The sequence below is a fragment of the Saccharothrix sp. ALI-22-I genome (assembly GCF_001984175.1).
Classification (GTDB): Bacteria; Actinomycetota; Actinomycetes; order Mycobacteriales; family Pseudonocardiaceae; genus Actinosynnema.
In genome coordinates this window covers 1-57,084 of sequence record NZ_MTQP01000065.1, presented here as the reverse complement: position 1 = coordinate 57,084, position 57,084 = coordinate 1, and the positions used below count along the sequence as shown (strand labels likewise).

General features: G+C 71.5%; 51 protein-coding genes and 1 pseudogene (1 of these 52 only partly in view). 21 read left to right on the top strand and 31 right to left on the bottom strand.

Annotation, left to right across the window (positions count from 1 at the left end):
• Positions 1-1,083, bottom strand: the 5' portion of a protein-coding gene (locus tag ALI22I_RS27090; protein WP_077008375.1) for a serine hydrolase. The gene continues 381 nt to the left of window position 1, outside the view; 1,083 of the gene's 1,464 nt are visible here — the first part of the coding sequence; the start codon lies at positions 1,081-1,083; its stop codon lies beyond the left edge, outside the window.
• Positions 1,084-1,172: 89 nt separating this feature from the next.
• Positions 1,173-2,804 (bottom strand): sulfatase, encoded by a 1,632-nt coding sequence (locus ALI22I_RS27085; RefSeq protein ID WP_238598592.1) that lies wholly within the window; start codon positions 2,802-2,804, stop codon positions 1,173-1,175.
• Between the two features lie 84 nt (positions 2,805-2,888).
• On the opposite strand from ALI22I_RS27085, the gene ALI22I_RS27080 reads away from it, so the two are divergent.
• Entirely contained in the window at positions 2,889-3,560 is a 672-nt protein-coding gene (locus ALI22I_RS27080; RefSeq protein ID WP_077008374.1) for a RibD family protein, read from the top strand.
• Here the strand turns inward: ALI22I_RS27080 and ALI22I_RS27075 are convergent.
• Positions 3,542-3,952 (bottom strand): DoxX family protein, encoded by a 411-nt coding sequence (locus ALI22I_RS27075; RefSeq protein ID WP_083752037.1) that lies wholly within the window; start codon positions 3,950-3,952, stop codon positions 3,542-3,544. The two genes, ALI22I_RS27080 and ALI22I_RS27075, sit on opposite strands and share 19 nt — an antisense overlap.
• On the bottom strand, positions 3,945-4,619 hold the full coding sequence (locus tag ALI22I_RS27070; RefSeq protein WP_238598591.1) for a CDP-alcohol phosphatidyltransferase family protein: 675 nt from the start codon (positions 4,617-4,619) through the stop codon (positions 3,945-3,947). The genes ALI22I_RS27075 and ALI22I_RS27070 overlap by 8 nt, the downstream gene beginning before the upstream one ends.
• A gap of 281 nt (positions 4,620-4,900) precedes the next feature.
• Between ALI22I_RS27070 and ALI22I_RS27065 the strand changes: the two genes are divergently transcribed.
• Both ALI22I_RS27065 and ALI22I_RS27060 read left to right on the top strand, forming a co-directional pair.
• Positions 4,901-5,878 (top strand): zinc-dependent alcohol dehydrogenase, encoded by a 978-nt coding sequence (locus tag ALI22I_RS27065; RefSeq protein WP_077008372.1) that lies wholly within the window; start codon positions 4,901-4,903, stop codon positions 5,876-5,878.
• Entirely contained in the window at positions 5,865-6,548 is a 684-nt protein-coding gene (locus ALI22I_RS27060; protein WP_077008371.1) for a creatininase family protein, read from the top strand. Before ALI22I_RS27065 ends, ALI22I_RS27060 begins: the two co-directional genes overlap by 14 nt.
• Here ALI22I_RS27060 and ALI22I_RS27055 read toward each other — a convergent pair.
• From ALI22I_RS27055 to ALI22I_RS27040, 4 genes are all read right to left on the bottom strand, one after another.
• Positions 6,477-7,340 carry a lysylphosphatidylglycerol synthase transmembrane domain-containing protein gene (locus ALI22I_RS27055; protein ID WP_238598615.1) on the bottom strand — a complete coding sequence of 288 codons (864 nt, stop codon included), beginning with the start codon at positions 7,338-7,340 and terminating at the stop codon, positions 6,477-6,479. The two genes, ALI22I_RS27060 and ALI22I_RS27055, sit on opposite strands and share 72 nt — an antisense overlap.
• 83 nt (positions 7,341-7,423) lie before the next feature.
• Positions 7,424-8,218, bottom strand: a complete 795-nt coding sequence (locus tag ALI22I_RS27050) for a class I SAM-dependent methyltransferase (RefSeq protein ID WP_077008369.1) — start codon at positions 8,216-8,218, stop codon at positions 7,424-7,426.
• Positions 8,215-9,240, bottom strand: coding sequence for a glycosyltransferase family 4 protein (locus ALI22I_RS27045; RefSeq protein WP_077008368.1), 1,026 nt, complete (start codon positions 9,238-9,240; stop codon positions 8,215-8,217). The genes ALI22I_RS27050 and ALI22I_RS27045 overlap by 4 nt, the downstream gene beginning before the upstream one ends.
• Positions 9,237-9,635 carry a 6-pyruvoyl trahydropterin synthase family protein gene (locus ALI22I_RS27040; protein WP_077008367.1) on the bottom strand — a complete coding sequence of 133 codons (399 nt, stop codon included), beginning with the start codon at positions 9,633-9,635 and terminating at the stop codon, positions 9,237-9,239. The genes ALI22I_RS27045 and ALI22I_RS27040 overlap by 4 nt, the downstream gene beginning before the upstream one ends.
• Positions 9,636-9,725: 90 nt before the next feature.
• Here ALI22I_RS27040 and ribA point away from each other — a divergent pair, with 90 nt between their 5' ends.
• Positions 9,726-10,373 carry a GTP cyclohydrolase II gene (gene ribA, locus ALI22I_RS27035; protein WP_077008366.1) on the top strand — a complete coding sequence of 216 codons (648 nt, stop codon included), beginning with the start codon at positions 9,726-9,728 and terminating at the stop codon, positions 10,371-10,373.
• A gap of 184 nt (positions 10,374-10,557) precedes the next feature.
• On the opposite strand, the gene ALI22I_RS27030 is transcribed toward ribA, so the two are convergent.
• The 4 genes from ALI22I_RS27030 to ALI22I_RS27015 form a co-directional block, all read right to left on the bottom strand.
• Positions 10,558-14,619 carry a TIGR02680 family protein gene (locus tag ALI22I_RS27030; protein ID WP_077008365.1) on the bottom strand — a complete coding sequence of 1,354 codons (4,062 nt, stop codon included), beginning with the start codon at positions 14,617-14,619 and terminating at the stop codon, positions 10,558-10,560.
• Positions 14,616-15,839, bottom strand: coding sequence for a TIGR02678 family protein (locus ALI22I_RS27025; protein ID WP_077008364.1), 1,224 nt, complete (start codon positions 15,837-15,839; stop codon positions 14,616-14,618). Before ALI22I_RS27025 ends, ALI22I_RS27030 begins: the two co-directional genes overlap by 4 nt.
• Positions 15,836-17,377: a TIGR02677 family protein gene (locus ALI22I_RS27020; RefSeq protein WP_077008363.1), complete on the bottom strand. Its 1,542-nt coding sequence runs from the start codon at positions 17,375-17,377 to the stop codon at positions 15,836-15,838. Before ALI22I_RS27020 ends, ALI22I_RS27025 begins: the two co-directional genes overlap by 4 nt.
• A gap of 105 nt (positions 17,378-17,482) precedes the next feature.
• Positions 17,483-18,706 carry a TIGR02679 family protein gene (locus tag ALI22I_RS27015; RefSeq protein ID WP_238598590.1) on the bottom strand — a complete coding sequence of 408 codons (1,224 nt, stop codon included), beginning with the start codon at positions 18,704-18,706 and terminating at the stop codon, positions 17,483-17,485.
• 169 nt (positions 18,707-18,875) lie between these two features.
• Here ALI22I_RS27015 and ALI22I_RS27010 point away from each other — a divergent pair, with 169 nt between their 5' ends.
• From ALI22I_RS27010 to ALI22I_RS26980, 7 genes are all read left to right on the top strand, one after another.
• Positions 18,876-19,625, top strand: coding sequence for an ABC transporter ATP-binding protein (locus tag ALI22I_RS27010; RefSeq protein ID WP_077008362.1), 750 nt, complete (start codon positions 18,876-18,878; stop codon positions 19,623-19,625).
• Positions 19,622-22,093: an ABC transporter permease gene (locus ALI22I_RS27005; protein WP_077008361.1), complete on the top strand. Its 2,472-nt coding sequence runs from the start codon at positions 19,622-19,624 to the stop codon at positions 22,091-22,093. The genes ALI22I_RS27010 and ALI22I_RS27005 overlap by 4 nt, the downstream gene beginning before the upstream one ends.
• 4 nt (positions 22,094-22,097) lie before the next feature.
• Positions 22,098-23,333 carry a sensor histidine kinase gene (locus ALI22I_RS27000; protein WP_238598589.1) on the top strand — a complete coding sequence of 412 codons (1,236 nt, stop codon included), beginning with the start codon at positions 22,098-22,100 and terminating at the stop codon, positions 23,331-23,333.
• A complete protein-coding gene (locus tag ALI22I_RS26995) occupies positions 23,321-23,965 on the top strand; it encodes a response regulator transcription factor (RefSeq protein ID WP_077008360.1) in 645 nt (214 codons plus the stop codon). The genes ALI22I_RS27000 and ALI22I_RS26995 overlap by 13 nt, the downstream gene beginning before the upstream one ends.
• Before the next feature lie 34 nt (positions 23,966-23,999).
• Entirely contained in the window at positions 24,000-25,454 is a 1,455-nt protein-coding gene (locus tag ALI22I_RS51220) for a hypothetical protein (RefSeq protein WP_077008359.1), read from the top strand.
• Between the two features lie 297 nt (positions 25,455-25,751).
• Positions 25,752-26,993 carry a hypothetical protein gene (locus tag ALI22I_RS26985; RefSeq protein ID WP_077008358.1) on the top strand — a complete coding sequence of 414 codons (1,242 nt, stop codon included), beginning with the start codon at positions 25,752-25,754 and terminating at the stop codon, positions 26,991-26,993.
• Positions 26,994-27,154: 161 nt separating this feature from the next.
• Positions 27,155-27,355 (top strand): hypothetical protein, encoded by a 201-nt coding sequence (locus tag ALI22I_RS26980; RefSeq protein ID WP_077008357.1) that lies wholly within the window; start codon positions 27,155-27,157, stop codon positions 27,353-27,355.
• A 90-nt stretch (positions 27,356-27,445) separates the two neighbouring features.
• Here ALI22I_RS26980 and ALI22I_RS26975 read toward each other — a convergent pair whose 3' ends face one another.
• Genes ALI22I_RS26975 through ALI22I_RS26960 form a run of 4 tightly spaced genes read right to left on the bottom strand, consistent with a single transcriptional unit; the run spans position 27,446 to position 31,599 of the window.
• The gene (locus ALI22I_RS26975) at positions 27,446-28,465 is read right to left on the bottom strand and encodes a LacI family DNA-binding transcriptional regulator (RefSeq protein ID WP_077008356.1); all 1,020 of its coding nucleotides are present in this window, start codon (positions 28,463-28,465) and stop codon (positions 27,446-27,448) included.
• 7 nt (positions 28,466-28,472) lie between these two features.
• Positions 28,473-29,375, bottom strand: coding sequence for a carbohydrate ABC transporter permease (locus tag ALI22I_RS26970; protein ID WP_077008355.1), 903 nt, complete (start codon positions 29,373-29,375; stop codon positions 28,473-28,475).
• The gene (locus ALI22I_RS26965) at positions 29,372-30,292 is read right to left on the bottom strand and encodes a carbohydrate ABC transporter permease (RefSeq protein ID WP_077008643.1); all 921 of its coding nucleotides are present in this window, start codon (positions 30,290-30,292) and stop codon (positions 29,372-29,374) included. The genes ALI22I_RS26970 and ALI22I_RS26965 overlap by 4 nt, the downstream gene beginning before the upstream one ends.
• Before the next feature lie 20 nt (positions 30,293-30,312).
• The gene (locus ALI22I_RS26960; protein WP_077008354.1) at positions 30,313-31,599 is read right to left on the bottom strand and encodes an ABC transporter substrate-binding protein; all 1,287 of its coding nucleotides are present in this window, start codon (positions 31,597-31,599) and stop codon (positions 30,313-30,315) included.
• A 168-nt stretch (positions 31,600-31,767) separates the two neighbouring features.
• Between ALI22I_RS26960 and ALI22I_RS26955 the strand changes: the two genes are divergently transcribed.
• The 3 genes from ALI22I_RS26955 to ALI22I_RS26945 all read left to right on the top strand — a co-directional run bounded on the left by ALI22I_RS26955 (position 31,768) and on the right by ALI22I_RS26945 (position 35,499).
• Positions 31,768-33,807 (top strand): beta-galactosidase, encoded by a 2,040-nt coding sequence (locus ALI22I_RS26955; RefSeq protein ID WP_238598588.1) that lies wholly within the window; start codon positions 31,768-31,770, stop codon positions 33,805-33,807.
• Between the two features lie 214 nt (positions 33,808-34,021).
• Positions 34,022-34,345 carry a PadR family transcriptional regulator gene (locus ALI22I_RS26950; RefSeq protein ID WP_077008353.1) on the top strand — a complete coding sequence of 108 codons (324 nt, stop codon included), beginning with the start codon at positions 34,022-34,024 and terminating at the stop codon, positions 34,343-34,345.
• The gene (locus ALI22I_RS26945) at positions 34,342-35,499 is read left to right on the top strand and encodes an HAAS signaling domain-containing protein (RefSeq protein WP_077008352.1); all 1,158 of its coding nucleotides are present in this window, start codon (positions 34,342-34,344) and stop codon (positions 35,497-35,499) included. The genes ALI22I_RS26950 and ALI22I_RS26945 overlap by 4 nt, the downstream gene beginning before the upstream one ends.
• A 208-nt stretch (positions 35,500-35,707) precedes the next feature.
• Here the strand turns inward: ALI22I_RS26945 and ALI22I_RS26940 are convergent, their stop codons facing one another.
• From ALI22I_RS26940 to ALI22I_RS26925, 4 genes are all read right to left on the bottom strand, one after another.
• On the bottom strand, positions 35,708-36,793 hold the full coding sequence (locus ALI22I_RS26940; RefSeq protein WP_077008351.1) for a cellulose binding domain-containing protein: 1,086 nt from the start codon (positions 36,791-36,793) through the stop codon (positions 35,708-35,710).
• A 71-nt stretch (positions 36,794-36,864) separates the two neighbouring features.
• Positions 36,865-38,406, bottom strand: a complete 1,542-nt coding sequence (locus ALI22I_RS26935) for a cellulase family glycosylhydrolase (protein ID WP_077008350.1) — start codon at positions 38,404-38,406, stop codon at positions 36,865-36,867.
• 200 nt (positions 38,407-38,606) lie between these two features.
• Positions 38,607-38,912, bottom strand: a complete 306-nt coding sequence (locus ALI22I_RS26930; protein WP_274523000.1) for a substrate-binding domain-containing protein — start codon at positions 38,910-38,912, stop codon at positions 38,607-38,609.
• A 60-nt stretch (positions 38,913-38,972) separates the two neighbouring features.
• Positions 38,973-39,551, bottom strand: a complete 579-nt coding sequence (locus ALI22I_RS26925) for a DinB family protein (protein ID WP_077008641.1) — start codon at positions 39,549-39,551, stop codon at positions 38,973-38,975.
• A gap of 103 nt (positions 39,552-39,654) precedes the next feature.
• Between ALI22I_RS26925 and ALI22I_RS26920 the strand changes: the two genes are divergently transcribed.
• Positions 39,655-40,647 (top strand): helix-turn-helix transcriptional regulator, encoded by a 993-nt coding sequence (locus tag ALI22I_RS26920; RefSeq protein WP_077008348.1) that lies wholly within the window; start codon positions 39,655-39,657, stop codon positions 40,645-40,647.
• A gap of 29 nt (positions 40,648-40,676) precedes the next feature.
• On the opposite strand, the gene ALI22I_RS26915 is transcribed toward ALI22I_RS26920, so the two are convergent.
• Positions 40,677-41,648, bottom strand: a complete 972-nt coding sequence (locus tag ALI22I_RS26915; protein ID WP_077008347.1) for an SMP-30/gluconolactonase/LRE family protein — start codon at positions 41,646-41,648, stop codon at positions 40,677-40,679.
• Positions 41,649-41,751: 103 nt separating this feature from the next.
• On the bottom strand, positions 41,752-42,642 hold the full coding sequence (locus tag ALI22I_RS26910) for a helix-turn-helix domain-containing protein (protein ID WP_077008346.1): 891 nt from the start codon (positions 42,640-42,642) through the stop codon (positions 41,752-41,754).
• Positions 42,643-42,837: 195 nt separating this feature from the next.
• On the opposite strand from ALI22I_RS26910, the gene ALI22I_RS26905 reads away from it, so the two are divergent.
• Entirely contained in the window at positions 42,838-43,047 is a 210-nt protein-coding gene (locus tag ALI22I_RS26905) for a hypothetical protein (RefSeq protein ID WP_077008345.1), read from the top strand.
• Here the strand turns inward: ALI22I_RS26905 and ALI22I_RS26900 are convergent.
• Positions 43,025-44,170, bottom strand: coding sequence for an RNA polymerase sigma factor (locus ALI22I_RS26900; protein ID WP_077008344.1), 1,146 nt, complete (start codon positions 44,168-44,170; stop codon positions 43,025-43,027). The two genes, ALI22I_RS26905 and ALI22I_RS26900, sit on opposite strands and share 23 nt — an antisense overlap.
• 6 nt (positions 44,171-44,176) lie before the next feature.
• Entirely contained in the window at positions 44,177-44,584 is a 408-nt protein-coding gene (locus ALI22I_RS26895; RefSeq protein ID WP_077008640.1) for a YciI family protein, read from the bottom strand.
• Between the two features lie 352 nt (positions 44,585-44,936).
• Between ALI22I_RS26895 and ALI22I_RS26890 the strand changes: the two genes are divergently transcribed.
• Positions 44,937-45,650 carry a carbohydrate ABC transporter permease gene (locus tag ALI22I_RS26890; RefSeq protein ID WP_238598587.1) on the top strand — a complete coding sequence of 238 codons (714 nt, stop codon included), beginning with the start codon at positions 44,937-44,939 and terminating at the stop codon, positions 45,648-45,650.
• On the top strand, positions 45,548-45,895 hold the full coding sequence (locus tag ALI22I_RS55680; protein ID WP_443216974.1) for a hypothetical protein: 348 nt from the start codon (positions 45,548-45,550) through the stop codon (positions 45,893-45,895). Before ALI22I_RS26890 ends, ALI22I_RS55680 begins: the two co-directional genes overlap by 103 nt.
• On the opposite strand, the gene ALI22I_RS26880 is transcribed toward ALI22I_RS55680, so the two are convergent.
• On the bottom strand, positions 45,829-46,914 hold the full coding sequence (locus ALI22I_RS26880) for a helix-turn-helix domain-containing protein (RefSeq protein ID WP_077008343.1): 1,086 nt from the start codon (positions 46,912-46,914) through the stop codon (positions 45,829-45,831). The genes ALI22I_RS55680 and ALI22I_RS26880 overlap by 67 nt on opposite strands.
• A 100-nt stretch (positions 46,915-47,014) precedes the next feature.
• On the opposite strand from ALI22I_RS26880, the gene ALI22I_RS26875 reads away from it, so the two are divergent.
• Positions 47,015-48,256 carry an MFS transporter gene (locus ALI22I_RS26875; RefSeq protein ID WP_077008342.1) on the top strand — a complete coding sequence of 414 codons (1,242 nt, stop codon included), beginning with the start codon at positions 47,015-47,017 and terminating at the stop codon, positions 48,254-48,256.
• Positions 48,257-48,312: 56 nt separating this feature from the next.
• A complete protein-coding gene (locus ALI22I_RS53960; RefSeq protein ID WP_238598586.1) occupies positions 48,313-49,428 on the top strand; it encodes a hypothetical protein in 1,116 nt (371 codons plus the stop codon).
• A gap of 39 nt (positions 49,429-49,467) precedes the next feature.
• Here ALI22I_RS53960 and ALI22I_RS26865 read toward each other — a convergent pair.
• The 5 genes and pseudogenes from ALI22I_RS26865 to ALI22I_RS26845 form a co-directional block, all read right to left on the bottom strand.
• Positions 49,468-50,123: pseudogene (locus ALI22I_RS26865) on the bottom strand (response regulator transcription factor).
• A 22-nt stretch (positions 50,124-50,145) separates the two neighbouring features.
• Positions 50,146-51,777, bottom strand: a complete 1,632-nt coding sequence (locus ALI22I_RS26860; protein ID WP_143532454.1) for a right-handed parallel beta-helix repeat-containing protein — start codon at positions 51,775-51,777, stop codon at positions 50,146-50,148.
• Positions 51,774-52,469, bottom strand: a complete 696-nt coding sequence (locus ALI22I_RS26855; protein WP_083752076.1) for a helix-turn-helix transcriptional regulator — start codon at positions 52,467-52,469, stop codon at positions 51,774-51,776. Before ALI22I_RS26855 ends, ALI22I_RS26860 begins: the two co-directional genes overlap by 4 nt.
• Entirely contained in the window at positions 52,466-53,980 is a 1,515-nt protein-coding gene (locus ALI22I_RS26850) for a hypothetical protein (protein ID WP_083752034.1), read from the bottom strand. Before ALI22I_RS26850 ends, ALI22I_RS26855 begins: the two co-directional genes overlap by 4 nt.
• On the bottom strand, positions 53,967-54,890 hold the full coding sequence (locus ALI22I_RS26845) for an AfsR/SARP family transcriptional regulator (protein ID WP_077008341.1): 924 nt from the start codon (positions 54,888-54,890) through the stop codon (positions 53,967-53,969). The genes ALI22I_RS26850 and ALI22I_RS26845 overlap by 14 nt, the downstream gene beginning before the upstream one ends.
• Before the next feature lie 11 nt (positions 54,891-54,901).
• Between ALI22I_RS26845 and ALI22I_RS51215 the strand changes: the two genes are divergently transcribed.
• Complete coding sequence (locus ALI22I_RS51215) at positions 54,902-55,171, top strand: response regulator (protein ID WP_179118050.1); 270 nt, start codon at positions 54,902-54,904, stop codon at positions 55,169-55,171.
• Positions 55,172-55,364: 193 nt separating this feature from the next.
• On the opposite strand, the gene ALI22I_RS51210 is transcribed toward ALI22I_RS51215, so the two are convergent.
• Positions 55,365-57,084, bottom strand: a 1,720-nt coding sequence (locus ALI22I_RS51210) for a hypothetical protein (RefSeq protein ID WP_202971080.1), incomplete at its 5' end; no start/stop codon positions are given.

Below are 57,084 nucleotides of genomic sequence, written 5' to 3'. Positions count from 1 at the left end.
GGTGGACAGCATCTCGTTGTGGCCCTGGTCGCCCAGCGACTTCAGGAACTGGCGACGCGACGACGCGCTCAGCTCGTTGCGGGTGACCGACTTGCCCGCGTCGGTCGTCCACAGCGTGCCGTAGCCGCCGTTGACCAGCAGGAGCAGCTTCGCGGTGTCGATGCTGCTCATGTTCGACCCGATCCACCGGCCGCCGTTGCCCGGGTTGGTCCCGGTCACCATCAGCGTCGGCATGCCGAGGTCCACGAACATCTGGTTGACCTCGTTCCACGCGCCCAGGTCGTGGATCATCTTGATCAGCGCGCAGGTCGACTCGTTCTGCGACTTGGTGATCATCTCGTCGAAGTGCTGCCGGATCACCTTGCTGGACGCGCCGCCGCACGCCGGGTTGATCGTCACCGGCTGGTAGTCGTAGACGGCGTCGAGGTTCACCCGACCCGCGTCGGCCAGCCGCAGCACGCCGAAGCCCACCATCAGCTTCAGCACCGAGGCCGGGTACGGCGAGGAGAAGTCGATGGGCGCCTTCTCCCGGCCGGCGAGCACGTCAACGGTGCCCTGGCCGCCGTTGACGTCCCACTCGGTGTCGTCCCACCACCGGTAGCGCACCTGGTCGGTGGACAGCTTCCGCTTGTTCAGCGGCACCACGACGCCGTTCGGGTACTGCGGGCTGAGCAGCACGTCGGCCATCGCGATCGGCCGGCCGTAGCTGTCCAGCTCGATCACCGCGAGGTCCATGTTCGGCATCTGGTGGATCGGCCGGCCGGCGGCGGCGCTCGACGAGGCCGACAGCTCGGCGGCCATCTCCTCGGCGGGCACCGAGTCGTACTTCTCCGGCGCGCCGGCGCGGGACGTGCCCGCCCGGGACGTGCCCTCCCCGGACGACGCCGTCATCTGCTCCGGCGGCGTCAGGTCGATGACGTCCTTGAAGTCCTGCGCGACCACGGCCTGCCGCAGCGACTCGGCGAGGCGAGCGCTCACATCGTCGCCGGCGCTCGCCGTCGACACCGTCGTCATGGCGCTGACCAGCGTCGTCGCTCCGACCAGAGCGGTGGCGGTCAGCAGCCTACGTCGGAAAAACCTCATAGAGCTCCCCCGAAAGTGGATCTGTCTGCAGCCACCGACCGTAGTGCATTCGTGGCGGATGGGTGACTGGCCCCCGGGAAATTCCGACATTAGCGGAACGTCGTCAGAAACTGGTCACGGAACGCGTTCATCGGGCTGACTGGGGCCTGCGGACCGGGCTTGAGGCCGTCGTTCCAGCCCCAGTCAGCGGTCCGGTCCAGCACGGCCTTGTCACGGGTCACGATCGTGATCGGCACGTCCCGGCTCGCGTCCGCGCCCGTCACGAACTGGGCGGGCTGGTGGTCACCCAGGAACACCAGCACGAGGTCGTCGTCGCCGTAGTTCTCGACGTAGGACACGAGCGTGTTCACCGAGTACTCGACGGACCGCGCGTAGTCGGCCCGCACCACCGAGGGGTCACGGCCGAAGATGTCCTCCATCGGGGCCTCGCCCGACTGCATCGAGTTGTACACCGAGCCGTCACCGACCTCGTCCCACTCGATCGTCGACGCCTGGGGCGACCACGGCGCGTGGCTGGACAGCAGCGGGATCGCCGCCATCACCGGATCGTGTTCGGCATCGCGCTCTTTGCGCTGGAACATCGACATCGTGTACTGGTCGGGCATGGTCGTGTAGCCGAACCGGGGCCCCCGGTAGCCGAGGTCGTCGAACGCGTAGATCCGGTTGTAGTCGAAGAACTCGCCCTCCGGCCAGGTCTTGACGATGCCCGGCATGACGCCCACCGAACGCCAGCCCGCGTGCCGGAACGCGCCGCCCAGCGTCAACCGGTCGCTGGCCAGCAGGGTGCGGTAGCGCTGCTGGTTGTCGATCCACAGGCCGGACAGCAGGGTGGCCTGGGCGAGCCAACTGCCGCCGCCCGCCGTCGGCGAGGTGAGGAACGCGCTGCGCGAGCCGTACCCGGCCTCGGCCAGCCGCCGCGTGCCCTCGTCGAGCATCGCGCCCACTTTCGGACCCATCTCGGGGTGCTCCACCGCTGAACGCCCGTAGCTCTCCACGAACGCCAGGACGACGTCCTTGCCGCGCAAAGCGGTCAGCATCTGGTCGGCCGGGGTGTCGCGGAACGCGTCCACGGCCGCCTCCGCCGCGAACTGCTCCTTGTCACGCAGACCGGCCCGCACCTGACGGGCGTGGTCGTAGACGAACTCCGCCGTGCTGTGCGACGCGATCGGCACACCCGGCGCGACCTCCAGCCCCGGCGCGGCGACCGAGATCCACACGACCGCGAGCACCGCGACCACACGCGTGACCACGGGCCGGTGACGACCCACCACTCCGGTCAGCCGCAGCGCGGACCGTGTCATCAGGAACACCACCACGACCGCCAGCAACACCGCCGACACCACCACCGCGATCGCCGCGAACCGCCCCGAGGTCACGTCCACGTAGTCGATCGCGGGCGTCAGCAACGGCCAGTCGAGCACCAGGTCGAACGGCCGGTCGAGCACCTCCTCGAAGCCGATGTCCAGCACCTTCACCACGAGCAGCACCCCGAGCCCGAGCCCGCCGACCAGCGCGACGACGCGTCGCGCGCGTTCGGGCAGCACGAGCACCAGCACCACGGCGAGCAGCCCTTCCACCGGGATGCGCAGGAACTCGACGAGCGCGAACCGGTCGTAGTCCCTGGGGACGACCAGCGCGAACGACACGAACAGGGCGGCCAGGACGGTCAGGACGATCGCCACGACCCGACGGACGCGATGATCCACAACACCCTCGGCCATGCCGTCCTCCGCGATTCGTGCCAACCCCTATGAGTAGAACGCGCGCACACCTGCCGGTGGTTCAGGGGTGGGTACGGTAGACGCGTGAATCGCCCGTATGTCCTGCTCAGTGTCGCGGTCAGTGTGGACGGTTACATCGACGACCGGGGTGCGGAGCGGTTCCCGCTGTCCAACGCCGAGGACTTCGACCACGTCGACCGGGTGCGCGCGGAGTCCGGGGCGATCCTGGTCGGCGCCGCGACGATCCGCCGGGACAACCCTCGACTGCTGGTCAACAGCGCCGAACGACGTGCCGCGCGGGTCGCAAAGGGACGTTCCGAGTACCCGTTGAAGGTCACCGTGACCGGCAGCGGTGATCTGGACCCGTCGCTCAAGTTCTGGCACCACGGCGGCGACAAGCTCGTCTACACCACGGATTCCGGCCGACCACGTGCTCAAGCGGCGGTCGGGGACCTGGCGGACGTGGTGTCCCTCGGCCCGGCCATCGACTTCGGCGTGCTGCTGGACGACCTCGGTGAGCGTGGCGTGGACCGGCTCATGGTGGAGGGCGGCGGCACGATCCACACCGCGTTCCTGTCCGCGGGGCTGGCCGACGAGGTCCGGATGGCCGTCGCCCCGATGCTGATCGGCCAGGCCAACGCGCCGCGGTTCGTCAACCCGGCCGAGTTCCCGGGCGGCCCGGCCCGGCGCTTCCACCTGGAGGACGTCACCAAACTGGGTGACGTCGCCGTGCTGCGCTACTTCCCGAAGGACTGAAGCAACGCCCGGACGGTGTCGCGGCGGAACCACGCCACCACGGCGGCCAATGCGAGCAGGGTCGCGGGCAGCACCGCGCCGTCCGTGTCGCCCAGGATGAACAGCTCCGTGGCGACCGCTCCCGCCATCACGCCTACCAGGCCCAACGCAGCGAGCCCGCACAGGCGCGGTACGAGCAGGCCGAGCGCGCCCGCGATCTCCAGCACACCGGTGACGTACCGCAGCCACTGCCCGAAGCCGATCTTGTCGAACTTGCCCACGAAGCCGTCACCGAGCAGCGACATCCCGCTGTAGACGAAATACGCGGCCAGCAGCACCTGCAACGCCCACAGCACGACGTTCCCGACCGTCTGCGCGACGCTCATCCGAGGCTGGACAGTTGCGTCAGGCATGGCTGACTCCCTTCACCGACGCTGAAGCGTTGCGCCACAGCCACGCGATGTCACGGCCGAACGACCAGATGAGCGAGGCCAGCGCCAGTCCTACCAGGACACCGGCGTACGGCACCAGCCCGGACGCGGCGACGACGAGCACGATCCCCTGCACGGCAGCCACCACCTTGCGCGCGTAGCTCGCCGGCAGAGCACTCCGCAACCAGCCCAAACCCCAGGAAGCCGCGACGAACGCGTACCTCAGGGCACCCATCACCAGCACCCACGGCCCGAACGACAGGGCGACGTGCACGCTCAGCACCAGGATCAGGAACGCGTCGACCTCCATGTCGAACCGCGCACCCATGGCCGAAGACGTGCCCGTGCGACGTGCGACCTGGCCGTCCACGAAGTCCAGTGCGAGCGCAACGCCGGCGAACACGACGAGGACCGCTGTCTCACTGGTCCCGCCGGCCACCAGCGCACCGTCCGCCACCAGCGCCGTTACGCCGCCGACCAGGAGCCCCCTGGCGAGCGTGACGCGGTCGGCAGGCCCGAGCACGCCGCGCGCGGACCGCTGCACGGCACCGCTCAGCAACGCCTGGGTGGCGACTGCGTAGGCGATGCCCACGAGCCAGCCCAGCACGCCGAGTCCGACCGTGGCCTCCAGCACGGCGAGCAGGAGCACTTGGACGCCTGCCCACGCGACAGGTTCTGTGTTGAATTGCGCTGTGTTGGATTGCGCCGCCTCCGGCGTCGCGGGCTCGGTCACCTGGAAGTCGACCGCTCGTGCCTCGTTTTCCGACGATCGAAGAGCGTGATCGCCGGAAAACGAGGCACGAACGACCGACGCGACCTCGCGGGTGCGGGTCAGCGCGACCCTGCGCACGGCCGGCGCCGTGCTGTGCTGAAGTGTGATCATCGTGCCCCTCGTGGCGGTGGGCCCCGGCTATCGGAGGTTTGTTATAGATGACACGCAAGGCGAGGGCCCTCTGGTTCACCTCATCGGGAAAAAGTGAGATCCGATCGGTCGTCCTGCCCGAGCCCGGGCCGGGTGAAGTCCTCGTGCGCACCTTGTACTCGGGCATCAGCCGGGGTACGGAAACGCTGGTGCTGCGCGGTGGTGTGCCGGAGAACCAGCACGACGTGATGCGGGCACCGTTCCAGGAGGGTGACTTCCCGTGGCCGGTCAAGTACGGCTACCTCAACGTCGGTGTGGTGGAACAGGGTCCGCTCCTGGGCCGCACGGTGTTCTGCCTCTATCCACATCAGACGCACTACGTGGTGTCGGCCGACGCGGTGACGCCCGTGCCGGACGCGGTGCCCGCCGCGCGCGCGGTGCTGGCGGGGACGGTGGAGACGGCGGTGAACGCGGTGTGGGACGCGAAACCGTTGATCGGTGACCGGATCGCGGTGGTCGGCGGCGGGATGGTCGGGTGCAGTGTGGCCGCCGTGCTCGCCCGGTTCCCCGGCGTGCGGCTGCAACTGGTCGACGCCGACCCCGGCCGTGCGTCGGTGGCCGCCGCGTTGGGCGTGGCCTTCGCATTGCCCGAGGAGGCTGAGGGTAACTGTGATCTCGTCGTGCACGCGAGTGCGACCGACGCGGGGCTGGAGCGGTCGTTGGCGCTGCTCGCGCCGGAGGGGCAGGTGGTCGAGCTGAGTTGGTACGGCGACCGCCGGGTCAGCGTGCCGCTGGGCGAGTTCTTCCACTCCCGCAGGCTGCGTCTGCGCAGCAGTCAGGTGGGCGTGGTCGCGCGGCCGGACCGGACGTACGCCGAGCGGATGTCCCTTGCTCTGGATCTGCTCGCCGATCCCGCGTTCGACGCGCTGATCACCGGTGAGAGCCGGTTCGACGACCTGCCGGACGTGCTGCCGAGGTTGGCCAGTGGCGAACTCCCGGCCCTGTGCCACCGGATTGGTTACGGTCCCGGGCATGTACCTGCCTGACACCACCGAGGACGTGCGGGCGCGTGCGGCGACCGTGGCCGTGCTGCCCGTCGGCAGCCACGAGCAGCACGGCCCGTACCTGCCGTTGGCGACGGACACGGTCATCGCCTGCACGATCGCGCGGGCGATCGCCGACGCGCACCCCGTGCAGCTGCTGCCGCCGATCACGATCTCGTGCTCGCACGAGCACGCCGACTGGCCGGGCACGGTGAGCATCTCGGCGCGGACGCTGTACTCGGTGGTGCGGGACGTCGCGGACTCGTTGCGCCGGTCCGGCGTGCCGCACTTGGTGCTGGTCAACGGGCACGGCGGGAACTACGTGCTGTCGAACATCGTGCAGGAGTCCGAGGGGATGGCGTTGTTCCCCGCCAGCGGCGACTGGGCCGTGGCGCGCGCTGCCGCCGGCCTTAAGACCTCGTCCCGCAGCGATATGCACGCGGGCGAACTGGAGACCTCCATCCTCCTGCACGCCCACCCTGAGCTGCTGAAATACGGTTACGAGACGAGCGACCACCTGGCCGACGACCGGCCGCACATGCTCACGTTGGGCCTCGCGCCGTACACGTCGTCCGGGGTGATCGGCCGTCCTTCGCTGGCGTCAGCCGACAAGGGCCGGGACCTGCTCGCGGCGCTGGTCGAGTCGTTCGGTCAGTACCTCGCGGTGTTCTGAGGTGCGGCGGAACAGCGTGAGGACACCGGGCAGGCTGCTGATCATCGCCAGCACCCCGTAAACGACCCCGGTCGTCAACCCTTGGGCCGCACCCAGACCCGCCGCGCCGAACGCCACCGCCAGGAACGCTTCACGCGGCCCGAAGCCACCGACGTTCACCGGCACGGCCATCACCAGCAACGCGAGCACGATCAGCGGGACGAGCCGTCCGATCGAAGCCTCCGAGCCGGCGACCCTGGCCGCGACGACGAACAGCGCCACGTGCCCGGCCAACGTCGCCGCCGACAGCAGCACGACCTTCGGCAGCACCTCGCGGTTCACCAGACCCGTTCGAGCGTCCGCCCACGTCGTCCCGAGCATCCGACGCACCTTGGTGGACCGCCCCGCGACCACGCCCGCTATTGCAAGCACGACCAGCCCCGTCACCAGGACACCCCGACCAGGCAGCTCAACCGGCACAGACTGGCTGAACAGCACCGCGACACCAAGCCCGATGAGCACCACCTGCCCCGCAGCCCGCTCGAACACCACCGCCCGCACACCGCGCCCCACATCACCGGCCTGCCGCCCGTGACTCACCGCCCGGTGCACGTCACCCAGCACGCCGGCGGGCAGCACCGCGTTGAGCAACAGCCCCCGGTAGTAGTCCGACACGGCCGTCCCAAGGGTGAGCGGCAGCCCAAGGCGACGAGCAATGACACACCACCGCCACGCACTGAGCACCGTGGTCAACAGCCCAATACCAAGCGCCGCGACAACCGACCACACATTGACCGCACGGAGTCCGTCCACAAACGCATCCGCACCCAACCGCCACCCCAGCGCCACCAGGATGCCGATCGCGCCGAGCAACCGCAGCCAAGGCCAGAGCCGCTTCACCGAGGCACCGCCAGCAGATCGGTGTGGTGCACGACCACGCGCGGACCGTTGTCGAGCTTGCGTCGCAGGTAGGCGGGGGCTTCGGCGGCGAGGCGGGGCTCCTGCTCGACCGCCGCGGCCACCCAGCCGCGCAGCCACTCCCCTGCCAGCGCGGCCTGGTCCGGCCCCAGCCGCCACGGGCTGGGGCTCGTCGTCACCTCCGCGCCCCGGCGTTCGAAGGCCTTGACCGCAGCCTCGGCGGCGTCCGGCCCGAGCAGCCGACGACCTGCCACTTCCCGCCGTTGGTGGGCGTTGAACGCGGCCTCGAACTCGGCGTCGGCAGGCTCCGCGTTCAACGGTTCGGCGGGGTCGAACTCGACCCGCCCCGCCACGGACAGCGTGAGCAGCGCCGGACACCCCGCGCCGACGCACGCCTCAGCCAGCCCCTCGACCTCGTCAGCCGTCAGCAAGTCGAGCAGAGCCGACGCCGTGACGAGTGACGTGCCGGCCAGGTCAGCGGCAGTGAGCGCGGTCAGGTCGCCCTCCCGCGTCTCCACGGTGACGCCCGTCATGCCCGCCGCCGCGATGCCGAGCAGACGGGGGTCGCGGTCCTGCAGCACCCAGTGCTGCGGACCGTCCAACCGCCCGGTGAGCCATCGTCCCAACGATCCCGTTCCACACCCGAGATCACGCACCACGAGGGGTGTCCGGTTCAGATCGATCTTGCGCAGCCGCTCGACCAGATCCACCGCGCGGGCGTCCGCATCGGCCTTCTCACGCAGTGCCAGCCATTCCGGGGCGAAGTCGCTCATGCCCGCAGACTAGCCGGCACCCTCACCAGTTCGGCCGCCGTTTCGTCCCATGTGGACAGCTCAGTGCGGCGGGTCAGAGCACGGCTGCGCAGGTCACGGCGCCAGTCCTCGTCGGTGAACCACCGGCGCAGGGCCTGCGCGAACGCGGTCACGTCGTCGGGTGGGAGGAGCAGGCCGCCGTTACCGAGTGCGTCGGGTACGGAACTCGCTATCACCGGCACGCCGCGGGCCAGTGCCTCGGTGACGACCATGCCGTAGGTCTCGGCGCGGGATGGCAGCACGAACAGGTCGGCGGTCGCGTACGCGCGGTCCAGTGGCTTGCCGGTGAGTGGGCCGATCAGGTCGATCCGGTCGGCTAGCCCGTGTTGGGCGATCAGGTCACGGACTGGACCGCCGGATCGCTCAGGACCGACGAACGCGCAGGTCCACGGGACGTCGGTGACGGTGGCCAGGGCTTCCACCAGCACGTCGTGGCCCTTGCGCGGAGTCAGCGAGGCGACGCAGAGCAGCCGGGACACGCCGTCGGTGCCGGTGGCCGGCGGCGCGGGGTCGGTGCCGGGGGTGATGGCGTGGACTCGGGCCAGGCCGTGGTGGCCGGCTAGTCGTCGTGCCGCCCACGGGCTGGTGGCCACGACGGCGCCGGCGGCGTGCAGGCACTCGCGTTCGGCGGCGTCCAGGCGTGCGGCAACCGAGGGTGGCAGGCCCGTCTCGTCGGCCAACGGCAGGTGCACCAGGACCACCAGGCGCAGCCGACCGGCGTGCGGCACGACCACCTCAGGCACGCCGCACGCCACCAGGCCGTCCAGGAGCACGACCGCGCCGTCCTCGATGCCGGCCAGTGCCTGGTCCAGCCGCGCACGGGCGGTGTGCGAGGGCTGCGGCCAGGTGCCGGGGATGGTGATCTCGCGCACTGCCGTGCCCAGCTTGGCCAGGCTCTGGATGACGCGGCGGTCGTAGACGTTGCCGCCGCTCGGCGACGTGGGGTCGTCCACGTCGCCGGGCAGGACGAAGTGGAGCGTCACAGCGGGCGTTCGTAGCTCGCCCAGGCGACGTGCGACTCGTGCAGGCTGACCTCGATGGCCGCCAGGCCGCGGGCGCCTTCGCCGAGCGCACCCGCGTGGACCAGGTCCGCGAGTTGGTCGGCGATGTGTTTGGCCAGGAACTCGGTCGACGTGTTGATCCCGGCGAACGCGGGCACGTCGTCGAGGTTGCGGTAGTTGAGTTCGCCCAGGACCGAGCGCAGTTGCTCGGTCGCCAGTCCGATGTCGACGACGATGTTGTCCGAGTCGAGATCGGCCCGTTTGAACCTCGCGTCCACTACGAACGTTGCTCCGTGCAGGCGCTGTGCCGGACCGAAGACCTCGCCGCGGAAGCTGTGGGCGATCATCACGTGATCACGAACGGTGATGCTGAACAGGGTGACCTCCGCCGAGTGAGCGAGCTACGGTGCAAGTTCCGGTCGAGCGTAGTGAACGTTGGACCGGTGTCGGGTGGACGAGGGAGCCGGATGCACGAGGAAGCCTTCAACGACCAGGACGTGGCGGAGTCCGACCTGGTCACGCGCCGCGGCACGTTCCGCGCGGTGGCGTTCCGGGCGGACGGGCACGAACACATGGCCCTCGTCTACGGCCGGACCAGAATGCGCGAGAACGTGCTGGTGCGCGTGCACTCGGAGTGCATGACCGGTGACATCTTCGGTGCGATGCGCTGCGAGTGCGGCGACCAGCTCGACGCCGCACTGGACCGGATCGTCGCCGAGGGCGCCGGCATCCTGATCTACCTGCGAGGCCATGAGGGACGCGGGATCGGCCTGGTGGCCAAGGTGCGCACGCACGTGCTCCAGGACGAGCAGGGCATGGACACGCTCGACTCCGCGACCACCCTGGGTCTGCCGGTCGACGTCCGGGACTACACCCCCGCCGCACGCATCCTGAAGCACCTGCGCGTGCTGTCCGTGCGGTTGATGTCCAACAACCCGGACAAGATCGAGGCGCTGGAGAGCCGCGGCATCGAGGTGGCGGCCCGCGTGCCGCACCTGATGCGCCCGAACCAGCACAACATCGGCTACCTCACCGCGAAACGGGACCGGCTGGGTCACGACCTGCCGCAGGTGGACGTGTTCTCGGCCGACTACCCCACCGCAGCGGACCGGTGACCCGGCAGTCGCTCTGACTGTGCACGGCGTGTGTGCGGGGCGTGTGGTGGCGCGTGCGAGGCTTTGCGACGCCGACGCCCGGTGCGTCATTTCCGCCATTCCCGACGAACAGGAGGAGCGAACGTCACCAAGTAACCGGTTCAGCAATGTAGTTGGGATTATTTCACCTTATCGCGAGTTCACCTCACGACCCGGAATCACCACGTGCTTCCCCGGTGACCAGGTCGGCGCCGTCCCACACGAATCGGGCGGTGGTGACCGCGTCGTCGCCGTCGCCACCGGTGATCAACTGGTGGATGGCGATGCCGTCCAACTCGCGATAGGTGCACCACTCGTGGTCGGAGGTGAGAACGAGATCCAGGTCCAGGGCCGACAACAGCTCGAACACCTGGCCGCGGTTGGCGCTGTCGACGCCGACGAACACCTCGTCCAGCAGGATGATCCGCGGCGCCTCGGACACCGCCTGGTAGTGGGCCGCCACGGCGGCGAACAGCGGCAGGTGCAGGGCGATCGCCTTCTCACCACCCGACAGCGCGCCGTGCAGCTTCCTGGTCAGCGGCTGCCAGCCGGAACCGTTGGCCCGGTCGACCTTCACCACGAAGCGGTGCCACCCCGTGTAGTCGAAGACCTGGCCGAGCTGCTGTTCCCAGCCGACCGCGGTGTCGTCGGCCTTCGCCTGCTCGATGCGGTCCCGGAAGAACCGGTGCAGCGACTCCCGGTCCGCGTCGGTCAGCCGCACCGGGTCCTTCAGCAGGAGGTCGCGGGCGGCCTTGGTGCCCGGCGGCAGGTCGGGTGAGACCTCCCAGACCAGCCGAACCGCCACTTTGGACGCGGTGCGCACGCGTTCGAGGCGGGCGTTCATGCCGTCGACCAGCTCGTGCGCCTGCCGAATCCGCGCGGCGAGGTGGCGACGGGTGTCGCCGGTCAGGGTCTTGTCGAACAGCTCCCGCTCCTGGCCGGTGATGTCCTGACGGCTCTGGTCCGCTTCCCGCCGCAGCAGGTCGAACAGCGCGGCGGCGCCCACCCGGACCCCGTCCACCATCGCGGAGAAGACCTGGACGTCCTCGTCGGAGTCCAGGTCGAGATCCGCCCGACCGCTGAGCACGGCACGACAGGCGTGCACCGACTCGGCCAACCGGTGCGCCGCGTCGCCGAGGTTCTTCGGGGAGTGCGGCAACGTCGGCCACGTCGCGGCGACGGCCCGCGCGGCGTCGAGGACCGCCCGGACACCGCTCGACGCGCCGCGGACCTGGGCGAACGACGGCAGGTCGGCGATATCGCCGTCGGCGGGAAAGCTGCCCCGGGCCAGGTGCCGGAAGCGTTCCGCGGCCAGGTCCCGTGCCTCGGCGGCACGGTCGCGCGCCTGCGCGTCGGTCACCCGCCGGCTGTTGAGCTCACCCAGGCGCTCCGCCAGCCCGTTGGCCTCCCCGCGGTTGGCGTTCGCCTGCCGCTTGAGCTCCACGAGCAGGTCGCGCAGGTCGGCGAGTTCGTCCAGCACCTGCCGGTAGTCGACGCCGATGGTCCCCTCGACCGCTTCCAGCGCGCCGCCGAGCCGGAGCGCCCGGGTTTCGGCCTCGCCCGCCTCCGACTCCCGCTGCTCGGCGATGGACCGGGATCGGCCGGCCTGCGCGGCGAGCCGGGCGGCCGTGTCCCGCGCGGACAGCAGGACCGCGTGTCCGTCGATCCACGCGTCGGCTTGCGCCCGGAAACCCGCCACGGCGGCATCGACGGCGGTGAGCGCCGCCCGGTCCGCGGGCAGGCCGTGCTCGGCCGCCACGGCGGTCAGCCCGCGCAGTGCCCGGTTCACCTCCTGCTCCTTCCCGGCCAACGCGTCCAGCGAGCGCCGCACCACGCCGTCCGCCGAGGACACCGCCGATTCCGCCCGGGTCAGCTCCAGTGCCGCCTCGTCGGCCCGCGCGTGGCCGGGCCGGCCGGCCCGCTCGGCTTCGAGCGCCGCCCGCCGGGAGGCCAGCGACCGCAACACGGCCGTGTGCTCCTCGATCACCGCGTCCAGCGCCGTGATCCGCTCCCGCAGCTCCGCCAGCCGTCGCTGCCGGGCGTTGCGCCTGGCCAGGGCGCCGATGTGCGCGGCCTCGTCCTTGTGCCAGGTGCCGCGCACGTTCGCCAGTCGCCACCCGCCGTCGGCGCCGATCGCCGCCGGGTGGCCGTCGGGCAGGCGCTCGCCGTAGGCGATACCGGCCAGCAGGCGGATCACGACGTCCGCGGGCACCGCCGCGTCGGTTTCCGGAACGAGGATGTCGGCGAGCGAACCACCGGGAGCCGCGGGCGCCGCGTCGGGAACGGCGAACGTGTCGTGTCCCTCGACCGCCCCGTCGTGCCCGACCCAGGCGTCCAACAACCCGGAGGCTTGGAGCGCGGCTTCCACCGAGGCCCGGACGTGGTCGGGCACGGCGTCGGCGAAACGGACCAGCCGCCACAGCGGCGCGCCGGTCAGGGTGGCGCGGTCGGCGGTGCGGGTCGGGGGCGGGTCCGGCGGCAGATCCTCGACGCCGGAGAGGCGCGCGATCTCGGCCGCGATCGCCGCCTTCTCCCGCTCGGCCTCGCGCACCGCCGACTCGGCCAGCGTCTCGTCCCTCGTGATCACGTGCAGCACCCGGCCCGCAGCGGCGTCGACCTCCGCCAGCACGGCCGCCTCCGACGCCACCAGGTCGGCCACGGCGTCGGGATCGGGGAACACGAGTTCACGGCACCCGGCCGCCCAGTCACGGACGGCGTCGGTCAGTTCCGCGAGCGCGGTGTCCCGGTGTTCGGCGGCCTCGACGCGGTGCGCGGTGGCCTCCGACAGGTCCTCCCTGGCCTCTTCCAGCGCCGTTTCCGCCTGCTGTCGGCCGCTCACCGCGCGGTCGTGCTCGTCCAAGGCCGCGCGAACGGACGTCACCTGCTCGGTTCGGGCCTGCACCGCCGCGCGCAGCAGCATCCGGGATCGGGACGTGTCGGCGGGGTCGTTGCCGATCTCGGCGGGCACGGCGCCGAGACCGACCCGGGTGGCGGCGGCCACGACCTCGTCGGCCATCGAACGCACCGCGGCCGACCGGGACTCCACGATGCCGGCGGCCGAGGCGGCCTCCTCCTCATCCGCTTCCGCCACTTCCCGGAGACGCGTGGCGTCCGCACGCCGGGATCGCGCCGTCGCGGACGCTTCCCTGGCCTGCGTCCGCAGCCGGTCGAGTTCCTGGCCCCGCCGGTACGCCTCGCTGTCGACCAGTCCTTCGATCCGGCCTTCGGTGTCGGCGATCCGGTCGTCCAGCGCCTCACCACGCCGCACGGCCTCGTCCTTGCGACGCGCCGCGTCCCGGTGTTCTTCCTCCGACTGCTTGGCGGCGTCGGCCAGCCTGCTCATCTCGGTGGTCGCCGAGATGAGCCCGGCAGACGCGGCGCGCAGCACCCGCTGGGCGTAGGCGCGCTGCTTCGCTCTGAGGTCCCGTGCGGCCTCGACCTCGTCGTCCAGCCGTTTGAGCTGTTCACGCTGCCGGTCCAGGCGTTCGAAGCCCTCCGCCAGCTCGCCGATCTCCGCTTCGCCCAGTGGCGGCAGCGCCTTCGACAACAAGGTCGACAACAACGCGGGATCGAGCCGCTGGGAGAGCTTCGGCGTGCGGAGCTGGAGCAGCGCGGTGATCAGCGCGTCGTAGCGCTGCTCGCTCAAGCCGGGGAACAGGGTCGAACGCACCGCCGCCCGGTAGTCGGCAGCGCTCTGGTGCAGCACGCCGTGCTCGCCCAGCGCGCTCTCCAACGCCTTCTTGGTGAGCGGGTGGCCGTCGGCCTTGAGCAACAGCCCACCCGGCTCGTCGACGCGTTGTCCGGTGGTGAAGTAGTCCGGGTGCACGGCGCTGGTGTGCTTGGTCGCGGCGAGCCGTGCGCCGCAGGTGAACCACCGCTCCGACGCGCCGTCGGTGAAGCGGAACTCCAGCCACACGTACCCCACCCTGGTGACGCCGGACGCGCCCTCTCCCATCAGGTTCCAGTGCATGGTGCGCTCGGACGTGCCGAAAGTGGACAACCGGTTGGCGCGGAGGTTGGCGTCGAACAGGAACGGCAACAGCAGTTCCAGCGCCTTGGACTTGCCGGTGCCGTTGGGCCCGCGCAGCAGCAACCGTCCTTTGTGGAACGTGAACACCTCGTCGTAGTAACGCCAGACGTTGAGGATTCCGGCGCGTTCGGGCACCCACCTGGGCACGGCTTCCGCGTCGGGAACGACGGCGGTGTGCGGCAGTTCGGTCACCGTCATGAATCGTCCCCGTCCTTGGTCGCGGTCACCGAGTACCTGAAGGCAGCCGGGCTGGCGCGGACCAGGCCGCCGTCGGATCGGATCAACCCGAATCCGCGGAGCACTTCCAGCGCATCGCCCACCAGCCGCGCGGCCCCGTCCTCGCCCCGGTAACCCTTGGCCCACTTCGGAAAGCGGCGCAGCAGCCCGTCGGCCTCGGCCAGCAGCTGCTCGGTGGTCACCGCGCCGAGGGCGGAGGTGATCGTGTCGAGCAGCAGCAGGGCCGCGACCTTGGCGTTGCCGGAATCGTCGGGGAACCGGGTGTCGGTGGCCAGGCCGTCCGGGTCGACCAGCATCACGCCGTCCGCCCGTTCCTCCACCAGGAACCCGGCCTGATCGGCGGCCCGGCGCAGCAGCTGCCCACCGGTCGGCGAGGAGAGGTAGGCCAGTTCCGCGGGCGTCAGCTCGTCCCGGTGCACGACCGGGTCATCGACCAGCTTGCGGAACACGGAGTGCCGCAGCCACAGGTTGCGCTGCACGTCGGACGCCGGCTCGTCCGCGCCGCCGTAGCGCCGTTCGCGCGACAGCCGGTGCAACAGCTCGGGGAAGCGCACCGGCACCTCGTCCACCGGCACAGCCGACTGCGACGCCCCGACCGGGGCCGAGAGCAGGCGCATGAGCAGCGTCGCGTCCACCCGGTAGAGCACTTTCGCGGTGGTGGACTCCACGAACGACTCGGTGGAGCCGTCCACGACCTCCACCGCGCCGACCGACTCCAGCAGGCGCAGCACGTCGACGAACGCCATCCGCTCCGCGCGGTTGGACGTGTCGAACGCCGGCACGACCGGGTCGGTCGCGGTGGCCTGGGCCACCCGGTCCGCCACCAGGCCGATGGTCGTGACCGGCACGCCCAGCAGTTCGGCGGCCACCACGCACAGCAGGGTGTACCGCCGTCGGTCGAACGGCGCCCGTCCCGCGCGGTGCCTCCGCGCCGGCCGGGTGGGGTCGGTGGCGACGCGCACCTTGCCCAGCCGCGCGTACCCCAGACGCGGCTCGACGACCAACGACCAGCCGCAGTAGTAGTCGAACCACTTCGCGATCGGCTCCCGCCTGCGGCGCACCAGGTCGAAGGCCTCCGCCGCCGACTTCGCGCTGATCAACGGCGTGGCCAGCAACAACCGGATACCCCGGGCGACCTCTTCGCGTTCGGCGATGACGAGTTGGTTGGCCAGGTTGCTCACCGGGCCGCCTCCCTCGACCCCGACGCGCCACGCCCGCCCACCACGCGGATCTCGACGTCGCAGTCCGGGCCGACGAACACCCCGCGCGGCGTGCGGAGGGTAGCCGGCGCCCGGTGGTCGTCCGCCGGCAGTCGCAGCAGGATTTCGACCCGCCCATCGCTCGTGGTCCCCCGACGGACGCCGTCGTCGTCGGGAGCCGTGGCCAGCGCGCGCCCGAGCAGGTCCAGCAGGCGTTCGAACACCTCGTGGTCCAGCCGCTCGAAACCGGACAGCCGCACACCGCCGCCGGTGTCCAGCAGGTCCCACGCGGCTCTCAACGCGGCCCGCTCGGCCCGCGCCTGGTCGGCTCGGGCCGCTTTGACGGCCGCCACGTCACGAACCCGGCCGGTGCGGCTGAACCGCTCGGTCCGGCCCGCGCTGCGCAGGAGGGCGGACACCTCGACGGGCGGCGCGTCCTCCCACCGCGCGGACGAGCTGACCAGCTCCGGATCGGGGTGGCCCAGGTGCGCGTGCCGCGCGGAACCCAGTCCGAACGCGGTCGACCACAGCAAGTGCGAGTCCGCCTCCGACGGCGCCACCGCGAACCAGCGGGCCAGCTCCCGGAAGTCGGCCACGGCGCTGGTCGACCGGCGCCGTGATTCGGTGATCCGGTCCAGCACCTGCAACAACGCGATGATCGCCCGGCGGGCGACGGAGAACAGCTGCAACACCCTCGGCGTGCTGCCGTCCACGGGCCGGAACCACGCCTGCAACCCCTCCCACCTGGCCCGCCGCAGCTCCAACCAGGCGGCGCCCGGGTCCTGACCGGGAACCGGCGGCAGTTCCGCGCCGAGCAGCGCGCGGTGGTGCAGCAGGCCCACCCCGTGCCGCTCGACCAGCTCGATCCTGGTGGCGATGGTGTGCGCCCGCTGCTCCAGGTTCTCGGTGAACTCCTGCAGGTAGGCCACCGTCGCGGCCTTCACCTCTCGGAACGTCTCCTGGTCGGCGCCCTCCGCGCGCAGCAGGCGCTGCAACTCGCCGTTGAACTGCCTGGTGTTGCCGCGCAACGCCTCCAGGTGACCTTCCAACTCGGTCAACGTGCTGAAGACGCGGCGATCGGCCGTGGCTGCGTCGGACAGGTGCCCGGCCAGCTCACCGAGCCGGTCGGCGATCGCGTCGAGCACGGCCGTCTGCAACGCCCCGGTCGAGGCCAGCACGCTCATCGCGTGCACCACACCGGCCAGCGCCGCCTCACCACGTCTGGTCAGCGAGTACTGGAGGTTGCGCCGTTCGTACTCGTCAGCGGTCCGGTAGTTCTCCGCGTGGTTCTGGGTGACGTCGAGCAGTTGCCAGGTCTTGAGTTGTCCCAGCGCGTCGGCCAGCTCACCGTCGTCCAGCGGGTCGAGCCAGCCGATCGAGCGCAACCTGGCGCGCACGTCGTCCAGGCCGAGAGCGGTCTCCAACCGTTCGTTGGCCTCCCCGAACGCGTGCAGGACCGCGACGTAGAGCTCGGCCCGCTCCCCGCTCGTGAACCGGAACATCTCCGGCGGCACGCGCATCCCCGCCACGCGAAACCTCCCTCCGCCGCCGGCCACCGTACGGCAGGCGTTCAAGAGCTCATCCGCAATCGTCGAGTTCGTCGGGTCCGTCAACGTTCATCGAGGTCATCGGAGTTCGTCGAGTTCGTCGAGTTCGTCCAGCAGCCGGGTGGTGACCCGTTCCTCGACGACCGCCATGCCCCGCTCCCGCATCGCCGCCGCGAGAGCGTCGTCCCACGGCGCCTCGGTGACCCGGCCGACAGCCGTGCCCGGCCCCGCCCCGGCCGACGCGGACAGGTAGTCGGCGGTGGTCATGCGCCACGGCGTCGCGCCGGTTCGCGCCATCACGTGCGCGGCGATGCGGAGACCCTCACCGTCGAAATCACCGTGGTAGCGCAACGCCGATCCGGCCGAGGACAACCCGCGCAGGAACGCGATCACCGCACTGCTCGGCCATCCCGAAGTGCACACGATCGGCGGACACCGACGACCGAACCGCGCCGTCGCCACGGCCAACACGCTCGGGTTCTCGAACACCCACACGTCCCCCGGCGCCCCTGCGAACGAGGTGGCACGCACCTGCGCGAGCGTCAGCGCCGCGACCTGCCCGGCATCGGCGCACACACCCAACACCCGACCGCCGACATCGTCACCGCCCAGGCGCAGACCCGCGACCAGCACGACCGACGACAACTCGTCCTCGACCACGCCCGCCCGTTCCCACAGTGCCCGTCGCTGCTGCGCGTCACCAGGCGGATCGACACCGTAGAGAACCGACAGGGCCCGCAGCACCAGGCCCGCGCAGCGAGTCCCCTCATCGAGGGCATGGGAATCGCCCAACACGTCCTCCGCCAGCACCGGCAGCGGAACGCCCGTCCCGGGCAGTCGGCCGACGACCCGCAACGCCCCGTCGAGTTCGGCCCGCGTCCGCGCCACGGACCCGCCGATCAGGCCGGATCTCCGGACCACGGCCACCCAGTCGCCCAGGACCGGTTGCCCGGCCACGACCTCGTGCCGCTCCAGCCAGTCCCACAACCCGGCTCGTTCGGCCTCGTCCCGCGCCCGCCGACCCGCTCGGTCGTCGAGTGGCCCGACGAGTGCGCCGACGACTTCGCGCGTATCGGCACCGACGGACGCCACCAGCAGTTCGTCCAGGGCGGCGAGGGAGACCGACGTGTACTCGTCGGGCAGGCGTTCGCTCCCCAGCAGGTCGGCCAGCGCGGCGCGTTGCCCGTCGTCCAGCGGGCCGACCTTGACCCGGCTGACCTGCCGTCCCGACGACAGGCGGTCGTGCAACGCCTGCCAGAGCGGCGCGAGAGCGGGCGAATCGAGTCGGGCGAACACGTTCACGCCTGTCAGGTTAGGGACCGGCCGAGATCTGTCGCCTCCGCACCCGCGTGCACGCGGTGATCTACGCCTACGAGCACGGCCTCACCACCGACAGGTAGGGACAGCCATACCTTGGAGATCAAAGCGCGCACGGTGGGTTCGGGAGTGGCCGGGCGGAAGAGTCCTCGGCATGGTTCTGGTGGGGGATTCGCGGGTGGCGACGGATGTCGTCTCGCTGACTGACGTGACGAAGGTGTACCCCGGTCGGGCCGGGGTGCGGGCGCTCGACGGGGTGACGGTCGGGTTCGCCAGGGGGTCCTTCACGGCGGTGATGGGGCCGTCCGGATCGGGCAAGTCGACGTTGCTGCACTGCGCGGCGGCGTTGGACCTGCCGACGAGCGGGCGGGTGGTGCTGGCCGGGCAGGACGTCGGCGCGCTGCGGGAGCCGAAGCTGACGACGGTGCGGCGTCGGCACGTCGGGTTCGTGTTCCAGTCGTTCAACCTGGTGGACGCGCTGTCGGTGTGGGACAACGTCCTGCTGCCGCAGCGGTTCGCGGGCACGCGGCCGGACAAGGCGTGGGCGCGCGAGGTGCTGGCACGGGTGGGGCTCGGCGGGAGGGAGCGGTCACGGCCCGGTGAGCTGTCCGGCGGCCAGCAGCAGCGGGTGGCGTTGGCGCGGGCGTTGGCCGGACGGCCGGAGGTGATCTTCGGCGACGAGCCGACCGGCGCGCTCGACCTGTCCACCGGACGTGAGGTGCTGGCGTTGCTGCGCGGTTTCGTGGACGACTCCGCCGCGACGGTGGTGATGGTGACCCACGATCCCGCCGCGGCGGCGTGGGCGGACCGAGTGGTGTTCCTCGCCGACGGCCGGCTCGCCGGTGACCTGATCGCACCCACGGCCGAGCGGGTCGCGGCCCGGATGACGGAGCTGACCCGATGACGCTCAAGCTGGCCATCGCAAGCGTGCGGCGGCGCCTCGGCGCGTTCACCGGGACGTTCCTGACCGCGTTCCTCGCCGTCGCACTCATCTCGGGCAGCGGGCTGTTGCTCTACTCCGTGCTCACCGCCGGACCGGGTGGGGATCGGTTCGCCGCGGTTGACGTCGTGGTCGCGGCGGATCGGTCGGTCGAGTTGACCACCAGGCAGGACAAGGGCGACAAGGTCAAGGTGAAGACCAAGACCGAACGGTTGGCCGGCGCGCAGCCGTTGCCCGCCGATCTGGTCGGCGCCGTTGCCGCGACGCCGGGCGTGGGCACGGCGGTGGCGGATACGGCGTTCCCCGTCGCGCTGGACATCGCGGGCACTCCGGTGCGTGCGCCGGAACGTGCGTCCGTGGTGGCCCACGGCTGGATCTCGGCTCCTTTGACCCCGTACGTCCTGCGTGACGGTGCTGCGCCCGCGTCCGGTGAGGTCGCGGTGGGTGCGGAACTCGGCTTGTCGGTCGGACAGGCCGTGCGGCTGACCACGAAGACCGGCGCGCGTGACGGCCGGGTGGCGGGTGTCGTGACCGGCGGGGTGCCGGGGCAGGCGGCGGTGTTCGTGGCCGATCATCAGGTCGGCGAACTGTCCGGGTTGGCCGGGCCGACGGCTGTCGCGGTCCGACTCGCGCCGGGTGCGGACCGCGACGAAGTGGTCGCCGCGCTCGAAAAGCACTCGGTGGCCGTCCACACCGACGCTGACAAGGTGAACGCCGATCTGCCGGGCGCGGTACCGGACTACGTCGGGGCCATCTCCATCTTCGGGTTCGTCCTGGGCATCACGGGGTTCGCGGCGGTGTTCGTGCTCACCGGCACGGTGTCACTCGCGGTCCGGCAACGGCTGCGGGAACTGGCCCTGCTGCGCACAGCTGGTGCCACGCCGCGCCAACTCCGCCGACTGCTCGACACGGAGATCGCCCTGGTCACGGCCGTGGCCACAGTGCCGGCACTGCCCGCCGGCGTCGTGGTGGCGCACCTGGTGGCCGAGAGGTTCCGGGAATTGGGCACGGTCCCCGCGCAGTTCACCGTCGCGATCAACCCGATGGTGCTGATCGCCTCCGCCGCACTGGGGCTGCTCGTGACCCTGCTGGCCACCTCGGTCGCGGCACGTCGGGCCGTGCGGATCTCCCCGACGCAGGCCTTGCGCGAGACGGTCACCGCCACCCACGGCAGTCGCGTGCCACGCATCCTGAGCGCGGCCGTACTCACCGGCGGTGCGGTCGCGGTGCTCGGTCTGGTGCCGTTGGGCGGGAACCTCGGCATGGGCATGGGTTTCGTGTCGTGCGCGCTGCTGCTGTGCGCCGCCGCCGCGCTCGGGCCGATCCTGGTCGGAGGCCTGACGGCGGTCGTGTCGCGGCTCGTCGGGCTGACCGGTGTGCTCGGTCGTATCGCCGGTGCGATGACCCGGATCGAAAGCCGTCGGGTCGTCGGTGTGGCGATCCCGTTGACGCTGATGTTCGCCATCAACGCCACCATGCTGCTCAACGGCGACATCCTCACCGAGGTGACCGTCGACCAGCAGGCCGCACGCACCGCTCCCGCGAACGTTCAGGTCTCCGCGACGAACGCGCCCGGCCTTCCACTCACCACCGCCGAAGAGGTCACCGCGCTACCGTCGGTCACCGGATCGGCCCTCACCGTCGGCACCAGGATCGTAGTCGACCAGGAGGGAAAGCCGGAGGACTACCCGGCGCAAGGGCTGCGGCTGTCCGGCGAGCGAGCGCTTGATCTCGGTGTTTCCGATGGAAACTTGGACGACCTGACCGCCGACGCGGTCGCGGTGAGCGGCCCGCTCGCCGAGCAGCGGAACTGGCGGGTCGGCGACCGTCCGACGTTCTGGCTGGCCGACGGCACCCGCACGACGTTGACCGTGGTGGCCGTGTTCGAGCACTGGCGCGGTTTCGGTGACCTGGTGCTGGACGCGGAACTCGTCGCGGCGCACGACCCGCGTGGGCTGATCGGAGCCGTCTACCTGCGGGGCGAGCCGGATCTGACGGCTTTCCCGATGCTGGGCACCGCCCGTGCGGGTACGGCGGAGGTGCAGAACCAGCAGGCGGCGTGGGAGCTGATGGTGGCGGTGTCGCTCAGCTTCACCGCGATCGCGGTGGTCAACACGTTCGCCATCGCCACCGGGGCACGGCGGCGCGAGTTCGCCGAGCTGCGGCTGACCGGTGCGACGTCACGGCAGCTGCACCGGCTGCTCGACCGGGAGGCGTTGATCACCGTGACGGTCGCGCTGGTGCTCGGCTGCCTGATCAGCGGGGTCGTGGTGGGCGCGTTCAGCGTGGCCCAGGACGGGCAGTGGCGGCTGTTCGCGGACCCGCTGCGGTACCTCGGGATGGTGGCGGGTGTCGGGCTGCTGGGGCTGGTGGCCGGCGCGGTGCCCGCCCGCTTCGTAGTCCGGCTGCGGTCCCTGCCCAAGCTAGGTTGATCAGGTGTTTCCGCGCGCGGCCAGAGGACTGGCGCACTTGCTGGCCGGTCTGGTGATCGGACCCGCGTCCTTCGTCTGGGCGGTGGTCACCACGCTCGCCACCGGCGTGCTGTCGTTCACCTACCTCGGACCGCCGGTGTTCCTGACCGTGACGTGGGTGAGCAGGCGGATTGCCCGGCTGGAACGGCTGCGCGCCGGGTGGGCGCTGGGTCGGGCGATCGGCGACCCGTACGAGCCGGTGACCGGGACGAACCCGTGGACGCGCGGCCGTGCGGTGATCCGTGAACCGGCGACGTGGCGGGACCTGGCGTGGCTGCTGCTGTCGGCTCCGGTCGGGGTGGCGACCGGGCTGGTGGGCGTGATCGTCGCGGTGGTGGAGCTGGGCACGATCGTCGCGCCGGTGTGGCTGTGGGCCGTGCCGAACCCCCGCCTCTACCCGGTGGCGGACTGGCTGTTCAACACCGCCGGCGGCCGGTTCGTGCTCACCGCGTTGGGGCTCGCCGCGCTGTGGCCGGTGTTGTGGCTGGTGGGCAAGGTGTCGAGGCTTCAGGCGTCGATCGCGGCCCAGTTGCTGGAGGCCGGGCCCCGAGCGCGGCTGCGGCAGCAGGTCAGCACGCTGCGGACGACCCGACTGCGGGTGGTGGACGCTCAGGCCGCCGAACTGCAACGGATCGAACGCGACCTGCACGACGGCGCGCAGGCGCGGATCGTGGCGGCGGGCATGACGCTGGCGTTGGCCGACCGCAAGATGCGTGCCGCCGGTCTGCTGGACGACCCGGCGCGCGCCGACGTGCTCACCGCGCGGCGGCAACTGGACGACGCGCTGGCCGAGCTGCGGCGGTTGGTGCGCGGGATCTACCCGCCGATCCTCACCGACCGGGGCCTGACCGCCGCGTTGACGGCGTTGGCGGGCGACGCTCCGCTGACCGTCGTGGTGGACGCCGCCGAGCTGGGCGAACTGCCACCCGCCGTGCAGGCGGCGGCGTACTTCGTGGTCGCGGAGGCGTTGGCGAACACGGTCAAGCACGCCGAGGCGGACGAGTGCGCAATCCAGCTGCGCCGGTCTGGTGAGCTGTTGACGCTGGTGGTGCGGGACGACGGCCGGGGCGGCGCGGACCCGTCCGGCTCCGGTTTGGACGGGTTGCGGCGTCGCGTCGAGGCCCTGGACGGCACGATGGAGGTGACCAGTCCACCCGGTGGCCCCACCACCGTTCTCGCGGAGTTCCCATGCGCATCGTGATCGCCGAAGACCTGCTGCTGCTCAGGGACGGTCTGGTGCGGATGCTGACCGACACCGGGCACACCGTGGTGGCGGCCGTGGACAACGGGCCGGACCTGGAACGGGCCGTGCTCGAACACCGACCCGATGTGTCCATTGTGGACGTCCGGCTGCCGCCGGGGTTCCGGGACGAGGGCCTGCGCGCCGCGCTGTCGGTGCGCGAGCAGGACCCGAAGGCGCCGATCCTGATCCTGTCCCAGTACGTCGAGCGCACGTACGCCACCGAACTCCTCGCCGACGGCAACGGCGCCATCGGCTACCTGCTCAAGGACCGCGTGACCGCGCTCGACGAGTTCCTGGACGCCCTCGAACGGGTGGCCGCCGGCGGCACCGCGATGGACCCGGAGGTGATCCGCCAGCTGTTCGCCCGCAACACCCGCGACCAGCGCGTCGCCGCCCTGACCGCACGTGAGCGCGAAGTCCTCGGGCTGGTGGCCCAGGGACTGTCCAACTCCGCCATCTGCGCCGAACTCGTCCTGGCGCCGCCGTCGGTGGAGAAGCACATCAGCAACATCCTGACCAAACTCGACCTGCCGCCGGCGGACAACAGCCACCGACGTGTGCGAGCGGTCCTCGCCTATTTGAACCAATGACACGCCGGGCGGCTTCACCCAATAGGGTCAACGGGTGCCTATCGCATTCGACCCGACCGGCTTCCAGCAACACGACCAGACCACCTGGTTCAACCCCGGCAACGGCGACCAGGTCACGCTCAACTACTTCGACCTGGTGCCGGACCTGCCCGCGTCGTTGGACGACATGCCGAAGCTGCGGCACGACCTGGCCGTCACCACCGGCGAGATCGGCTGCCTGATCGAAGCGCACCTCGTGCGACTCGGCGACGTGCCCGCGTTGTTCCAGGTGGTGAAGGTGCCGCTCCCGAACCAGCCGACTGGCCAGGCGTTCCTCGGTTCCTTCACCGTGCCGCGTGCGCAGAGCAGCGCCGTGCTGAAGCTCCAGGCGGTGGAGCAGGGGACGACCGGTGTCCGTGAGGCGACGCTGCTGGCGCAGGTCGGTTTCGACAACTGGGTCATGCCGCACCCGTACGCGCCGGAGGTGGAAGGACGCCTGCCGTTCCACGCCGGTGACGACCCCCGGTACGACCAGCAGTTCGGCAACCACCCGCTGTCCAGGGTGCGGGCGTGGGCCCACCACATCATCCGCACCGCCCGCGTCGACCCGCGTTTCGCCGCCCTCCCGCCCTTCCAGCCCGCCGGCCAGGCGCCCGACCCGGCCCAAGGCCCCGCACCGGCCCCCGACTCCGCCGCCCCGGCCGCGCATTCGGCACCGACCCAGGCCCCCGTCACGGCACCTGTGCCTGTACAGGCCCCCGACTCCGACTCCGCACCGGGCGCGCATTCGGCACCGGAACCGTCCGCACCGGAACCGTCCGCGCCTCCCGTGCCACCCGGCCCGGCGGTCGGCTCGACCCTGACCACGGTCGTCCCCGGCGTCCCGGTCGGCGGCTACCTACCGCTGTGGATCAACGACGAGTGCACGTTCTGGCGGATGACCGACCCGGACGCGGTGCTGGAAAAGCTCGCCCTGGGCGCACTGGCCCGCAGCCCGCTGACCGACCAGCGGTTCCGCGACCTGGTCGCCCTGGACGAGTCCTCGTCCACGATCATGCTCCTCAACCGCTACCGCTCCGAGGACGGCGGCATCGCCAGCGGCATGACCACGCTCACGCGCGTGACCGGCCGGGAAGCGCACGAAGCGCTGACCACGGACACGTTGCTGGAGGCGTTCCGCTGGATCGGCCGGGTCAGCGTCGCGGCAGCCCAACGAGGCGAGTGCGTGACGGTGGAGCCGGGCACGCACGTCGCCGACCTCACCGAGCCGTACGTGATGCTGGCCGTGCAGGAGCACGAGGGCCGCCAGGTCTCGATCGCCCAGACCGAACCCACCCCGCCCGCCGGCACCCCGATGTGGAACGGCATGGCGTCGCTGAACGGCCCGGCCACCCGCGAGACGATCGAAGCGGGCGGCCTGCTCTCCATGTACGCGATGAACGCGTGGGGCGAGCACCCGCTCCGCCTCTGCCTGACCTTCGGCCCGATCCCCCCGGTCACGCGCGTCTGACCCCGGCGGCGCACGGCGGCGAGGTCGACACGGCACCTCGCCGCCGTACCCGGTGACCGAACGATCGCCAAGCCCGATCCCCACGCGTCCCACCTCACAGCCGACCATTTGGGTGAGATGCCGAAGACGTGACACTCTGATGTCATACGGCCCGGATCCGGGCTGTTCGCCCACGGGACACAAATCCGGCTCCCGAGCACCGACCGGGCCCCGCAGTGGACGCCGCCTCTCACGGCACGGCTTCACCGTTCTCCGGCCTCACCCGCACCAACGCGGCGCTTCGCCCACACCACCCGTGTGGGCAGTGCGTGGCCGTCCCGACTCACCCCACGGGAGCTCGTCATCAGCATCTCCACTCCGCTGTCGCCGTCCATCGGCGCACCTCGCGCGCTCACCGACGTGTACGGCCCCGGTGTCGCCGTGTGCGCGCGGCCGGCGCCGGGCGCCGCGACGAGCCGGCACCGCAACACCTGTGACGCGCTGTCCGCCAGACCCATCGCCGTCGCCGGGGACGCCCCGGTGATCTGCTCCGCCGGCGGCACCGACCCGGCCCTGCTCGCCCAGCTGCGCGACGGCGGCCTCCCGGTCGGCCACGACCTGCGCGAGTTCCGCAGTGAGGCCGAGTTCGCCGCCCGCGTCACCGAGGTGATGGCCGACGGCCTGCTGATCTCGATGGAGTACCCGCAGCCGACCGCGCTGTGCCCGGACGAACGCATGGTCAAGACCGCGCAGCTGGTCGGCTACCTGAACAACAAGGCCAGCATCAGCACGTTCGTCGATCCGCGGTTCCACGCCCGGCGCAGTGTCGTGCAGCGCGTTGACCTGGCCGAAGCGGCGCCGGCGGAGAAGTCGTGGGTCCTCAAAGCCGCGACGAACGACGCACACGGCGGCAGCCTCGACGTGTACCTGCACCAGGCGGGCGAGCCGGTCGAGTTCCCGGCGTTCACCGACGTGCTCGGCGAGTTCGTGGTCGAGGAGTACCTGCACCTCGTGCGCAACTGGGGCATCCAGCTCTACGTCGGACCGGACGCCGTGGCCCGGCTGCTCGCCGTCACCGAACAACGCGTGGACGCCATCGGCGTCTACGTCGGCGGACTGTTCGGCCTGGTCAACCAGCCACCGGCGGACCTGCTCGCCGAGTGCCTGGCGATCACCCAACGCGCCGCCGACGTCGGCTACCGGGGCCTGTGCAGCCTGGACTGCGCCGAGACCCGGGACGGTCAGCTGGTCATGCTCGACCTGAACTTCCGGATCACCAGCGGCTCGATCCCGCTGCTGGCCCTCCAGTCGGTCCGCCCCGACGCCCTGGACGGCCACGCCGAATCGGTGAAACTGACCGTCGCCGCCCCACTGGCCGACCTACTGACCCACCTCCGCCCGGCACTGACCGCCGGCGGCGTCCTGATCACCTCCGGCCACGACACCACCCGCACCGACAACCCGGTCATGCTGAGCACCCTGCAACTGCTCGTCTACGGCAACGACCCGGACGACGTCACCGCCCGCCGCAGCGCGCTCGAAGCCCGGATCGGCCTCTGACCGGAAACACCTGGTGCACCGGCGGTAACGCCGGTGATCCGGACGGCCCAATTCGCGCTTGATCGGTCACCTCGCGCCCGAAACCGCCGATGTACAGGTCACAGGGTCGTCCACCACCAGGTGGACGGGGAGTTCCACCGGGGATTCACACGACGCTGTCCTTGCGATGGCGCGCGTCCGCGTGCGCCCGGATCGCCGCGATCGGCGCCGTCACCGCAGTCCTGGGCGTGCTGCTGACCGGCGTCGCGCACGCGGAGCCGCCGTCCAACGACGATTTCGACAACTCGACGCCCATCACGGCCCTGCCGTTCACCGTCCAGCAGGACACGAGCGAGGCGACCAGGCCGTGGACAACGAACTGATCGCCGCCACGACCACCGTCCGCGCCGGGGCGACCGGCACGATCTGACCCCGACGTCCGCCGGGGCGGCCCCACTCCCGCCCCGGCGACGTCAGGTCGACGCACGCACGACCAATTCCGTAGGCAGTATCGCCGCCGCCGGTGGTTCGCCCTGGATCTGTTCCAGCAGGAGCCGGACCATCTCGCGGGTGATGCGTTGGAACGGATGCCGCACCGTGGTCAGCGCGGGCCTGGTCGAGGTGGCGATGCTGGAGTCGTCGAAACCGCCTACCGCCACGTCCTCGGGCACCCGCCTGCCGGCGTCGTGCAGGGCGTTGAGCGCCCCCGCCGCCATGAGGTCCGACGCGACGAACACCGCGTCCAGATCCGGCGCGCGTCGCAGCAGTTCGGCCATGGCCGCCTCACCGCTCGCACGGCTGTAGTCGCCGTGTGCGATCAGGTCCGGCGTGGCCTCGTCGCCCAGCACGTCCCGGTACCCGGCGAGCCGTTCCACCCCACCGGGGGTGTCCACCGGACCCGTGATGGTGGCGATCCGCCGCCGGCCGCGCGCCAGCAGGTGTTCGACCATCATCCGCGCGCCGGCACGGTCGTCCGCCGCCGCGTAGGCGACCCGACCCTCGTGCCCCAACGGCTTGCCGCACGCGACCACCGGGATGCCGGCCTCGTACAGGTCGTGGATCAACGGGTTGCCCTTGTGCGAGGACACCAACAGCACGCCATCCACGTGCCCCGCCGCGATGAACCGGCTGGTGCGCTTGCGCTCCACCTCGGTGCCGGCGGTCATGAGCAGCACCGGCACGTCGAGTTCGGCGAGTTCCTGGGTGCAGCCCTGCAGCAAGATGCTGAAGTTCGGGTCCTCGAACAGCCGCGACTGCGGTTCGGCGAGCACGAACGCCACCGAGTGCGCCCGCTGCGTGACCAGGTTGCGTGCCGCCGAGTTGGCCACGTACCCGGTGGTCCGGACGGCCTTCAGGACCGCCTCCAACGCACCGGGGCTGACGTTGTGCCCACCGTTCAGCGCGCGCGACACCGTCCCCCGCGACACGCCGGCGGCCGCCGCCACGTCGTGGATGGTCGGCCGGTGCCGTGCCCTGCTGCGATCGACGCTCATGACTCCCTCATGCTTTCACCGCTCCGGAGAGCAAGTCGATGCGCCAGTATCGCTGCAAAGTCAGGAACAGAGCGATCAAGGGCAGCACCGACACCAGCGAGCCGGTGACGACCAGCGTGTACAGCGCGGGCGTGGTGTTGCCCTGTTTGAGCATCGTGTACAGGCCCAGGGTGACCGGGAACATGCCGTCGTTGGCCAGCATTATGTACGGCAACATGAAGTTGTTCCAGATCGACACGAACTGGAACAGGAACACCGTGACCAGCCCGGGGACCATCATCGGCAGCGCGATCGAGGTCAGGATGCGCAGCTCGCTCGCGCCGTCCGTGCGGGCCGCCTCGACCACGTCCTCGGGCACCGACGCGGCCGCGTAGATACGGGCCAGGTAGATCCCGTACGGGCTGACCACGCTCGGCAGCAGCACCGACAGGTAGGTGTCGGTGAGACCGATCTTCGACATCAGCAGGTACTGCGGGATGGCCAGCACCACGGCGGGCACCAGCACGCCCGCGATCAGGGCGTTGAAGATCAGCGCCCGTCCTCGGAACGCGTACTTCGCCAGCGCGTACCCGGTGACGCCGGACAACACGGCCGACAGCAGCGCGCCCACCCCCGCGTACAGCGCGGAGTTCGCCATCCACCGCCAGAACACGCCGTCGCGGTACCCGTTCAACTCGCCGAGGTTCGCCAGGAGCGACGAGCCGAGCGACAAAGTCGAGGTGGAGAACAGCTCGCCACTGCTCTTCGTCGCCGCGATCAGCACCCACGCCACCGGGAACAGGCAGTACGCCGCGCCCAGCAGCAACACGAACGTCGGCAGCGCGCCCAACGCGGACACGATCGAACGCAAGCGCGGCGACCGCGAAGGCGTCGGCGTCACGACACGGTCCTCGACCAGCACCGCGCTCATCGCTCACCCCCGAACGCCCGCGACCGCGTAATCCGCAGCAGACCGAACGAGATCACGAACATCACCAAGGCGATCAGCACGGACGTCGCGGCGGCGGAGTAGATGTCGCCGCGGCCGAAGGCGTCCTGGTAGACCTTCATCAACGGGGTCCAGGTGAGCGAGAGCGAATTGGTCAACGGGGCCAGCGTGGTCGGCTCGGCGAACACCTGGAGCGTCGCGATGATCGAGAACAACGAGGTCAGCACCAGCGCGGGCGCCAACAACGGGATCTTGATCCGCAACGCGATCTGCAACGGCGTGCAGCCGTCGATCCGGGCCGCCTCGTAGAGGTCACGCGGGATCGACCGCAACGCCGTGTACAGGACCACCATGTTGTAGCCGACCCCGCCCCACACCGCGATGTTGGCCAACGCGAAGTAGATACCGGTCGGCGACAGCAGGTTCACCTCGGGCAACGACAGCTCGCGCAACATCTGGTTGAACGGGCTGGTCCCCGGCAGGTACAGGAACCCCCACAGCAGCGAGGCGATCACGCCGGGGATCGCGTACGGCAGGAAGATCGCGATCCGGCTGAACCCGCGGGCTCGGACCCGTTCCTCGTCCAGCAGCAACGCGAACACCAGCGCCAGGCCCAGCATGGTCGGCACGAGGATCGCGCCGTAGCCGAACACCCGCAACGCGCCCGCGCCCAGTTCGGAATCGGTGAGCGCGCGCCAGTAGTTGTCCAGGCCGACGAACACCTCAGTGCGGTTGCCCAGCCCCAGCCCCAGCCCCTTGACCTCGGTGCGGAACAGGCTCAGGTAGACGGTGTAGGCGATGGGCAGCGCGAACACCAGCAGGAACAACACCACCGCCGGGGCGACGAAGGCGTACGGCGCCACTTTCGGCGCCGCACCACCCCGCCCGGACACGCGCATCGACGTCACGGGCCTTCTCCTCAGCCGCCGACGGTGAAGCCGTTGGCCTTCATGTCGTCCACGGTCGCGGTCTGCATCTTGGTCAACGCGGGCACCAGGTCCGCGCCGCCGCTGATGGCCTCACCCATGGCGTTCTTGTACGCGGTGTAGGTGACGTTGACGTTCGGCCCCCAGGTGAAGCCGGAGGACGTCGCGGCGATCTTCGCGGCCTGGGTGTAGAAGTCCGGTTGGTTCGGGAAGAACGCGGGCGGCTTGGCCTGCGCCTCCTGGGCCGAGATGGCCGCCGGGTAGATCGCGCTCTCCGTCACCAGGGCCTCGACGGCGGTGGGATCGGTGTTGAGCCAGACCGCGAACTCGGTCGCCGCCTTCTGCTTCTTCGAACCCGCGGTCACGGCGGTGGTGGAGCCACCCCAGTTGCCGGTGCGCGGCGCGGAGGCGTCCCACTGCGGCATCGGGGCCATCGCCCACTTGCCCAACGTGCTCTCCGCGTTGCCCTGGAGCACGCCCGGCGCCCACACCGCGCTGAGCCAGCCGATCTGGGTGCCGTCGTTGAGCGCCTTGTTCCACTCCGGCGTGTACATCGGGGTCTTGTCGACCGCGCCCTCGGCGATCAGGCCGCTCCAGTACTGCGCGACCTTCTTGGTGGCGGCGTCGTCGACGGAGACCGTCCACGTGTCGCCCTCGACCGACCACCACGACCCGCCGGCCTGCTGGACGAGACCGGCGAACCAGCCCGGGTCGTTGGACGAGAAGGTGCCGAGGAACTTGTCCGACGCCTTGGCCCGCAGGTCACGGGCGGTCTGCGCGTACTGGTCCCAGGTCGTGGGGACCTTCAGGCCGTACTGCTCGAACAGGTCGGCGCGGTAGTAGAACATCATCGGGCCGGAGTCCTGCGGCACGGCGTAGACCCCGCTGCCGCCCAGCGTCACCTGGTCCCAGATGCCCGGCGCGAACTTGTCCTTGGCCGACGCCGCGCCCTCGGAGATGTCGGCCAGCACGTCGTTGCTGACCAGGGTCGGCAGCGCCTGGTACTCGACCTGCGCCAGGTCCGGCGGGTTACCGCCCTTCGCGCTGGTCAGGAGCTTGGTCACCAGGTCGTCACCCTGGGCCTGCTTGCTGAACACGACCTTGGTGTCCGGGTGGCTCGCGTTCCACTTGTCGACCACCTTGTCGATGTTGGGCGCCCAGGCCCAGAAGGACAGTTCGACCGGGCCGTCGGCGGCCTGCTCGGTGCCACCGCCGCAAGCCGCGAGCAGGGTGAGGCCGAGTCCGACTGCCACGGCCTTCTTCGCGATGTCGAGTCGCATGAGGTCTCCGGGGGTTCCGCGTCGCTGACGCCACTGCCAGCGAGAACCGCGCTGTGAACGTGCACAGTAGTTGGCCCCATGTCACGCCTGTCAACTACTTGACACACCGTCTTATCTGCACCGTAATCTTCGAACAGACCGTGCACGTTCACAGCAGTGGGGGTTTTCATGACGTTTGTGGTGCCTCGCCAGGCCGAGGGGCAGGCTGTGGAGGACCCCTTCTGGCCGCGGATGCCGGTAGGCGTGGACGGACTCGTCTACGGCGGGGACTACAACCCCGAGCAGTGGCCCGAGGAGGTGTGGGTCGAGGACGTCGAGCTGATGCGGCAGGCCGGGGTGAACCTGGTCAGCATCGCCATCCACGCGTGGGCGCTGCTGGAGCCGCGTCCGGGCGAGTTCGACTTCGGCTGGCTGGACCGGCTGCTCGACCTGCTGCACGGCGCCGGCATCTCGGTCAACCTGGCCACGCCGACGGTGGTGCCGCCCGCGTGGCTCTACCGCGCGCACCCCGAGGTCCGGCCGGTCACGCGTGACGGCATCGAACTGGAACGGGGGTCACGCGCCACGTTCTGCCCCAGCGCGCCCGCCTACCGCCAGGCCGCCGCGAACATCACCCGCAAGCTCGGCGCCCGCTACGGCGACCACCCGGCCGTGGCGCTGTGGCACGTGCACAACGAGTACGGCGCGCCGGTCGGCTCGTGCTACTGCCCCGAGTCGGCCACCGCGTTCCGGCGCTGGCTGCGGGCCCGCCACGGCTCCCTCGACGCGCTCAACGAGGCCTGGGGCACCACCTTCTGGGGCCAGCGCTACGGCGAGTGGGCCGAGATCGAGCCGCCGCGCGTTTCCGGCACCGCCGGCAACCCGGCCCACGAGCTGGACTTCGCCCGGTTCTGCTCGGACGAGCTGCTGTCCTGCTACACCGCCGAGCGCGACATCCTGCGCAGCCACTCGAAGCTGCCCGTCACCACCAACTTCATGACCACCAACTGCAAGTCGATCGACTACTGGCGGTGGGGGCGCGAGGTCGACGTGGTGGCCAACGACCACTACCTGACCGCCGAGGCCGACCGCAACCACATCGACCTGGCGATGTCGGCCGACCTGACCCGCGCCGTGGCGGGCGGCCGGCCGTGGATGCTCATGGAGCACTCCACCGGCGCGGTGAACTGGCAGCCGCGCAACATCGCCAAGCGGCCCGGTGAGATGAACCGCAACAGCCTGACCCACGTGGCGCGCGGGGCGGACGCGGTGATGTTCTTCCAGTGGCGGGCCTCCCGCTTCGGCGCGGAGAAGTTCCACTCCGCGATGCTGCCGCACTCCGGCACGCGCAGCCGGATGTGGCAGGACGTCGTGCGGTTGGGCAAGGATCTCGGCGCCCTGCACGAGGTGCGCGGCAGCCTGGTGCAGGCCGACGTCGCCGTGCTGTGGGACTGGGAGTCCTGGTGGGCGTTGGAACTGTCCTGGCGGCCGTCGATCGAACTCCTCTACCGGGAACGCGTCGCCGCCTACTACGAACAGCTGTGGGACGCCCGGCTGACGGTGGACTTCGTCGCACCGGAAGCGGACCTGAGCGGCTACCGGCTCGTCGTGGTGCCGTCGCTGTACCTCACGACGACCGCAGCGGCGAAGGTGCTGCACGACTACGTGGCCGGTGGCGGCACGCTGGTCGTCTCGTACTTCTCCGGCATCGTCGACGCCAACGACGCCATGCACCCCGGCGGGCACCCCGGCGCGCTGCGCGACGTGCTCGGCCTGGAGGTCGAGGAGTTCCTGCCGCTGCGCCAAGGCGAGGAGGTCTCGCTCGACGGCGGGCTGCACGGTGACGTGTGGGCCGAGCACATCCGGCTGGAGGGCGCGGAACGCGTCCTGGACTACCTCGACGGCCCGGCCGCGGGCGGTCCGGCCGTCACCCGGCACCGGCTCGGCGCGGGCAGCGCCTGGTACGTCTCCACCCGGCTGCGCGGCGCGGCGCTGGACCACGTGCTGCGCGAGATCTACCCGCAGGCCGGCGTCGAGACCCACGACGACCTGCCGCGTGACGTGGAAGTGGTCCGCCGCCGCGGTGTCGACGCCGACTACCTGTTCGTGCTCAACCACACCGACACCGAGGTGCGACTGGCCGCGTCCGGCACCGAACTGCTCACCGGACAGCGTTGCGAGTCCGAGCTGTGCGTGCCCGCCGGCGGCACGGCCGTGCTCAGGTCCTGAGTGGGCTTCCCCGCCCAAACCATCGCGTGATCCACGGCGGGTGAGCCGAATGGGCCGGGTGCCGTCCTCCGACACCCGGCCCATTCGGCTCACCTCTCGAATACCGGCCACGACCACCTCCGCCCGGATCGGGACGGGAACCGAAGCTACAACCCTGTGCACGGTACTGCGCATTCCGTAGTAGCATCCATCGCACACCACCGGGGAGAGCTCTATGGACACCAGTCAACTGCTCAAGGGGGTGCTGGACCTCGCCGTCCTTGCGGTGCTGCGCAAGGAGGACGGGTACGGCTACGACGTGTTGCGCAGACTGCGCCAAGGCGGCCTGGACGGCGTCGGGGACGCGTCGGTCTACGGCACGCTGCGCCGGCTGTACAACGCCGGTCTGCTCACGTCGTACGTGGTGCCCAGCGAAGAGGGCCCGCACCGCAAGTACTACAGCCTCAACGAGCCGGGCCGCACGCGCCTGCTCGAATCGGGCAAGACCTGGAAGTCGTTCGCGCAGGCGCTCGACGATCTGTTGGGGGAGGGTGCATGAACACGCAGACGAACGCCGAGGTGCAGCACTACCTGGACCGGATGCGCGAGGCCTTGGCCGATCTGCCCGCCACCGAGGTGGGCGAGATCATGGACGACGCCGGGGCGCACGTGGTCGAGGTCGCCGAGGAGATGGGCGAGGAGTTCTCCCTCGCCGCGCTGACCGACCGGCTGGGCACGCCGCACGCGTACGCGCAGGAACTGCGTGCCGCGGCCGGCTACCCCTCCCCCGCTGCTGTCGACGTGCCGACGGGTTCCCGGCCGACGATCCTGGCCCGGTTCGCCTTGTGGAGCCTCGTCGCGGGCACCGTCATGGCGTTCGCCTCCGGCATGAGCGGAGGCGACAGCGAGGAACTGACGCTGCTCATCGGGCTCTGCGCGGTCGCGGCCACCGTGTTGGTGTTCCGGCAGAGCGCTCTCATGCCGGAGATCGAGAGGCTGCCGGAGACGGCCGCCCTCACGGACGGGCTCAGGCGGCTGGAGCAGGGCGACACGCAACGGGTGCTCGCGTCCCTGCGCACGTTCCAGCCGGTGTGGTGGCTGGGTCGGGCGCTGCTCATCGGGTCGGTGGCACTGATGTCGTACCGATACGAGCCCGCCGCGCTGCTGGTCTTGGCGCTCGGCGTCCTGTCGCTGGTGGCCGGCCCGAAGGCGCGGACCGACCGGCGGTGGCTGTGGATCAGCCTGCCCGCGACCGGCGCCGCCCTCGGCGTGCTGCTGCTCATCCTCGGCTCACTGGCGTCGCAGCTCGACGCCCCCTCCCCTGTTCAGGCCTCGTACAACCCACAGCCCTCGACGCCGGACAACATCTACGTGTTCGACAAGGACGGCAAGCCGCTGACCGACGTCCACCTCTACGACGAGAACGGCCAGCCGCTGGAAACCCCGTGGTACGGCTGCGACGGACGTTCGAGCGGCGAGGACAACCGCTACCCCCGCCCCAGGGTCGTGCACGACGAGAACGGCTGCCGCGAAATCCCCGGCGTCCCGCCGTTCGCGATCGTCCTGCCCACTCCCAACCTCACCACCACCGTCCCCCCGGCGAGCACCGTCCCGTCGGGCAGCGCCGCACCGACAACCCCGCCGTCGACGCCGACGCCGTCCGCCCAGGCACCTGCGCCCACGACGGTCACGCCGGTCACGCCCACCGGCTGACGGCACACCGGATTCGTCCCACCACGTCGAGTCGACCGGCCCTCGCTCACCCGGGCGGGAAACCGAGGGCCGGGAGCAACGCTTCGTCGACGATGGCGGCCAACAAGAGCGGCCCGGCCGAGTGGTTGCTGCGTCGGCTGACCTACGGCAGGTGATCGGATCGCCCGCCGACCCGGTCGGCTTCGGGTCGGCGGGCGATCCACGCGGGTCAGCCGAGCGTGCAGCTGACCGTCGGGGCCGGGTTGAGGCTCTGCCGGCTCGCCGTGAAGCCGAACGTGGCCGTGCCACCGGCGCTCAGCGTGCCGTTCCAGCTCATGTTCCGTGCGGTCGCTGTCGCTCCGGTCTGGGTGACGGTGGCGTTCCACGCCTGGGTGACGCGCTGGCCGTTGGTGAAGTCGAGCGCAGCGGTCCACGCCGACGTCGGGGCCGTCGTGGAGTTGCGGACGGTCACCTCGCCCTGGAAGCCGTCGTTCCACTGGCTGATCAGGCGATACGTCGCGACGCAGCCACCCGACGGCGTCGTGGTGGTCGTGATCGGAGTCGTAGTTGTAGTCGGCACGGGAGCGCCACCGAGGGCCGCCGTCACGGCGGGGTACCAGCGATCGGCCATCTTGCGGAAGCCCGCGTCGTTCGGGTGCACCCCGTCGCCCGTGTCGGTGGTCGTGTCGAAGCCCGTCCACTGGTCGACCACGGTGATCGGCGACTGCGCCGTCGTCTTGCCGGCCGCCCAGCCCGGGATCGCGTTGTTGAGCGCCACCACGTGCGTGCACTCGGGGCAGGCCATCGGGATGATCTTCGCGACCAGGATCTTCATGTTCGGGTTGCTCGCCCGCATCTGGTCGACGAGCTTGGAGTACGCGGCGATGACGGACTCGACGGGGCGGAAGTTGCCCCACATGTCATTGGTGCCCAAGTGCATGAGCACGACGTCGGGCCTGGCCGAAGCCAGCCACGGCGGCAGTTGGTTCTGGTCCGCGATGCCGGTGGCCGAGTAGCCGCCGTGCCCCTCGTGGTCGCCGTCGAACGGCACCGAGCAGCCGCCTCCCGGCTGGGTCCCCACGAAGTCGATATCGGTGTACCCGGTCCGCTGCAGGCGATCCCACAGGTAGGCGCGCCAGCAGCCGGGACCGGCGGTGATGGAGTCGCCGAGCGGCATGATCCGCACCGGGGCGGCGGCCGAGAGCGCGGGCTGGGCCGAGAGCGCGGGCTGGACCGCCGTGAGCGCCAACGCCGCGCCGAGGGCGGCGATCACGGCGAACAGGAGGGGCTTTCTGATCGTGTTCTTCCTGGACATGGCGGTTTCCTCCGTGGTCGGACCGGCCCGCCACGAACAGGTGACGGGCCGGTCCGAGTACGTGCGGGGAGTTAAGGCGTGACGGAGAGCAGGTGCGCGCGGAAGCCCTCGCCGTAGGTCTTGGACGGCGTGCCGTTGTAGTCCTCGATCAGCACGTTGCCGCCGCTGCAGCCCCACGGGTTCCAGGTCCAGGCGGTGTAGCCGAGCCGCTTCGAGTCGAGCCAGGTCATCACCTGGTCGATGTAGTCGTGCGCGCAGGTGTCCTGGCCGATCTCACCGGCGTGCACCGGCACCTGCGCGGCGACCGCGCCGATCTGGCTGTCCCAGCAGGCGACGGTCACGCAGGCGTTGAAGTTGTAGGAGTGCCACGACGCCATCAGGTTGCCGGTCGGGTCGTTCGGCTTGTACGCCAGCCACTGGGTGAGGTCGTTGGTCCAGGTCAGCCCGGCGGTCATGACCACGTTGGTGGCGCCGGTCGCGCGCACCGCGTCGAGCAGGTCCTGCATACCGGCGACCTGGTAGTCGATGCCGGTGCACGTGCCGCCGTCACGCAGGCAGCGCCACGCGGCGGCCGCGTCGGACCAGTTGTTGGACGCGTCCGGGTAGGGCTCGTTGAACAGGTCGAAGACGACCGCGTTGTTGCCCTTGAACGCGGTGGCCACCTGCGTCCAGAACGTCGGCGTGTGCTGCATGCTCGGCATCGGCTTCTGGCAGGTCGCGTTGACGTCCGAGCAGGCCGAGATGTTGCCGGTGTACAGGCCGTGCGTCCAGTGCAGGTCGAGGATCGGGTTGATGCCGTTGGCCACCAGCACGTTCACGTAGTCCTTGACGGCCTGCTGGTAGGTGGCGCCGCTGGGCGAGCCGGACAGGCCCAGCCAGCAGTCCTCGTTCAGCGGAATCCGCACCGCGCGGATGTTCCAGGCCTTCATCGCGTCGACCGACGCCTTGTCCACCGGGCCGCTGTCCCACATGCCCTTGCCCTGCACGCAGGCGAACTCGCCGCTGGCGCGGTTGACGCCGAGCAGCCGGTAGGTCGCGCCGGCGGCGGTGAGCAGCTTGTTACCGGACACGCGCAGCGCCGGCGCCGCGCCACCGGGCTGCGGGTTGCCCGTGGTCGTGGTGGTGGTGGTGGTGGTCGTGGTCGTGGTCGTGGTGGTGGTCGTCGTCGGGTTGGTGCCGGTGCAGGCGGCGCCGTTGACCGCGAAGTCGGTCGGTTTGGCGTTGCTGCCGCTGTAGGCGAAGTTCGCGCCCGAAGTCACGCTGCCGTTGGCGGGGATGGCGCCGTTCCAGGTCGTGTTGGTGACGGTGATCTGCTTGCCCGACTGGGACCAGACGCCGTTCCAGCCCTGTTGCAGGGTCTGGTTGCCGGTGTAGGAGTAGGTCAGGGTCCACCCGTTGACCGCCGACGCGCTGAGGTTGGTGACGGTCACGTTGGCGCCGAAGCCGGTGTACCAGTCGTTGGTCGTGTAGTCGACCTTGCACGCGAACACCGCCGCCGCGCCCGCGTCACTCGCCCACGATCCCGCCGCCGCCGACAGGACCGTGACCGCGACGGAGGCCGCGGCGCCCAACGCGGCCAGCGCGGTGCGGCGTTTCCTGGCTCTTCCCAACATCGGCACTCCTTTGTGCACCCGAGGTCAAGTCCATCCCGTCTCGACTGGGAGCGCTCCCAGTAGACCGTCAGCACGGTCGCGCCTGGAGGCCGGGACAGTCAACCGATCGGTTCCCGGGCGTGGCCGATTCACTCGATCAGCACGGACCAGTCCACCCGCCTAGCGCAACAAGTGGTCCATCGACCACGAAAAGTTACGTATCAAGCGGAGTCACGCACTACGACACTCGCCGCATTGGTGACCACGGTGGACGTGTCGAGGCCGAGCGCGATGCGCGCCGCCCGTCGGCCGAACGAGTCGGCGTCGGTGTGCACGGTGGTGTGCACGGTGGTGAGCGCGGGGGTGACGAACGCGCCGTACTCGGTGGCGTCGAAACCCATCACCGCGAGATCGCCCGGCACCGCGATGCGGAGTTCGTGCGACGCCGACAGCAGCCGCAGCGCCAGAGCGTCGTCGAACGCGGCCACCGCGCTCACGGACGGGTGAGCTTCGCGGAACGCGCTCAACGAGCCGATGGCCGTCGCCCGACTCGCCGAGCTGCACGGCCCTGGTTCACCTGGTCGGGATCAGCTCGACGTCTGCCCGTCGAGCGCCTCGCGCAGGATGTCCGCGTGCCCGGCGTGCTGGGCGGTCTCGGCGATGACCTGCATCAGCACCCCGCGCACGCTGCGCACCGCTCCCGGCTCGTGCCAGGGCGCCTCCGGCAACGGGTGCGTCGTCGACAGGTCGGGGACGGCGGCGACGATCTCCTCGCTCCGGGCGGCGACCTGCTCGTAGCGCGCGACGACCCCCGCCAACGTCTCGCCGGGCAGCATCCGGAAGTCGTTCTGGTAGTCGATCGCCCACTGCGGGAACTCGCGTGCGGTACCGGCCGTGAGGTCGGCCCAGGTGACACCGTCGGGCAGGTCGTAGCGCATCGCCGAGGGACCTTCGACCACGAAACGCATCCACCCTTCCTCGACGGACGCGACGTGCTTGATCAGCCCGCCCAGGCACAACGCGCTGACCGTCGGACGCTCGCCGACCTGCTCGTCGCTGAGCCCGCGCGTGGTGTTGGTCAGGGCGGATCGCGCGGTCGCGAGCGCGGCGAGCAGCTCGACCCGCTCGGCGTCGAGAGCCGAGGCGGGCGTGGTCGTGGCGGTCATGGTGATCGGGTCCTTCCGGTTGTTCTCGTTGTCTGGCACGGGAACAACGCTCGCAGGGGAAGCGGCCAGGTTGTGGCCGCTTCTCCTGGCACCATCGGGACTCATGCCGAAGACCTCAGCGCGCCTGCTCTCGCTGCTGTCGCTGCTCCAGGCGCGCCGGGACTGGCCGGGGGCGCTGCTGGCCGAACGGCTGGACATCAGCCCGCGCACCGTGCGCCGCGACGTCGACCGCTTGCGCGAACTCGGCTATCCCATCCAGGCCACCAAAGGCCCCGACGGCGGATACCGGCTCGGCGCCGGCGCGGAACTGCCGCCGCTGCTGTTCGACGACGAGCAGGCCGTCGCCCTCGCCGTCGCACTCCAGATCGCCACCACCGCCGGTGCCGGCATCGAGGAAGCCGCCGCACGCGCGCTGACCACCGTCCGGCAGGTCATGCCCCCACGGCTGCGCCGCCGCATCGACACCCTCCACGTCACCGCCGTCGAGCGGCCCACGACCCGACCGAACCCGCAGGCCGACAGCGGTGTGCTCATGGCGCTCAGCGCCGCCGTCCACGCCCGCGAAGTCCTGCGCTTCGACTACACCTCCGCGTCCGCGCCTGCGGCCGACGCCCCGCCGCGCCGGGTGCAGCCCCACCACCTCGTCACCTGGGGCGGACGCTGGTACCTCGTCGCCTGGGACCTCGACCGCGACGACTGGCGCACCTTCCGCGCCGACCGGATCACCCCGCGCACCCCCGCCGGACCGCGCTTCACCCCGCGTGACCTGCCCGGAGGTGAGGTGGCCGCGTTCGTGATCAGCAGGTTCCAGGGCTCCGGCGGCTGGCCCTGCCGCGGCGAGGTAATCCTCGACCTGCCCGCCGAGGTCGTGTCCCGCTACACCAACGACGGGCTCGTCGAGGCCCTCGGCCCGGACCGCTGCCGGCTGGTCCTGGGCTCGTGGTCGTGGCCCGGCCTGGCCGCCACCATCGGCAGGTTCGACGCCGACATCGAGGTCGTCGGACCGCCCGAGCTCAAAGACGCCTTCGCCCACCTGTCCCGCCGCTTCGCCGACGCCGCGCGGACGAACGAACGAGACCGCCCGCCGACCTCATGAACACAGGTCGGCGGGCGGTTCGGGTCAGGTCAGCGGCACGAGAGCGTGGCCAGCACCAGGTTCGGGTCCGTGGCGGTGGTGTAGGCGGCGCTGAGCACGTACGCGGTGTTGTTGCGCACGGCCACCGACGTGGGGTTCTGCAAGCCGTCGGCGGAGGTGAGCAGATTGGTCGTGGTGCCGTCGGGGGCGATGCGGACCAGCTGGTTCGGCGCGTTCAGGGTGGCCAGCACGTCGTCACCCGTGAAGGTGAAGTCGTCGATGCCGACGAGGCCGGTGGCACGAACCTCGACCGGGCCGGGTCGCCCGTTCCGCACCGGGATGCGCAGCAGGGTGCCCTGGTCCAGGTTCGTCGCCCACACCGCCCCTCCGCGCACCTTCACGCCGTTGGCACCGAGGAAACCGGTGGCGGCGAGTTCCGGCGCCGACGACCAGACAGCCGCCGTGCCACCACGCAGCGGCACGGTCATGACCGTGCCGAGCACGGAGTCGGTGACGTAGAACGTCCCGGCGCGCTCGTCGAGGGCCAGCCCGTTGGGCAACCCGTCGGCGGGTAGCGCGGCGATGCGCTGCGGCGTGCCGCCGTGCCGGAGCCGGTAGAGCCCGGTGGAACCGGAATCGCCACTGGCGTAGAGGAAATACAGGGTTCCGTCCCCGGTGCGCACGATTCCCGTGGTGAGGGCGAAATTCAACACCGGCGTGTGCACGCCGCCGTCAGCCGGGGCGGGCATGGTGGCGAGAATTCGCGTGTTACCGCCCGGGATGACCGCGCCGACCTGGCGGGCCGCCGCGAACGTGACGTACGCGGTGCCGTCCGGCGCCAGGGCGATGTTCTCCGGCATCTGCCCCGCGGCCAGGTCGAAGTGCGTCGCGATCCTCGACCGGACCACTCCGGTGTGCGTCGACGCCTCCGGGCCCGCGGCCGACGCGGGGGAACCGGACAGCGCGACCAGGGCGGCCGTTCCGACGGTCACGATCACGGTGATGATGGCCTTTCTGCGCATTGTTTCTCAATCTCCAGTGTGCTGTTCGAGGGCGCGCGCGACCGCCGTTCCCACGAGACGCGGGCCGGTGGTCGTCGTTCAGGAATGGACCGAAATCACACAGCTATTCGAGCGACAACTCGCGGTCCGCGGCAGCCGCACTCGGCCGGGTGGCCGTGTTGTGCACGAGCAGGGTCATGGCCGCGTGCGAAGGCGAACCGACCTCGGTGGTCGCGATGACGACGTGCTGCCCCTGCTCGGTCCGCAGGCCCTGCTGGGTCACGGTCATCGCGCCCACCAGCGGATGCCGCATCTCGTACACCGCGTCACCGCCCGACTTGACGCGGTGGTCCGCCCACCAGGACGCGAACTCCCGGCTCCGCACCGACAAGTCACCCACGAGCGAAGCCAGCACGGGATCGTCCTGGTGCTGCCCCGACGCCAGCCGCAACATCCCGACCACCGCCCGCGCCTTCACCGGCCAGTCGGCGTACAACTCGCGGGTGTGCGCGTCCAGGAACACCAGTCGCGCCATGTTCGGCCGCTGCCCCGGCCGGTCCGGCGCGGCCGGGTCCAGGTGTCCCGCGAACAGGGCGTGCCCGGCGCTGTTCCACGCCAACACGTCGCTGCGACGTCCCAGCACCAGCGCCGGCGCATCACCCAACGCCGCCAACAACTGCCGCGTAGCAGCAGTGACCCGCTCGACCTCGGGACGCCGCCCTCGGGGCTTTCGCCTGCCCCACGCCGCCAACTCGTGCAGGTGACTGCGTTCAGCCTCGTCCAGCCGCAACGCCCGAGCCAACGCGTCCAGCACCTCGCGCGACGCGTTCGGCGACTGCCCCTGCTCCAGCCGTGAGTAGTAGGAGGCACTCACCCCGGCCAGCATCGCGAGCTCTTCCCGCCGCAGCCCGACCACCCGCCGCCGATCACCGTGATCGACCAGCCCGACATCCTCCGGCCGCAACTGCGAACGGCGGACCCGAAGGAACTCACCGAGCCGGCGTTTCGCGTCCATGCGCCCAGTGTCGACGACACCCGCACGCCCCAGCCACATCCTGCGAGGGTCACCCACGGCACGGCGACGGCCCCACCCGCCAGGCCCGCCCCAACGCCAACCGGGGCGACAACCTCACGGACACGTCCCCTTATCAGGACACCGCCCCGGAGACCGCGGCTGTCTACCCGGTGCTCCGGTGAACGAGTCGACACGATGATCGCCAACGAGACCGAACCCGAGGGCCGGCACCCCACCGCCACCGCACCGCGAAGCATCGCGATGATCAGCGCCGGCACCACCGGCAAGGCGAACGAGCTCATGTCCGCCTTCGCCAAGGCATGCCGCGACCGCGACGTCCTCCCGCTGGTCCTGGCCAACCGCGTCCACATCGCCCCGCCGCTCAGCTGCGCAGTTGCGCGTTGAGCCGTGCGGCCTGTCGCGTGAGGTGCTCGCGTTCGGGGAGGTTGGGCGCCGATCGGGCGGCTTCGGCGTAGAGCCGTGCCGCGGTGGTCGGGTCACCGTCACGCTCGTGCAGGTACGCCGCGACGGCGGTGTGGCGGGGCAGGGCGGGGTCGAGCCCGGCCAGGGCGGCCAGGCCGGCGCGCGGGCCGTCGGCCTCACCGACCGCGACGGCCCGGTTGAGGCGGGCCACCGGGCTGTCGGTGAGGCGCACCAGTTCGTCGTACCACCCGACGATCTGCACCCAGTCGGTCTCCTCGGCCGCCTGGGCGTCGGCGTGCAGCGCGGCGATGGCGGCCTGGGCCTGGAACTCGCCCAGGCGGTCGCGGGCCAGAGCCGCCTGGAGCACGTCGACGCCCTCGGCGATCAGGCGGGTGTCCCACAGGCCGCGGTCCTGCTCGGCGAGGGGCACGAGCCTGCCGTCGGGGCCGGTCCGTGCCGGGCGCCGGGCGTGGTGGAGCAGCATGAGCGCGAGTAGGCCCGCGACCTCCTCGTGGTCGATCTCGGCCGCCAGCCGGCGGGTGAGCCGGATCGCCTCGGCGGCGAGGTCGACGTCGCCGGAGTAGCCCTCGTTGAAGACCAGGTAGAGCACGCGCAGCACCGTGGCGACGTCACCGGGCCGGGTGAACCGGACGCCCGAGACGGTCCGCTTGGCCCGGCTGATCCGCTGGGCCATGGTCGCCTCCGGCACGAGGTAGGCCTGCGCGATCTGACGCGTGGTCAGGCCGCCGACCGCGCGCAGCGTGAGCGCGACGGCCGAGGCCGGTGTCAGGGACGGGTGCGCGCACAGGAAGTACAGCTGGAGCGTGTCGTCCACCGCCTCGGCCGGGCCGGGCACGGGCTCGCCCTCGACGCGTACCTCGCGGTGCCGTCGAGAGGTGTCGGCACGGACGGTGTCGAGGAATTTGCGCCAGGCCACGGTGACCAGCCAGCCCTTGGGGTCCCGCGGCGGGTCGTCCGGCCAGACGCGCACGGCCTCGACCAAGGCGTCCTGCACGGCATCCTCGGCCGCCGCGAAGTCGGCTCCGCGACGGACGAGGATCCCGATCACCGTGGGGGTGAGAGTCCGCAGCACGGCCTCGTCCACCGCGCGTCACTCCGTGACGGTCGGGGGCACGCCGTAGAACGGGCGCACCTCCAACCACTCGTGGATCGGCTTGCCACCCGCGCCCGGAGCCGCGGACAACTCGCAGGCCAGCTCCAGCGCCCGCTCGTAGGTCTCGACGTCGATCACCATCCACCCGGCGATCAGGTCCTTGGTCTCCGCGAACGGGCCGTCGGTGACCGGCGGCCGCCCCTCGCCGTCGTAGCGGACGAACGTGCCCTCCGGGGAGAGCGCCTGGCTGTCGACGAACTCGCCGGTGGCCTCAAGCCGAGCGGCGAAGTCATTCATGTACCGCACGTGGGCCGAGATCTCCTCCGGCGTCCACTGGTCCATCGGCACGTCGTTGACCGACGCCGGCGCGCCCCGGTAGTGCTTGAGCAGCAGGTACTTGGCCATCATGTTCTCCTAGGTGCGGTACGGCCCATTGTGGCCGTGCTCACTGCGGGGGACGGAGCCGCACGCGGGTTCTCGACATCCCCCCACGACATTTTCTGACGGACTTCAACGACCCGCGCACTCCGCCCGGTTTGGGTTGCCACCGGACTGCTCGGTCGTGCCTGCTCCCTTCTTCGTCATGCGGCAAAGCTCCAACCCTGACGTAGGGTCAGGGTCAAGCTCTCCCGCCGCAGTGCCCGAAGCCTCGGTGCCGACGATCCCCGGGCCACCGAGTTCGCCGTGATGCCCCGCAGGCCCAGTTCCGCGAGTACGTCGCCCTGCGGATCTCCTTTCCTCGGCTCCCGACGCGCAGGTGCTGGTCCGCGAGATCCGGGTGAACCGCAGGCTGTTCGCCGCCGTCATCGCGGTCATGGCCGTGCCCGGTGTCGTCCTGCTCATCCCGAAATTCCTCGTCCTCAACCAGTTCGGGATGTACGACTCCTACTCCGGGATGATCGTCCCGCTCCTCGCCGACGCCGCGGGAGTGTTCATCATGAAGCAGTTCTTCGAGTCGATCCCGGTCAGCGTCGAGGAAGCCGCGCGGATCGACGGCGCGGGCACCTTCCGGACCTTCTGGTCCGTCGTGCTGCCGATGGCCCGGCCCGCGCTCATCACCCCGACCATCCTGTCGTTCCAGGGATCGTGGAACGAACTGCCGCACTTCATCGTGTCCCGGCAGAGCCCGGAACTGAACACCCTGACCACCGGGGTCGCCTCACTCGCCTCCGGTCAGCTCGGCTCCGGCAACCAGTACCCGATCAAACTCGCCGCGACACTGATCATGACCATCCCCGTGGCACTGGTGTTCTTCGCCTTCCAACGACACTTCGTCCGCGGCGGCACAGCAGGCGCGCCCAAGGGGGAACAGGCCTGCCATGGCCGACATCCCTGCCCTCCGTGCACCTACGGCCGCCATGGAACTGGATCAACAACCCCAACGGCCCGGTCTTCCACGACGGCCACCACCACGTGTTCTTCCAGTACAACCCGCACGGCCCTCAGCGCCGATCTCCGTGCTGCAGCATGAGCGTCCCAACCAATCAGGTGTGCAAGGTCCGCACATGCCGATGTGCGAGCGTTCCAGGCTGTCGCCGAAGCGCAAGTAAAGCCGCGCGGAACAACGCACCCAGGCTGGTGGGGCAGGCCGCAGTCGACGACGGCGCCCTCGCCCGAGGCCGTGCCGCGTTCTGGCAGACCGAAGCTACTCAGCGCAGTACGGCCGCCAGCAGGTCAGCCCCCAGCGCCGTCAGATCGGGCAGGTTGAGGGTGTAACGGACGTAACGACCGTGCCGCCGGGCCGTGAGCAGGCCCGCGCGGCGCAGGACAGCGAGGTGGCGGGAAACCTCCGGCGGTGAAAGCTCCCAGGCGTGGGCCAGCTCACCGGTGGTGTGCGGGCCGCGGGCCAGGGTGCGCAGTAGCCGCAGCCGTACCGGATGTGCGAGTGCCTCCAGCCGCAGCGTGACCGTTTCCAGCGATACCGGCTCTGACGGACTCGGCTCGGCCACGGGATACTGCACCACCGGCTGCCACCCGGGCGCGTGGACCACCACCAGGTGCGGGCTGCCGAAGACACTGGGGATGAAGGTGACTCCGGTGCCGTGGGCGGCGGTCGCCTTGTCCTGCAGCTTGTCCACGATGATGCAGTCGCCACCCGGTGCCAGGGTGACCGCGCCGGAGACCGATGCCAGTGCCGCTCCGATGCCCTGGCGCTTGAGCAGGTCGTTCTTCAGGCGCAGGTCGGTGGCGAGTTGCACGGCGACGCCCGTCCAGGCGGCGTCGAAGAAGGCCTCGGCGCACTGTTCGAGGGTGTGGCGCACCCGCGCCCGCACAGCGGCCGGGTCCGCGAGCAGCCGTTCCGCGAAGGCCTCTTGCCGCGCGCCGCGGGCCTGGGCCAGGTCCAGGGCCCGCTCGCGTGCGGTCGCGTCGGTGAGCGGCGACGGCGCGGCGAAGTGGACCCGGTTGCTGCCGCACGTGGTCACGAGCGCGGCGGTCACATAGGTCTCGTGGTCGATCCGGTCCACGTCGTCCAACTCCTCGGCGAGGGTCGGTCGAGGTCGGGCGGGGAGCAGGAAGTCGGCCTGTGAGGAACGCCAGAGGAACTCCGCCTCCCGCAACCGCTCGGCCAGCTCCGGTCGCAGCCCGGCCCAGACGTCCCCGGCCCAGCCGGCGAGCTGCGGGTGGTGCCCGGGTTCGGCCAGGACGTGCAGCATCGCGGTCAGCTCGGCCAGCGGGGAGGCGGCGAACCGCAGGCGCTCGGACGGCAGGCCGCTGATGTCGATCCTCAACGTCACCCCCTCAGCATCGCCGACCGGATGGCCGGTGCCGACGTCGGTTGACGGAGTCCGTCAACCGACGTGCCCCGCCCCGCGGCCGAAACGCACCGTTGGCGCCGTGCCGACCAACACCAAGATCAAGGCCCGCGCCCTCGTCCGTGCCTCCGGAGGCCCCCGCTATGCCGTCGCCCTGGCCGTGGACGCGCTCGGCACCGGCCTGCTGCGGCCCTTCCTGCTGCTCTACGGGATGACGGTGCTGAGCCTGTCCGCGCCGGTCACCGGTATCGCCATGACGGTCGCCGTCGTCGTGGGTCTGGTGTGCATGCCCGCGGTGGGCCGATGGTTGGACCGGGGCGCACGCAGCACGGTCGTGGCGGCGTCGATGCTGGTGCGGGTGCTGGGCGTGGCGCTGCTGCTGGCCGCCCCGACGGGGCACGTGTGGCTGTTCGCGACGGCGGCGCTCTTCCTCGGCATCGGCAATCAGGCGTGGCCGGCCGCGCACGCGGCTCTCGTGGCCACGGTCGCCCACGGCCGGGAACGCGACGCCGCTCTCGCGGGGGGCCGCGCCCTGCGTAACGCCGGCCTGGGCGTGGGCGCGCTCATCGCGACCGCGTGCCTGGCGGGCGGCACCACCGCGTTGCAGGCGCTGGCAGTCGTCACCGGGCTCGCCTACCTGGTCGCGGCGGCTTTGGCGTGGTCGGTCCGCCTACACGCGCATCCGGCCACCACCCCGGCCGAGGACGGCGCCGACGGGCCCGCACCCCGGATGCGCGCGCTGCTGGCCGCCAACGTGGTCTACGTCTTCTGCCTCAACGTCCCCGAGATCGCGCTCCCCCTGGTCCTCGTGACGCAACTGCACGCGTCCCCGGTCTGGTCGGCCGCCATCTTCGTGGGCAACACGGTGCTGGTGGTCACCCTCCAGGTTCCGGTCACCGTCCTGATGTCCCGCTTCTCCCGGCGGACCGTGCTGGCTCTCGCCGGCGTGGTGCTCACCGCGTCCTACCTCGGCTTCCTCACGGCCACCTCACTGGGACACGGCTGGGCCGCCCCAGCCGTCGCCGCGGTGTCCGTGGTCTGCACCATCGGCGAGATCATCTACGCCGGCAGCGCCACCGCGCTCGTGACCGCCCTGGCCCCGCCCCATGTCCTGGGACGCACCCTCGCCCGCTTCGAACTCTCCACGGGCTTCGGCCTGGCCGTCTCCCCGGCGGCCATCACCGCTTTGGCACCCCACGGCCCGACCGCCCTCTGGGGCAGCCTCGCCGCTGCGACGCTTCTCTCCGCCTCCGCCGTCGCCACCGAGAAGGATCAAGGAACGCGGCTCAGCGGCCGCTGCTGCCGGGCGCGAGCAGCCTCGTGAGCTCGGCAATCGCCTCCAGCGACGGTTTGAAGTAGCGGCGGACGTTCTCCGGCTTCTTGTGTCTGATCATCACCGCCGCCTGGACAGGATGCCGCTGGGGCGAACTCACCGGACTACGCCACGACAACGTCGACCTCGACCGCGGCACGCTGACCGTCGACCCACACGTCGGCGTTCTGCGCAAAAGCGTCTGTACGCGATGGCTCGGCACGCCCAAGACCGCCCCATCGGCTCGCACGATCACCCTGCCACCGTTCCTCATCACCATGCTCCGCAAGCACCTGGAGCGACACGACAACGAGTGCGCGGCGGCGTGGGCCACATGTACAACAACCACTTACGCGAGCCTCAACGAGTCCGGCATCAACTCCCGGGCCGGCGCGAAAGCCAAGGTGGACAACAACTACTTCAAGAACTCCCGTGACGTCCTGGGCACCTTCTACGCCGACCAGGCCGGGTACCGGCACCGACGGCCATCGTGGACGGCGGCTACCGGGCAACACCGGCCCGGTGTGCTCTCCCCTCGACGTCTTCGCTGTGCGGGAGCAGCGTGGCCACGCCCGGCGACCGCGTGGACCGCCGTGGCACCAACCGGTCACGTCCTGGTGGGTGGGCCGTGGCCGTTACCGGCCACGGCCCCGCCACCAGGACGTGCGCACCGGTACCAAAGGACCATGCAGAAGACTTGGCCGGCCCTGACCCTGCTGGCCGCGGCGCTCCTGGCGCAGGGCTGCACGACGAGCACCGCCGGCACCGCCTCGGCTCAGGGCACCGCCGCCTCCGCGACGACCACCACGACGACACCCGTCACGACCACCTCGACGTCCCCTCCCCCGGCGCCGGCCGATGCCGACCCGGCCGCGTGCGTGAACGCGGACTGCCGGCTCCAGGTGTCCGGCACCGTGCTCGTCCCGCTGGACGACAGGTTCGGCTGCGCCCAGTTCACCGTGACCCACAGCGCCCCGAACAAGGTCGACTTCACCGTGATCCGCACCCGGATGAACGCCGTGCGGGCGACCCTGATGGGAACGGGTCACCTGGCCCTGGCCAACGGCATCACCGTGACGATCGAGCAGGTCGACCCCTCCGGCGCCGTCCTCCGCTTCGAGCCGAGGACGGACGACCCGACGAGGGACACCGCCCGCGCCTCGGAGGGCCTGCGGCTGTACTAGCCGCGGTCGCCGATCATGTTGTCGGCGGCGCGGCGCCGGTCACACGGGGTCGATGCGGTAACCCACGGTGCGCACGGTGCCGATCAGCTCCGGTGGCCCCAGCTTGCGGCGCAGTTGGCCGATCAGCACGTCGAGCACGTTCGACGCCGGGTTGGCCATCTCGTCCCACGCGTGCCTGATCAACTCCTCCCTTGTGACCGGGCTCCCCTGGTTGTCGACGAGGTGTTCGAGCACGTCGAACTCCCGCCTGGTCGACGTCAGCAGCACGCCGGCGCGGCGGACCTCCCGGCGCCCGCTGTCGACCTGGAGGTCGCCGCACCACCTGACCCGGGCGGCGGTGGACCCGCGTGCGCCGGCACAGGCTGCGCACCCGGGCGATCAGCACCTCGACCGCGAACGGCTTGACCAGGTAGTCGTCGCCGTGCTCCAGCCCGGCGACCCGATCGGACACCGCGTCGCGCGCGGTCAGGAACAGCACCGGCACGGTCGAGCCCCGGGCACGCCGGGCGCGGACGTAGTCGAGGGCGTCGCCCGAGGGCAGCATCCGGTCGAACACGGCGCAGTCGTAGGAGTTGACGAACAGCGCCTCGTCGGCGGCCGGCAGATCGCCCACGTCGTCGACGGCGAGCCCGGCGCCGCGCAGCGCCGACCGCCAACCGGAGGTCCGGGTCGTTTTCCACCACCAGTACGCGCACTACTCCACGGGTAGCGCCGCGGTCAGCCGACCACGTCCAGAACGTCCGAGGTCGTCAACGCGCGCAGCTCGTCCACGTCCGGCTTGCGCCCCAGCAGCCGCAACCGCTGCGCCTGGGCCTTGCGCACGCCCTCGAACACGCGGCGGGCGTCGCGGGCGTTGCCGAAGTTGGGTCCGGCGGCGATGCGGGCGAAGTGGGCCAGCAGCAACGGCTGCGCGTCGTCATCGAGGCGGTAGTCGCCCGCGCCGACCATGCGCAGGATGATGCGCAGCAACTCGTCCGGCGTGTAGTCCTCGAACTCGATGGTCTTGGCGAACCGCGACGCCAGGCCGGGGTTGGCGTCGAGGAAGTCGCCCATCTCGTCGGTGTACCCGGCCACGATCACCGCCACCTCGTCGCGGTGGTCCTCCATCAGCTTGACCAGGGTGTCGATGGCCTCCTGGCCGAAGTCGCCGCTGCCCGCCCGGCGGGAGAGCGTGTACGCCTCGTCGATGAACAGCACACCGCCCTTGGCCTCCTCGAACACCACCGAGGTCTTCTCCGCGGTGTGGCCGATGTACTGGCCGACGAGGTCCCGCCGGGACACCTCCCGGAACTGGCCGCGCGACAGCACGCCCAGCTCCTTGAGCAGGTGGCCGTACGTGCGGGCGACCGTGGTCTTGCCGGTGCCGGGCGCGCCGGCGAAGATCAGGTGGTGGCTCACCGTGCCCACGGCGAGCCCGGCGCCGCGCCGCCACTCGTCGACCTGGATCTCGTCCACCACGGCGCGGACCTCGGCCTTGACCGCGGGCAGGCCCACCATGGCGTCGAGGTCGGCAAGCAGCGCCTCCAGGCCGCGCTCGGCCGCCTTCGCCGGACCGATGGCCTCCACCACCGTCGGCGTCGCGCCCGCGGCCACCAGGACGGCCGGTTCGGCGGTGTTGTCCAACCGGCAGTCCTCGACCAAGCCGGCGCAGCCCGCGCCGAAGACGATGCCGTGACCGCGGGTGTCGCACACCGTCGTGCGGCGGATGACCGGGCTGCCGCGGTCCGCGACCGCGACCCCGTCGCCGCCGAGCCGGGTCAACTCGCAGCCCTCGATGACCGGCTTGCCGTACTGGTAGACGTAGACGCCGCGGTGACCGCAGTCGCTGACGGTCGAGTTGGTGATCTCGGGGTCCGCGCCGCGGGCGATGACGATCCCGTCGCCGGAGACGCCCTCCACGGTGGTCGTCTCGATCCGCCCCGACGAGTTCTCCACGACGATGCCCTGGTGCGCGCCGGACACCTTGCAGCGGTTGAGCAGGAACCGGCGGCTGCCGCGCACGCCGATCGCCGTGCCCGCGGCGTCGGACACGGCGCATCGCTCGGCGGTGAACTCCGCGTCCTCCACCTGGATGCCCGCGCCACCGGTGACCCGGATGCCGTGCAGGGTCAGCGAACCGCCGCGCACGCGCAGCACGGGCCAGTCCCCGCCGGCGCCGTCGAGGACGACGTCGGCGCCCTCCGCCGCTTGGAGCGTCAACTCCCGGCCGATCAGCTCGAACGTCTCGGCGTAGACGCCCGCGGCGACGGTGATCACCGCGCCGTCGGGCGCGTCGCGCAGCGCCTCGCCGAGGGTCGGGTACGCGCCGTGGCGGTCGGCGGCCACCAGCAGCGCCCTGGGCGTGGTCACCGGTCCGCCCCGGGCAGCAGCCAGCCGCGGTCGGCGGCCTTGGCGCCGGCTTGGAACCGGCTGCGGGCGCCGAGGCGGTTCATGACGTCGGCGACGATGCGCCGCACGGTGCGGACCGAGATGCCGAGGCGGGCCGCGGCCGCCTCGTCCGTGCAGCCGGTCGACAGCAGCGTCAGCAGCTCGCGTTCCCTGGCGATGGGATCGGCGGTCCCCGGTAGCTCGGAGGCGGTCAGCGGCACCGCGCCCGGCCACATGCGCTCGAACAGCTCGACCGTCGTGGCGACCACGCCGGGCAGCTGGAACACCGCCACCCCGGCCCGCGTCTCGTCGGTCGGCAGCACGGCCAGCGAACCGTCGACGACGAACGCGTCGGCGGGCACGTGGGGCACGGTGCGGATGTCCGCGCCGGACGCGGCGAAGACACCGAGCCTGCCGGCCGCCAGGGGGACCGTGCGGGCGGCGTCGGGCACCAGCAGCCGGTAGCGCACGCCCCGGCGCAGGTTGTGGCGGTCGATCCGGCGGATGCCGACCGGGTTCTGGGCGGCCGTCGTCGCGCTGCTCAGCACCAGCACCTCCTGGGTGGCGGTGGCCAGCAGCGCCTCCACCCTGGCGGCGGCGGGGCCGGTGGCCCTCCGGCTCAGCGGCAGGACGGTCACCGGCGGCTCGAGGTCGGCGGTGGCGGTCGCGGTCATGGCAGGAATCCTCCGATCGGGAGTGAAGCGGCGACACCGGACACGTGTGCGCCGTCGAGGCGGACGAGGTGGACGTCGAAGTGCCCGCACAGGTCCCCGACCACGGCGGCGGCGCGCTCGACCGCCGCTTCGGTGGTGGCCGCGAGCCGCAGCACGGCGCCGGTCGCGGCTCCGGTGCGGGCGCCGAAGGTGACGGTGGCCGCGACCCCCGCGGTGCGGGTGAGCAGGTCGTGGGCCAGTCGCCACCGGATCCCCTCGTGCACCCGGTCCCAGCCGTCGAGCCGGTAGCACGCCTGCGACACCGGTCCGGTGCGCCAGTAGCGCCAGTCCGCACGGATCTCGTGCCGGCCGCCGGTGACGTGGCCGAGCGCCGCCACGGCGGCGAGCGCCGCCTCCTCCGGCAGGCCGTCGGCGGGCACGCCCGCGCGGGCGAGCACCCGGCGCACCCGGCGCAGGCCGTTGCGCAGGGCCACGGTCAGCTCGTCGTCGTCCGGGGCCTCCACCGTGCGGTCGACGTGCACCGCGAACCACACGCGGGGTGGGGCGTCGCGCCGGACACCGACGTGGAGCACTGCCTGCACGCCGAAGGAGTGCCGCTGCTCCTTGGCCGCGGGCAGCAGGGCGGCGGGGGTCGGCAGCGGCGCGACGGGGTGGTCGGCGCGGGGGCGGACCACCGCCGTCAGACCTCCGGGATGGCTGATCACCAGCACCGGACCGGGACCGGTCTGGACCGTGCGGACGGTCGAGCCGGGCAGCAGCAGGGCGATCAGCGCCTCGGACCGGCTCTCGGCGGGGAGGTCCCGGCGCCGGGCGCGCAGGGGAAAGCAGCACGCCCGAACCGCGATCTCGCCCAGCAGGCGGCCGCGGACGCGGATGGCGGTCAGCGCCAGCACGGCGAGAGCCGCCAGGGTGGTGGCCAGCAGGGTGGGCCACGGTTCGCCGAGGGCTCGCGCGACGGCCACGACGGCCAGTTGCCAGCAGGCGATCCGGACGAGGTCCGGACGCCGGGCGAACCGGTTCCGACGACGGCGTTCGGGGCGCCGCGGAACGGGTGCGGGCGCCGGTGGGCGTGCCGCCGGGTGGAAGGCCACCGAACCGACCGAGGGAGAAGGCGAAACAGCGGTCGGCAGGGCGGTGGGTGCGGCGACGTGCGCGGCCGCGGCCCCGTGAGCGGGTGCGGCGAGCGCGGCGGGCCGTGTCATCGGCGCGACGCCCGACACGGTGGCCCGTCCGCCGAACGGCGCGGCAACGGGCACCGCGGCCGGCGCGGCGTACGGCACCGCAGCCGGCGCGGCGTACGGCGCCGCGGGCGGTGCGGTGGCGGGTGCGGCTCCCGGCACGGCGGCAGGCGCGCCCGCGGACGAGAACGAGGAGGGCGGGAGCGAGGACGCAGGACCGGGCGCCGGGAACACCACCGCCGGGTTCACCACCGCCGGGTTCACCACCGCCGGGTTCACGACCGGCGCGGCCGGCGAGGTCCGTGCCGGGGTCGTGTGGTCACCCCTGTCCACTGCGCACCTCCTCGCCCCGGCCGCGCGGCGCGGACAGCCGCGTGCAGCCGGTGCACGCTCGTGTCCCCCGCTCCGCCCGCGAGGGGCCATCGGCCACGTCGGCCTGGCCGCGCAGTGCCCCGGCGCGGGCGGCGGACAAGTCGGGACCCGGTTCGACGCCCAACTCGGCCATGAGCACGGCGCTCGCCCTCGCGTACACGGCCAGCGCGGCGCCGTGCCGGCCGACCTCGCTCAGCACCCGCATCCACCGCGCCCACGCGCTCTCCCGCAGCGGGTCGTCATCGGTGAGGCCGCGCAGCACCGCCGTCGCCTCGGCGACCCGCCCGAGCGCGGCGTAGGCGTCGGCCAACCCCTCGCGCAGCTCCGAGCGCAGCTCCCCCAGCCAGGTCAGCACCCCGGCGTCCACCGCGACGTGCTCGAACGGCGTGCCGCGCCACAGGTCCAGCGCCCGGGTGAACCCGGCCAGCGCCCCCTCGGCGTCCCCGGCGGCCAGCGCCAGCCGGGCCTCGGTGGCCAGCCGCTCGGCGTGGTCGGTGTCGAGGTCGCCGTGCTCGACGCGGAGCCGGTACGCGCCCGGCCTGCTCTCGATCCGCTTCCCGGTGGCGGGCGGGGGCAGGATCCGGCGCAGCTGCCAGATGTAGGTCTTGAGGTTCGCCTCGGCAGAGGCCGGCGTGGCCTGTTCCGGCCAGGTCGCGGCGATCAGCCGGTCGACCGGTGTCCAGGCGTTGACCTGCGACAGCAACGCGGTCAGCACGGTGATCGGCTTGCGGGCCCGCGCGTCGAGCACGACCCCGTCCGGGGTGCGGATCTCGACCGGGCCGAGCACGTGGAACAGCAAAACCCACTCCCTCTCGTCGTAGGCGAACCCGGCGCGACCCGCGCCGGTGATCCATACGATCGACCCGGACACATGAGGTTTTGATGACAGCGAGGCAGAGCTCGCGGGTACTGGTGGTCGAGGACGACGAAGACCTGCGCGTGGCGGTGTCCGCGGAGCTGGGCGCGTCGGGCGCGCTGGTGGAGCCGGTCGGCGACCTCGGCGCCGCCGACACCATCCTGGTGCTGCTCGTGCTGTGGGTGCTGGGCACACCGCTGGCGACGGCGTTGCGCGCGCCGCCACCGGGCCCGCCGCGGTCGTGGGCGCCTGGGAGGAGGCACGCGACCGCTTGCGCGCCCACGGCGTGCCGATAGGAGCCGGGATGACCGTGAGGGACGCAGCCGCGGCCGTCGGACCGGACCGGTGGTGGACGGGCTGTCCCGGCTGGCGGTGAGCGTGGACGCGGCCCTGTGGTCGGGCGTTCCCGCGGATGCCCGGGTCGCCGACGAGGCGTGGCGGGCCGCGGTTCACCACGTCGCCGGACGGCGTGGCGCCCCGGCGCGGTGGTCAGGGGAACTGGGCGGGCAGGCCGGATTCGCGCAGCAGGTCGTGGTAGGCGTCGAGCGCCCGCCCCAGGTCGGTCCGCGCTTGCGCCAGCGGCGCGGACCGGCCGGTGGCCTCGGCGTGCTCGGTGAACCGCCGCACGCGGTGGGCCAGGACCTCGATCTCGCGCAGCGCCGCCAGCCGGGCGGGCAGCGACTCCCACGGACCGGGGTCGGTGGCCAGGCGCCGGAAGGCCTCGGCCACGGCGCGCAGGACGGCTTCGGGGCGGTCCGGCCGGATCCACCCGGTGAACACCGACTGCCGGGGGCGGCGCAGGTGGTCCACCAGGCGGCGGACCCGCGCGGCGCGGCGGACCTGCTCGGTGCGGGCGTCCAGTTCGCGGCGCACCAGGTCCGAGGCGAACCGGTGCACGGCCTCGATCTCGGCGGCGGCGCGCCGGGCTCCCGGGCCGCGCTCGGCTTCCCGCTTCGCGTCCGCGGCGGCGAGTTCGGCCTTCCTCTTCCACCACTGGCCGACCGCTCCACCGGGCTCGACGGCGGCCGAAGCCGCCACCGCCCAGAAGACGCCCTCCGGCACCCCGAGGGTGGCCGCGACCGCGACCGCGACGACGGCGGGCACCCCGGCGCGCACCGCGAACGCGCGCCTGCTCGGCCGGCCCGGCGGTCGCCCGCCGGGCGGGCGGGGGGTGAGCGCGCCCGGGTCCGCGGGCGGCACCGGTTCGCGGGCGATGCGGGCCGCCCGGTGCGCGACCGAGCGCAGCAGGGCCTGCTGTTCGGCGACCAGCCACTCGGCCTCGTCGGCCTGCCGCCGCGCCAGGGCCAGCAGCTCCTGCGCCACCTCCCACTTGCGCAGGTGCAGCTCGGCCTGGTCCAGGGCCTGGTCGTAGCGGGACCGCTCGGCGCTCGTGGCGACCTCGCGCTCGCGCCACGCGCGTTCGACGTACCCCGCGGTGACCACGCCGGCGATGAGCCGGCTCAGCCCGTGGATGATGGGGTCGAGTTGGGCCACCAGCTTGCCCATCGGGTCCGTCGCCGCCTGGTCCACGGCGCCCGCCGTCTGCCGGACGACGTGGTGGCCACCCTCGAACGCCCCCTTCACCAGGTACTCCTTACGCCCTGGCGCGGCGGAGTCGGGCACGGGGGCGGGGCGGGACGGCGGGTCGTGGTCGACAGGGCGTTGTTCGAAGATCCGGTCGAGCCGGTCCAGCAACGCGTGCAGCGCCTCGGCGAGGGCCACCTCCAGCGCCGCGTCACGGACGTCGACCTCGCGGGCGAGCAGATCGGCGCGGTCGACGTCCGCGGCCAGCTCCTGCCGCAGCCGGTAGCGCTCGGCGAGCGGACCGACGGTCACCGCCACCGCGGCAACGCCCCACGACGCGATCAGCGTCCCCAGCGGGATGCCGATCGGCCCGAGCGCGGTCACCACCGCCGCGCCCGAGAGCACGGGCACGCCCCGCCGCACCGCGGTCACCCACCACGGCGGCAGCTCTGTCGGGCGCGATCCCGACGGCGACGCGGTCGGCGGTGACAGGTCCACCGGGACGCGCAATCGCGCGACGATCGGTTCCAGCAGCGCCTGGCGGCGCCGGGCGCCCTCGGCCCGGCGCACCTCCGCGTCGAAGTCCTTGGCAGCCGCGGTGGTGGCCTGCTGCCGCGCGGTGTACCAGGTCTCGACCACGCTGCCGACCAGCGCCTGCACCGCGACGCCCGCGGCGAGCCCGAAC

Bases quoted from the DNA above. Each gene is read 5' to 3' on its own strand.
- ALI22I_RS27085 (WP_238598592.1), bottom strand. From the start codon at position 2,804: ATGGCCGAGGGTGTTGTGGATCATCGCGTCCGTCGGGTCGTGGCGATC.
- ALI22I_RS27075 (WP_083752037.1), bottom strand. From the start codon at position 3,952: ATGCCTGACGCAACTGTCCAGCCTCGGATGAGCGTCGCGCAGACGGTC.
- ALI22I_RS27065 (WP_077008372.1), top strand. From the start codon at position 4,901: ATGACACGCAAGGCGAGGGCCCTCTGGTTCACCTCATCGGGAAAAAGT.
- ALI22I_RS27060 (WP_077008371.1), top strand. From the start codon at position 5,865: ATGTACCTGCCTGACACCACCGAGGACGTGCGGGCGCGTGCGGCGACC.
- ALI22I_RS27050 (WP_077008369.1), bottom strand. From the start codon at position 8,218: ATGAGCGACTTCGCCCCGGAATGGCTGGCACTGCGTGAGAAGGCCGAT.
- ribA (WP_077008366.1), top strand. From the start codon at position 9,726: ATGCACGAGGAAGCCTTCAACGACCAGGACGTGGCGGAGTCCGACCTG.
- ALI22I_RS27030 (WP_077008365.1), bottom strand. From the start codon at position 14,619: ATGACGGTGACCGAACTGCCGCACACCGCCGTCGTTCCCGACGCGGAA.
- ALI22I_RS27020 (WP_077008363.1), bottom strand. From the start codon at position 17,377: ATGCGCGTGCCGCCGGAGATGTTCCGGTTCACGAGCGGGGAGCGGGCC.
- ALI22I_RS27010 (WP_077008362.1), top strand. From the start codon at position 18,876: ATGGTTCTGGTGGGGGATTCGCGGGTGGCGACGGATGTCGTCTCGCTG.
- ALI22I_RS27005 (WP_077008361.1), top strand. From the start codon at position 19,622: ATGACGCTCAAGCTGGCCATCGCAAGCGTGCGGCGGCGCCTCGGCGCG.
- ALI22I_RS26995 (WP_077008360.1), top strand. From the start codon at position 23,321: ATGCGCATCGTGATCGCCGAAGACCTGCTGCTGCTCAGGGACGGTCTG.
- ALI22I_RS26975 (WP_077008356.1), bottom strand. From the start codon at position 28,465: ATGAGCGTCGATCGCAGCAGGGCACGGCACCGGCCGACCATCCACGAC.
- ALI22I_RS26970 (WP_077008355.1), bottom strand. From the start codon at position 29,375: ATGAGCGCGGTGCTGGTCGAGGACCGTGTCGTGACGCCGACGCCTTCG.
- ALI22I_RS26965 (WP_077008643.1), bottom strand. From the start codon at position 30,292: ATGCGCGTGTCCGGGCGGGGTGGTGCGGCGCCGAAAGTGGCGCCGTAC.
- ALI22I_RS26960 (WP_077008354.1), bottom strand. From the start codon at position 31,599: ATGCGACTCGACATCGCGAAGAAGGCCGTGGCAGTCGGACTCGGCCTC.
- ALI22I_RS26955 (WP_238598588.1), top strand. From the start codon at position 31,768: ATGACGTTTGTGGTGCCTCGCCAGGCCGAGGGGCAGGCTGTGGAGGAC.
- ALI22I_RS26950 (WP_077008353.1), top strand. From the start codon at position 34,022: ATGGACACCAGTCAACTGCTCAAGGGGGTGCTGGACCTCGCCGTCCTT.
- ALI22I_RS26945 (WP_077008352.1), top strand. From the start codon at position 34,342: ATGAACACGCAGACGAACGCCGAGGTGCAGCACTACCTGGACCGGATG.
- ALI22I_RS26940 (WP_077008351.1), bottom strand. From the start codon at position 36,793: ATGTCCAGGAAGAACACGATCAGAAAGCCCCTCCTGTTCGCCGTGATC.
- ALI22I_RS26935 (WP_077008350.1), bottom strand. From the start codon at position 38,406: ATGTTGGGAAGAGCCAGGAAACGCCGCACCGCGCTGGCCGCGTTGGGC.
- ALI22I_RS26925 (WP_077008641.1), bottom strand. From the start codon at position 39,551: ATGACCGCCACGACCACGCCCGCCTCGGCTCTCGACGCCGAGCGGGTC.
- ALI22I_RS26920 (WP_077008348.1), top strand. From the start codon at position 39,655: ATGCCGAAGACCTCAGCGCGCCTGCTCTCGCTGCTGTCGCTGCTCCAG.
- ALI22I_RS26915 (WP_077008347.1), bottom strand. From the start codon at position 41,648: ATGCGCAGAAAGGCCATCATCACCGTGATCGTGACCGTCGGAACGGCC.
- ALI22I_RS26910 (WP_077008346.1), bottom strand. From the start codon at position 42,642: ATGGACGCGAAACGCCGGCTCGGTGAGTTCCTTCGGGTCCGCCGTTCG.
- ALI22I_RS26905 (WP_077008345.1), top strand. From the start codon at position 42,838: ATGATCGCCAACGAGACCGAACCCGAGGGCCGGCACCCCACCGCCACC.
- ALI22I_RS26895 (WP_077008640.1), bottom strand. From the start codon at position 44,584: ATGGCCAAGTACCTGCTGCTCAAGCACTACCGGGGCGCGCCGGCGTCG.
- ALI22I_RS26855 (WP_083752076.1), bottom strand. From the start codon at position 52,469: ATGACCGCGACCGCCACCGCCGACCTCGAGCCGCCGGTGACCGTCCTG.
- ALI22I_RS51215 (WP_179118050.1), top strand. From the start codon at position 54,902: ATGACAGCGAGGCAGAGCTCGCGGGTACTGGTGGTCGAGGACGACGAA.